This is a genomic window from Roseobacter sinensis, from assembly GCF_025755255.1.
GTDB classification, from domain to species: Bacteria; Pseudomonadota; Alphaproteobacteria; order Rhodobacterales; family Rhodobacteraceae; genus Roseobacter; species Roseobacter sinensis.
Genome location: NZ_JALIEB010000010.1, coordinates 48902 through 105514, shown reverse-complemented (window position 1 = coordinate 105514; position 56613 = coordinate 48902). Strand labels below are relative to the sequence as shown.

The window sequence follows — 56613 nt, the reverse complement described above, 5'->3', positions numbered from 1 at the left end:
TGCGGGTCATGAAGGCGGAGGATTGCACGGGCATGGGCTCCTTACTTGCGCAGCTTGAGGGAGAAGAGGCCCTGCGGGCGGATCATCAGGATACCCACGACCACCAGCAGCGTCAGAACCTTGGCCATGGAGCCGGAGAGGAAGAACTCCATGATCGACTGCGCCTGGCTGATCGAGAAGGCGCTGGCGATCGTACCGAGGAGCGAGCCCGCGCCGCCGAAGACCACCACGAGGAAGGTGTCGACGATGTAGAGCTGCCCTGCCGTCGGCCCGGTGGAGCCGATCATGGTGAAGGCCGAGCCGGCGACGCCTGCGACGCCGCAGCCGATGCCGAAGGTCAGACGGTCCGTCCATTCGGTGTTGATGCCCACCGCGCCTGCCATCACCCGGTTCTGGTTGATCGCGCGCACCTGCTTTCCCCAGCGGGAACGGAACATCATGATGTAGACCGCCAGTGAGATGCCCACCGCCAGCACCATGACAAAGATGCCGTTGATCGGCACTTCGATCAGGTCCGTGAGTGGCAGGGAGCCCATCATCCAGTCGGGGATGCTCACGCCCACCTCGCGCGCGCCGAAGACGGACCGGTAGGTCTGCTGCAGAATGAGGCTCAGCCCCCAAGTGGCTAGGAGCGTATCCAGCGGACGCTTGTAGAGGTGCCGGATCATCGCCCATTCGACAAAGAGGCCCAGCAGCCCCGAGGCGATGAAGGCGAAGATCATCGCCACAAAGAAGTACATGCTGAAGAGCGCTGGCATGTACTCCGCAAAGAGGTTCGAGACCAGATAGGTCACATAGGCGCCGAGGATCATGAACTCCCCATGCGCCATGTTGATCACGCCCATCTGGCCAAAGATGATCGCCAGACCCAGAGCCATGAGCACAAAAACGGAAAACAGGATCAGCCCTGCAAAGCCCTGCATGGCGAAAATCGCGCCAAGCTCGGCCATCGAATAATCGGCAAACATCTCATGCCTCCGGTGGTCTTGCGAAATGGGAAAAGGCGGCCCGGGACTGGCACCCCGGACCGCTGGGCCAGCCTTACTGGTAGCCTTCGGGGAAGGGATCAGGCTCCACCAGGTCGGCAGTCTCGAAGACAACTTCGTACTGGCCATCGGCCTGTGCGCGACCCACGCGGGTCTTGGACCAGAGGTGATGGTTCTCGTGCACTTTCACGTAGCCTTCTGGCGCTGTGGTCAGTTCGATGCCCGGGCTGGCCTCGCGCACCTTGTCCACATCGAAGCTGCCCGCCTTCTCCACAGCCGCTTTCCACAACCACGGGCCGAGATAGGCGGCCTGCGTGACATCGCCGATCACCATGTCGTCGCCCCACATCTCCTTGAAGGCCTTGACGAAGGCGAGGTTGTTCTCGTTCTCCAGGGACTGGAAATACTTCATGCAGGCGTATGCGCCGTCGATGTTCTCGCCGCCGATGCCGCGGATTTCGTCCTCGGTGACCGAGATCGTCAGCAGGAGCGGCTTTTCCTTGGTCATATCGATGCCTGCCGCCTTGAGCTGCTTGTAGAAGGCCACGTTCGAGCCACCCACGACGATGGCATAGATCACATCCGGCTTGCGCAGCCGGATCTTGTTGATGACCGAGTTGAATTGCGTATGGCCCAGCGGGTAGTATTCCTCGCCCACGACCTTGCAGCCGTCCATGAAGTTCTCGATGTGCTTGCGCGCGATCTTGTTGGACGTGCGCGGCCAGATGTAGTCAGAGCCCAGCAGATAGAAGGTCTTGGCGCCCTTGGTCTGGTTGACCCAATCGAGGCCCGCGATGATCTGCTGCGTCGCCTCCTGGCCGGTGTAGATGACATTCGGGCTCTCTTCGAGACCCTCATAAAATGTCGGGTAATAGAGAAAGCCATTGTGCTGCTCGAAGACCGGCAGCACCGCCTTGCGGGAGGCCGAGGTCCAGCAGCCCATGACAGAGGCGACCTTGTCATTGACCAGCAGCTTACGCGCTTTCTCGGCGAAGGTCGGCCAGTCGGAGGCGCCGTCCTCCTGGATGTACTCGATCTTGCGGCCCAGAATCCCGCCCTGCGCGTTGATCTGCTCGATCGCCAGCTTCTCGGCCTGGACCGAGCCGGTCTCGGAGATCGCCATGGTGCCGGTGATCGAATGAAGAATACCGATGGTGACCGCGTCATCGGTGACCGCAAGACCGGTGGTGTTCACCTCCGCTGTCGGAAAATCCGCTGCGCGCAAACCGTTCGGCATGAACAGCGAGGCGGTCAGCGCCGTGCCCCCGGCCAGCACGGCCCTGCGGCTTACTCCTTTGGTTTTATTGTTAGAAATTCCGTCAGACATGTCGCCCCCTTGTCAGTTGCTCAAGAAATGGGCGATTCCAGATCACCCGCTGCCGGAATGATCGCGGGCAATGCTGCGCCGCAGTATACGTCAAATGACGTATAGGGATGCGCGTTTTGTGCACGTAGGGTCGATGAGTAAGTTTTTGGGCTGGGGGAGCCTGACCACCAATTGCGACGCGCTGACGATGGGCAGAGCACCTCCTTCTGCATGGAAGCGATATGGTCGCACATCTCAAAGCCACACGCGAAAAGCGTACCTACAATCGTTGGGTGGCCAACGAGACGATGGAGGACTTCGCCCTGCGCTACACGGCACGGCGCGCACGGCGCTGGAGCTATAGCCGCGTTGCCAATACGGCCATCGGATCGATCTCGTTCCTCGCGCTTGAGGCCATTGGCGCGACCATCACGCTGACCTACGGGTTCGATACCGCGATCACGGCCATCATGCTGGTGGGCGCGATCCTCTTTCTGACCGGTTTCCCGATCTCGTACTACGCTGCCAAATACGGGCTTGATATCGATCTGATGACGCGCGGCGCGGGCTTCGGGTATCTCGGATCGACGATCACCTCGCTGATCTACGCCTCCTTTACCTTCATCTTCTTCGCGCTGGAGGCGGCGATCCTTGCGCTGGCGCTGAAATTCACGCTCGGCGTGCCGCTGTTTCTCGGCTATGTCGCCAGTTCGCTCGTCGTCATCCCATTGGTGGTGCATGGCTTTTCCAAGATTTCAACCTTCCAGGCCTGGACCCAGCCGCTCTGGGTGCTGCTGCACGCGCTGCCGTTCATTCTGCTGGCGTTCGTCGGATACGACATCGAGATGTGGACAGGGTTCGAGGCCAACCCCGACGTGCCCGACGCGTCACGCCTGCTGATGCTTGGCGCGGCCTCGGGTGTGGTCTTCTCCCTGGTCGCCCAGATCGGCGAGCAGGTGGATTTCCTGCGCTTTCTGCCCGAGCCGAAAACCCGTGCCGACCGCCGCAAATGGTGGCTGGCGCTGATCTGCGCCGGTCCCGGTTGGTCGGTGCTGGGCATGCTGAAGATGCTTGCGGGCTCCTACCTGGTCATCCTCGCCATCCGCGAGAACGTGGCCCCTGAAGAGGCTACCGACCCCACGCGCATGTATCACACCGCTTTCGAACAGGTGTTGGGCTCGCCCGCGCTGGTGCTGGGGCTGACGGCGATCTTCGTGATCCTGTCGCAGCTCAAGATCAACGTGACCAACGCCTATGCGGGCTCTATCGCCTGGTCGAATTTCTTCTCACGCCTCACGAAGAGCCATCCGGGTCGGGTGGTCTGGCTGGTCTTCAACGTGGCGATTGCGCTGATGCTGATGGAACTGGGCGTCTTTACCGGGCTGGAGCATGTGCTCAGCCTCTACTCCCATGTGGCGGTGGCCTGGATCGGGGCGCTGGTGGCCGATCTGGTGGTGAACAAGCCGCTGGGCCTCAGCCCGAAGGGCATCGAATTCCGCCGCTCGCATCTCTATGACGTGAACCCCGTGGGCATCGGCGCGATGGTGGTGGCCTGCGTGGTCTCGCTGATCGCCTATGCTGGGCTGCTGGGCACGCTTGCGCAGGCGTTTTCCTCCTTCGTGGCGCTGTTGACGGCCTTTACGCTCGCGCCCCTCCTCGCCTGGGTGACCGGCGGGCGGTACTATCTTGCGCGCCAGGACGCCGAGACACCACCGACAGAGGAGCTCCAGACCTGCACCGTCTGCGAGTACCGTTTCGATGTCGAAGACACCAGCCACTGCCCGTTCCACTTCGGGCGCATCTGCTCGCTTTGCTGCAGCTTGGATGCGGCCTGTCACGATCACTGCAAACCCCACGGGCGGCTCGACAACACGGTGAGCACGGCCCTTCACGCCCACCTGCCCGCAGCGGTGGCCAATGCGCTGATGTCGCGGCTCTCCCGCTTTCTGGTCACGACGAGTGCGATCTCGCTCAGCTTCGGCATCCTGCTGCTCTTCATCCGCGGCTTTGCCGGCGCCGAGACCTTCGACGCGGTGCTGACGATCACCTTCTGCATGATTCTGATTGTCATCGGGATCTCGGTCTGGATGTTCATCCTCGCCGGTGAGAGCCAGCGCAATGCCATGGCCGAGGCGGAGCGGCAGACCGAGCTGCTGCTCAAGGAGATCCGGGCCCATGAACGGACCGACAAAGCCCTGCAGCAGGCCAAGGAGAAGGCCGAGGCCGCCAACCTGGCCAAGACCCGCTATATGTCGGGGCTCAGTCACGAACTGCGCACGCCGCTGAACGCCATCTACGGCTTTGCGCAGCTGCTGGAGAAGGATCCGGAGCTTGCGCCCTGGCGCAATTCGATCGCTAGCATCCGCCGCTCGTCGGAGCATCTCGCCGGGCTGATCGACGGGCTGCTGGACATCGCCCGGATCGAGGCCGGGCGACTGGAGATCATGCGCGACCGGGTCAATCTGCGCATGCTGCTGCATCAGGTCGCGGCGATCTTCGAAGCCGAGGCCACCGCCAAGGGCATCACCTTCAACTGGTCCATTCACGGCCGACTTCCAACGCTTGTGGGGACGGACGAAAAGCGCCTGCGGCAGATCATCATCAATCTGCTCTCGAATGCGCTCCGCTACACCGACGCGGGCCGTGTCTCGCTCGATCTGGCCTACCGCAACGAGGTGGCGCTGATCACCGTGACCGACACCGGTATCGGCATTGCGCCCGAAAACATCCCGCGGATCTGGCGCCCCTTCGAACGGGCAGGCCAGTCGGGTCGGCAGGGCTCGGGCCTTGGCCTCACGATCACCAAGCTGCTGGTCGAGATCCTCGGCGGCGAGATCGACGTCGAGAGCACGCCCGGCCGCGGCAGCACCTTTTCGGTCAAGCTGATGTTGCCGTCGATCGCGCCCGGTGTTTTCGATGCCGAAGGTTTGACCGATAACGCGGCCCTGCCCGCCTTCACCGGCTACACCGGACCGCGCAAGACGGTGCTGATTGTCGATGACGACACCAATCACCTGTCGCTGGCCGAACAGTTCCTGACCAAGCTCGGCTTCGTGGTCCTTATCGCGCCCTCCGCCGACATGGCCGAGCAAATGCTACAGGAGGCGAGCCCGGACATCATCCTTCTGGACATCGACATGCCTGAACGGGACGGCTGGTCCTTTGCCCGCGATCTGCGGCTGGGGGATTGGCCGCATGTGCCGATCGTGGTGATCTCGGGGCACGCCGACGAGGAGAGCATGAGCCGTCCGAAGGTGGCACTGCACGATGGTTTCCTCGCCAAGCCTTTCAACCTCGACGATTTGCTGACGCAGATCGCGGAACTTCTGAAGGTCACACTGCTGCGCAAGGCCGATGACGAGAGGCCGCGCACCGTGCGCGCCGCGCTGTCCGATGAGGACCGCGCGCGCTTGATCGACAGCGCCAAGCTTGGGCATGTGGCAGGCGTACGCGAACAGCTGAGCCACCTGCGCGCCGGGCGTCTGTGCGATGCAGATCTTCTGGACCGGCTGGACATCTGCCTTGAGCAGTTCGACATGGCCGGGATCCTTCATCTTCTGGAGGCGGTGGAAGATGCAGTTGACTGATGCCGGCCAGAAGTGCATCGCGCTGGTCGTGGACGACAACCCCGACGCGCTCGGCATGATTTCGATGGCGCTGGAGCAGAGCGGGATCACGGTGCTGATCGCAACCGACGGGCAGGCGGCCATCGATCTGGCGCATCGGGTCGACCCTGACGTCATTCTGATGGACGCGGTCATGCCCGGCATCGACGGGTTCGAGACCTGCCGGGTGCTCAAGTCCGGCCCTGACGCGGTGATGACGCCCATCGTCTTCATGACCGGGCTGACCGAGAAGGAGCATATTCTCGAGGGCCTCAACTCCGGTGGCGTGGACTACATCACCAAACCGGTCGTCGTCGAGGAGCTGATCGCCCGGCTCAGCACCCATATCGCCAACTCGCGCCTGCTGCAAAGCGCACGCACCGCGCTGGACAGCTCGGGGAGGTCGGTGCTGGCCTTCGATACGGAAGGCCGCCTGCTGTGGGGCTCGCAGAGGGCGCGCGACGCCTTTGGCGCGTTCGACCTCAAATCCCACCGCGCCGGTTGGACGAGCTGGATTGCCGCATGCCGAGCCCAGCCGGTCTCGGCCGTTCCGCCCTATGACGCGGGTGCGCTGACCTTTCAGTTCATGGGGATGACACCCGTTCCAGAGGTGCTTGTGAAGCTGATCCGCCGCAGTTCAGACCGAAAGGAGGACGTGCTGGCCCGCAGCTTCAACCTCACCCCGCGTGAGGCGGAGGTGCTGTTCTGGCTGACCCTGGGCAAGACCAACCGCGACATCAGCGCAATCCTCGGCCTCAGCGCGCGGACGGTGAACAAGCACCTCGAACAGGTTTTCCAGAAGATGGGGATCGACAACCGCACCTCAGCGGCTGTGATGGCCGATCGGGTGCTGAACGCTGAATAGCCACGCCCGCTCTCACCGCCGCTGAATCCATCGGCTGGTCAGGTCGCCGCATGTTTCAGGCGCTGACCAAGCGATTGCAAGGCCTTGGCGAGGAAGATCCCCGCCACCAGAGCGCCGACGAAGGCAAAGACCTCGATGCGCCCCGTTCCCAAAGCGGGCAGCGCACCGCCCGGGCAAAACCCGGCAATGCCCCAACCGACACCGAACAGCGCGGCGCCGGCCACCAGCCGCAGATCGATGTCTGCCCGTGTCGGCAGCGCGAAACTCGGGCCAAGCCACGGACCGGCGCGGCGCAGGACGAGCCGGTAGCCGACGAACGTGGTCAGCAACGCGCCCCCCATCACCAACCCGAGCGACGGGTCCCAGGTGCCGGCGACATCGAAGAAGTTCAGAACCTTCGCCGGATTGGCCATGCCGGAGATGGCGATTCCGATCCCGAAGAGAAGACCGGCGAGATAGGCGATGATGATGCGCATGGGTCAACCTCCCCAGAGGTGGCGGACCGCGAAGACGGTGGCGCCGGTGAACAGCATGAAGGTGCTCGTTGCGACCAAGGACCGCGGCGAGAGGCGCGCCATACCGCACACCCCGTGGCCCGAGGTACAACCGGACGCGAAGGTGACGCCGACACCAACGACGAGCCCGCCGAGCGTCAGCATGCTTATCGAGACGGGGATCTGCACAACCGGCATCGCGCCGCTCAGTGCGAAAATGACAAGCGGGCCCGAGATCATGCCGGCCAGAACGGCGGCGCGCCAGGCAAATTCGGACTTCGACGGCGGCATCAGCGCGCCTGCAAGAATGCCGGTGGCTCCCATGATCCGGCCGAGGGTGGCCATCAGAAGCGTCGCGGCAAGCCCGATCAACACCCCGCCCCCGAGAGACCACAGAGGTGTGAATTCCGTTTCCAAAACACGTCTCCTTCTCATCAGATCATTTCTTATACATACATTCGAATGTATCTATGAAAAAGCGAAAAACAACCCGCATCGCTAAAGAGACGTCAATGGTCGGGCTTGCCAGTCGTTAATCAATCATTCATATTCTAATATAAGATTTTATTGGGAGGTTCGTGATGTCACTCACCCGCAGGGCGTTTCTCGCACGCTGCGCCAGCCTTCCTCTCGCAACTACCCTGCCCCACCGCAGCGTCGCCGAGCTGCCGCTGGGTCCGGCCACGCTGACTACCGTAAGCGATGGCCATCTGGTGCTGCCCCGCAGCTTCCTGTTCTCGCATATGCCCGACGAGGAACTCACCTCGATCTTGCAGGACTTCGACGTGCCCGACGGCCACCTGACACCGGACTGCAACCTTGCGCTCTATCGCGATGGCACAAACACGGTCCTCTTCGACGTGGGGGCTGGGCCGGACTTCATGCCAAGCGCGGGCGCGGTCCAAGACAGTCTTGCCGCGGTTGAGCTGACGCCGGACGACATCACGCATGTGCTCTTCACGCACGCCCATCCCGACCATATCTGGGGCCTGCTCGATGAGTTCGACGACCCCGTCTTCGCGTCGGCGCACATGATGATGGGCCGGGCGGAATGGGATTACTGGTGGGACCCACGCACCGTCGACACCATCGCAGAGGACCGTATGTCCTTCGCGGTGGGCGCGCGGCGGCGGATGCAGACCATCGAAGCGGGCGTCACGCTTTTCGAGGATGGCGAGGAGATCCTGCCGGGGATCGCCGCTGTCGCCACGCCCGGTCATACGCCCGGCCACATGAGCTTCGAGCTGCGCAACGGGCCGGACGCCGCCATGGTGGTGGGCGATGCCATCGGAAACCATCACGTCGCCTTCCGGCGGCCCGACTGGCGCAGCGGCTCCGATCAGGACATGGATCAGGCCGCCGAGACGCGCCGGATGCTGCTCGACCGGCTGTCACGGGAGAAGATGCAGCTGGTCGGCTTTCACCTGCCCGGCGGCGGCATCGGTCGGGCAGAGGCAACCGAAGATGGATACCACTTCTTGCAGGATGAGACCTGATGCGACTGACCCTGACCCTCGTGCCCTTGAGCCTCGCGGCGGCGGCCCTCGCCAGCGAAGATATCGCCGACCAATACCCCGGCTCGCCGCTCTACTCCAAACCGGTAGAGGTGATCCCCAACGTCTGGTCGGCCATCGGAGCCACAGCGCCCCCGACTTACGAAAACACGGGCCACAACAACAACCTCAGCTTCATCGTGACCGGCGACGGCGTAGTGGTGATCAACGGTGGCGCGGCCTATGTTCTGGCCGAGGCGCTGCACGCCGAGATCAAGGCGATCACGGATCAGCCGGTGCGCCTGGTGATCAACGAAAACGGTCAGGGCCATGCAATGCTGGGCAACAGCTACTGGGCGGATCAGGGCGTGCCGACGCTCGCCCATGTGGAGGCCGCACAGCAGTTCGAGGAGTATGGCGCGCAGATCCTCGAGACGATGAAGCGCTACAACCGGGATAAGGCCGCTGGTACCTATCTCTCGGGCCCGACGCAGACTTTTGAAGACAGCCATGTGGTCGAGATGGGTGACTACCGGATCGAGGTGCTCTACCTCGGTCCGGCGCACAGCCCCGGCGACATCTCAGTCTGGCTGCCCGAACAGAGCCTGGTCATTGCGGGCGACATGGCCTTTCACGAACGGATGCTCCCGATCTTCGAAGATACGATGACGCTGGACTGGCTCGACACCTGGGATGCCGCCTTCGAACCGCTGCAGGCGACCTATGTGATCCCCGGTCACGGGCACCCCACGAATATGGATCAGGTGCGCCGCTACACGAAGGACTACCTGATCTATCTGCGCGAACAGATCGGCGCGCATCTCGAGGCGGGCGGTGACCTCGCCGAGGCGTATTACGTCGATCAGTCGCCATACGCACATCTCGACACGTTCGAGGAGCTGGCCACGAAAAACGCGGGTCGCGTCTATGAGCAGATGGAATTCGAGTGAGCGGGGGGACCTCTCTTGTCGACTATCGCGATGAGGGCGACCTGATCACTGCGCCCGATGGCGCCTGCCTCTTCCAACCCGGGGACGAGAGCGCTGCCTATCTTATCGTGCTGAGTGGCGCAGTGCGGGTGGAACAGACCAATGCGGCAGGGCGCACGGTCGTGCTCTACCGTGTTCTTGCGGGGGACAGCTGCGTGCTGACCACCACCGGTCTTCTGTCCGGGCGCCCCTATTCGGGCTATGGCTATGCCGAAGGCCCGCTGCAGGCGCTAGCCATTCCGGCGCCGCGGTTCCAGGCGCTTCTCGCGCGCGATGCGCGGTTTCGGGAGCTGGTCTTTCACAGCCTCGCGCTCCGCGTCGGGGAGCTGACCGACGTCATCGACGAGTTGCTCCTGCACCGGACTGATCTGAGGCTCGCGCGTTGGCTCGCCCGGCAACCCGAGACGGTGCTGCATCTGACACATGAAGACATCGCACAGGAGCTCGGCACTGCGCGCGAGGTGGTCTCGCGCACGCTGAAGTCGTTCGAGCGCAACGGCTGGATCGAGCTCGGGCGCGGGAAGATTGCGCTCATGGATTCCGCAGCACTGAAAACCTACGCGGACCGCGATTCTTTGTGACAGGGTCACTGACCACCGCCGAATCCCAGATCAGAGTGACTACAGACCTTCATAACAGGAGACATGCCATGACACGGAACCTTGGACTCTACGACCGCCTTGCGCGCTTTGCCGTCGGTGCGCTTCTGATCCTGCTTGCCGTTCTGGGCACTATCGGCCTCTGGGGCTACATCGGGGTGATCCTGGTGGTGACCGCCTTTATCAGCTTCTGCCCGATCTATCGCCTTGTCGGCCTCAAAACCTGTACCGAGTGCTAGCCTGCCGCACGTCGGCGCATCCCCGAGGCGGCGCGGCAACTTGAGACAGGTCAAAGACTGCCGGCCAGCAGCTCAACCATAGTCGCCTGAATGACCAACCGCTGCGCCACCTCATGGAACCGCTGATCGACCGCCTTGGCGAAGGCCGGCTGCTGCTGGTCTCGGGTGTGGGCCTCGGCGTCGTCTTCGGATGTGCCGCATATCACGCGCGTTTTTGCCTGCGCGCGGCGACGGCCGAGGTGGCAGGTGGCCGTCTGGGGCCGCGCCTCGCCGTCTGGCTTGTTGCCTTTTTCTCGGCGTTGGCCGCCGTCCAGGCCGCGATCCTCGCGGGCGGGCTTGACGTGAGCGCGGCACGCCAGCTTGCGACCACCGGTAGCCTCTCGGGCGCAATCATCGGGGGGCTGCTCTTTGGCTGCGGGATGATCCTCGCGCGGGGATGCGCGAGCCGCCTGCTGGTGCTGTCGGCCTCAGGCAATCTGCGCGCCATCGTGACCGGGCTTGTGCTGACGCTCACGGCCCAGGCCTCTCTTCGCGGCAGTCTTGCGCCCCTGAGGGAGACGCTCGCGGGGATCTGGACGTTGCCGGGCGGTGCCGCGCGCAGCCTGATCGGCGCAGGAGGCGCATTTGCCCATTGGGTGGCAGTCGGCGCCCTCATTGCCCTGATCCTTGCCCTGGTCTTTGGCCTGCGGCAGCGCGTCCGCGCCTCTGAACTGATCGCCGCCGCGATCGTGGGCCTTGCCATCTTCGGCGGCTGGCAACTCACCTTCGCGATCTCGAGAGCGTCCTTTGAGGTGATCGCGGTCCAGTCGATCACGTTCTCCGGCCCGTCGACTGACACGCTGATGGCGCTGGTCAACGCCAGCAGTCTCCCGCCCGGCTTCGGCATCGGGCTGGTGCCGGGCGTTGTCTTTGGCGCAATGGTTACAGCCTTCGCCAAGGGCGAAGCGCGGGTCCAGAGGTTCGGACCCGACACCCCGATGGAGCGCTATCTCATGGGCGGAGTGCTCATGGGCTTCGGCAGCATGCTCGCGGGCGGCTGTGCAGTGGGCGCCGGTCTCTCGGGCGGGGCTATCCTTGCGACCACCGCCTGGGTTGCGGTACTCTGCATGTGGATTGGTGCGGTGGCCACAGAGCTTCTGCTTCGCGCGCGCCCGGGCTGGCCCGCCACAGCCCGCTGAGGGCTTTCATCAAGAGGGTGTCGCCCGACGTCTCTCGTTTCGGACGGCCCGAGTGCGACCACACAACGCTTCAGTTCTCCGCAGCCTCGGCGACGATCTCGGCCAGCAGAGCCTGTACTTTCTGCATCTCGCCTTCGGGGTATGACCGGTAGCCGATCATCACCCCATCTGCATCCTCCGCGACGAAGACACCGTAGGGACAATGCGCGATGTTCATCGGATCCGCCTCCATCACCTCGCGCGAGACAATCGCCGAGCAGAACAAGAAGATATCCGCCTCCTTGAAGAGCTCAACCTCGCTGCCGACATCGCCAGCGGTCCGGCTCAGCATCTCGCCCGTGTGGCTGACATAGTCGATGACCAACCCTTGGCCCACGATCGCGCTTTCGACGGCAAAGGCGGCATCTTCGAAACTCCCGTCGAAGGGCACCGTGATCGCCTCATTGGCTGACGCGGCCGCCGCCACGCCGAGCGACGCTGCGATAATCAGGTGTCTCATGATCTGGTCTCCTTCTGTCCCTGGCTGCAGGGTTGCACGAGACGGCATCCCGGCTCTTGAGAAAGATCAAGAGCCGGGAGCGCGCATGGCTCAGCCCATCATGTCGGCCGTGATACCGGTGTACCAGCCCTCGGACTCCTCATAGGTCGCCTTGCGCGTCGCCGAGTCCTCTCCGGTTTCGGAGATGAAGCCGTCGACCTTGGCGATCTTTTCCTCCGTCGCCTCGTAGGTGGCGCCAACCTTGACGCCGTCATCGGCGGCGATCAGCGACCAGCAGGTGTTGGAGAACTTGGCCGGGAAGACCTTGGAGCCGGTCAGCGCCCCGCGCACCGCGTTGGCGCAGACCTTGGCCTGGCTGTTGGCCGAGAACCCGGACTTGGGCATGTCACCCTGCTGGCTGGCATCGCCCAGAACATAGACGTCCGGATCGGCCTTCGACGACATGTCGGCGGCATTCACCGGCGCCCAGTTGCCGTCGGTCACACCCGCGATTTCAGCGATCCGGCCCGCCTTCATGGCCGGGATCACGTTGCAGACGTCCACCGGGGTTTCCTCGCCGTCGATCGTCACGATCATACTGGCCGGATCGACGGAAACCTCACCGCCGCCGAAGTCTTCGCCGATCCAGTCGATCATGCCCTCGTAGTGATTGGCCCATCCCTCCTGAAAAAGCGACATCTTCGAGAACTTGGGCTTGGGGTCGGCCACGATGATCTTGGCGGTAGGGTTCGACTGCTTGAGCACATGCGCCACCATGGATACGCGCTCGTATGGTCCGGGCGGGCAGCGGAAAGGGTTGGGCGGCGCGATCATCGCAAAGGTTCCGCCCTCCGGCATCGCAGCGATCTGCGCGCGCAGAAGCTCGGTCTGCGAGCCCGCCTTGTAGGCATGCGGCATCGCGTTCTGCGCGCCGAGATCCCAACCCGGCACTGCCCCCTCGACGAAATCGATGCCCGGACTGAGGATCAGCTTATCATAGCCAAGGTGTCCGCCGCCCGCGAGCGTGACCGTCTTGGCATCGCGATCGACGCCCACGGCCCAGTCATGCACCACGTTCACCCCAGCAGCGGCCAGCTTGCCATAGGTGTGGCCCAGCTCGCCCATCTCCTTGAAGCCACCGAGGTAGAGGTTGGAGAAGAAGCAGGTGAAATAGGTGCGCGAGGGCTCGATCAGCGTGACGTCGACACCGCCGTCGCTGTCCTTGGCGATGTAGCGCGCCGCCGTCGCCCCGCCGGCCCCGCCGCCAATCACCACCACGCGCGGTTTTCCGTGGCCGTCGGCGAGAACATGCGGTGCCGCCAGGGCGCTCGCCGCAGCGACTCCTATGAAATTCCTTCTGTTCAATGTCATCTTGTTCTTCCTCCCTGTTAATCCCTAGTCCGGCAGCCGGGCAAAATACGCCGCCAGCGCCGCGATCTCCTCATCGCCCAGCCGCCCGGCCACCATCTGCATCACCGGGTGATTGCGTGTCTTGCTCTTGTAGGCGTGCATCGCGACCACGAAGTCTTCTTCGGGCCAGAGCACGATCGAGGGAATGCCGTCGTCGCCGCCCTCGGCCTGGTGGCAGGTGGTGCATTCGCCGCTCAGGTACTCCCCGTAGTCCGGATCCCCGACCAGCGCGAGGATGGCCGGGTCGACATCGTGGCTGGTGGCCGCGGCGGTCGGGTCCGCTTCGGGGATGTCAGCCGGGTTGTCGGAAAACCGCCGCATGTAAGCGATCAGGTCGCGGCGATCCTTCGCATCCTTGATTCCGCGAAAGCTCATCCGTGTTCCGCTGGTGATCGCGCGGGGGTTTTCCAGAAACACATCGAGGGTTTCGGCATGCCACTCCAGCCCGCCGGCACCGGCGCGCTGGAAGCTCTTGGAATAGCTGAAATCCCCGTGACTCGCCGCCACGCGCCCAAAGATCCCATTGAGATGCGGCCCGATGCGGTGTTCGGCCCCGGCGCCGATCTGATGGCAGCCACTGCACTTCTGGAAGACCACGGCCCCCGCCTCGGCGTCGCCGCTCTCGGCCCGACCTATCCCGCCGGCGAGGCAGAGCGCGACACCCAGGGCTGCGAGGCGCCAGCGCATCACACTACCCGTCAAAGCTCTTGAGATAGGCGATGACAGCTTCGATGTCGGCCTCTTTCTTCAACCCGGCAAAGCCCATCTTGGTACCCTTCATGTAGGCGCGCGGCTTGGCAAGGAACTCTGCCATCGCAGCTTCGTCCCAGACAAGCCCATCCGCCCCCGCGGCCAGAAACACGTCGGAGTACTTGAAGTCTGGGTTCGATGCGACCGGCCCGCCCATGACGCCATTGAGGTGCGGGCCCGACTTGTTCTTGGCCCCCTCGCCGATCTGGTGGCAGGCCCTGCACTTGCGGAAGACCGTCTCGCCCGCGTCGACCAATTCCGGGTCGAGCGCAGCCATGGCCACCTCGGTCACTGCTGCTGCATCGCTTGTGCCATCTGCTGCATCACTCATTGCGGCCTCATCTTCTCCCTGATCCGGGGTCACGTCCAGCACCGAGGCGCGCATCGTAATCTCGACGCTCTCCTTGCAGTCCTGCATGCAGGGCGCGACGCGCCATTGCGGATATTCCGTCTCGGCCCGGTCATCGACGATGAACCCATCGGCATTGTACATCTCGAACTCTGCGAAGTTCTCGTGGCTCAGTTCGAACTCGTCATCCACCAGATCATTGGAATAGAGGATGTAGGCCACAATCGCATAAACCTCATCCGCCTCCAGCGTCTGCGCACTTCCAAACGGCATGGACCGGTTCACATAGTCCCAGACGGTGGAGAGATGCGGCCAGTAGGAGCCCACGGTCTTCACCGGGTCCTTGTCACCAAGCGTGTCGAACCCGCCCGCGAGCACCGGCCAGTTGTCGACACCTTCGGCGAAATCGCCATGGCAGGAGGCGCAGTAATCCGCAAACACCTCCTCGCCAGTGAAGACGTCGCCGCGGCCTTCCGGCAGGCCCTGCCCGCCGGGGCGGACATCGATGTCCCACGCCGCAATCTCTTCGGGCAGTGCGGGTCGGCCCAGCCCGTAGCCGTCCGCCAGAACCGGGCTCGCCAGCAGCGTTGAGAGTGCGAGGCCCTTAAGACACTTCGACATTTTCCGCCTCCCCGTTTGCCTTGACATGCCAGGTCTGGATGCAGTTGTTGTGGTAGATCGAGTTCTCGCCCCGCATCGCACGCAGTTGCGCCTTGGTGGGCTGGACGTAGCCGGTGTCATCCATCGCCCGCGCCTGCAAGAGCCACTCCTCGCCCGCCCATTCGGTGTCGAGGTAGAACCGGGTCAGCGCCTTGCTGTCGCCCTGGGTCGTGCCCAGCCGTGCCGTCTCCCAGGTGATCCCACCATCCTTCGAGACATCGACCCGGGTGATCCGCCCGTGGCCGGACCACGCCAGCCCGGTGATCACCAGCGCCCCGGGTCCATGGGTGATCGGCGCCTGCGGGCTGGGCGAGGTGATGACGGATTTTGCATCCATCACCCAAGTCCACTTGCGCGCGGTGCCATCCTCCAGCACATCGGTATACTTCGAGGTTTCCTCGCGGCTCTCCACCGGGCCATCGAGCACCTCGATCCGGCGCAACCATTTGACCCACATGTTGCCCTCCCAGCCAGGCACCACCAGCCGGACCGGGTAGCCGTGCTCCATACGCAGCGCCTCGCCGTTGGCCTTGAAGGCAACGAGCACATCATCCAGCGCCTTCTCCATCGGGATCGAGCGTCCGTTGGAGGAGGCATCGGCCCCCTCGACGTAGATCCACTTGTCGGCAAGATCCCCGGCAGCCTCAAGCCCGGCTTCCTCCAGCAGCGTGCGGAGCGGCACGCCTGAATACTCCATGTTGTGGATCATGCCGTGGGTGAATTGCACCCCATTGAGCTGCGCGCCCGCCCACTCCATGCCGGTATTGGCGGCACATTCGCAGAAATAGACGTGGTTCTCGCGCGGAAAGCGCTCCAGATCCGCATAGGTGAAGACCAGCGGCGTGTCGACCAACCCGTTGATCATCAGCCGGTAATCCTCCTTGCGCAGTTCGATCGCACCCGAGTGATGCCGCTCGAAGGCGCAGCCCTGCGGCGTGATCGTGCCATCAAGCGCATGGATCGGCGTGAAGTTGATCGATGAGATCGGATCAGCCGTCAGCCAGGGCACGTTGCGCCGCACCACGTCCTTCTCGAACTCGATGGGCAGGCCATAGGGTGTGGCATCCACACCCTCTCCGGTGGCCGATGCCCAGGTTTGAACTTCGGTGATCAGCGGGTCGGGCTGCTGCGCCGCGGCAGCCCCCGCGACCGTGCCCGCAACGGCCGCCGCGCTGCCTCGCAGGAACGCGCGGCGCGACGGTGCTCTCATGGCATCCTCCATATCTCGGGTCTCCCTGCTCATGCGCCGACAACCTCGACGCTGGTGTTTGGCTGCACCGAGACGGTGCCTTGCTTGGCGATATGGCTCTCGACCACATCCCAGATCTGCGGACCTTCGGTGCCTTCGTTGACCGAAGCCCAGCCCGCCACAACGTAGGAGCGGTTCGGATCAATCGCCTCGCCCGACCTCAGAAGCGTCAGGTCACTGATCCGGTCGCCTTGCGGCTTCGACACATCGATGCGGTAGCCGATGCCGCCTGTCCGCACCATGTCGCCGCCTTGCTGATAGTAGGGGTCGGGGTTGAAGATGTTGTCAGCCACATCCTCCAGGACGACTTTCAGAAACTCGCCCGTCATCTCCGTGCGATAGGCCTCGCCATAGCTCATCGAGGTCACGTTCCAGATGTCCTCGCGGGTGATGTCCTGCCCGGGCAGCAGCGAAGGCCCCCAGCGCACGCCGGGGCTGAGCGCGATTTCGGCATCGCGCTCGGACAGCAGCGCATCGCAGATCAGATCGTCCCAGGTGCCGTTGAAGTTGCCGCGGCGGTAGAGCAACCCCTCGGTCTGGCCGATCACTTCCGTGAGCTGCGCCTCGAAGGGCGCACGCTGCGCATCGATGAGCGCCGCCATCTCCGGGTCGGGTTCGATCACATCCGCAAAGATCGGGATCAGCTTGTGCCGGTACCCCATCATGCGCCCGTCCCGCACGTCGAGGTCAACGCGGGAGACGAATTTGCCGTTCGAGCCCGAGGGCACGATGATCGTCTCACCCGCCAGCACCGGCTCGGGCAGCGCATCGTGAGTGTGGCCCGACAGAATCACGTCGATGCCGCTCACCACAGTGGCCATCTTCTTGTCGACGTCAAAGCCGTTGTGGCTCAGCACCACGACACAGTCCGCGCCTTGGCTGCGCACCTCGTCCACCATCGCCTGCATGTTCTCGTCCCGGATACCAAAGGCATATTCAGGGAACATCCAGCGCGGGTTCGCGATGGGCATGTAGGGGAAGGCCTGACCGATCACCGCGATCTTGGTGCCTGCGCGCTCGAACATCTTGTAGGGCGGGAAGAGCTCGGTCGGCTCATCCCATTCCGCGTCGAAAATGTTCTGACCAAGAGCCGCAAAGGGCAGCGCTTCGACAATCTCGGCCACCCGGTCGCTGCCGAGCGTGAACTCCCAGTGGAAGGTCATCGCGTCGGGCTGCAGCGCGTTCATCACATTGACCATGTCCTGGCCTTTGGTGTGATAGCAGGTATAGGAGCCATGCCAGGTGTCACCGCCATCGAGCAGGATCGCATCGGGCCGGTCGGCCCGGATCGCCTTGATCACCGTCGCCACCCGGTCCAGTCCGCCCACCCGGCCATACGCCTGCGCAAGGGCCGAGAAATCACCGGAGCTCAGCGCATAGTGGCTCGGGCTGCCATCGGCGATGCCATAGAGCTTGCGGAACTCCGCCCCGGTCACATGCGGCACCGCTCCCTTGTTGTCACCAACCCCCATGTTCACCGAGGGCTCGCGGAAGTAGATCGGCTTCAGCTGTGCGTGGATGTCAGTGACATGGATCAGCGAGACGTTCCCGAAGGTGTCGAATTCCAGCAACTGCTCCTGCGTGAGCGCTTGCTGGGCTGCAAGGCGCGACCAGTTGCCGACCCCCGATGCGCCGAGCAGGGCCGAGGCCGCCATGCCCACTTGCAGAAAATCACGGCGTGAGATCATGCGATATCTACTCCCCAGACATATGCGCATATTTGAATTTCAAGCGCACGGGAAAGGCCCCGCACCGCCGCGCGAGGCCCAGAGGTTCAGTTGCGGACCGAGGGGCCCTCGACGCTCAGCCCGTTGCCGCGCGAGGCGACGTAAAGCTCTAGTGCGACGAACTCGGGCGAGCCGGGCGCGAAGGTCTCTGCGCGCGTGTCACGCACGCAGCCCTTGAACCGCGCGTGCACCGCATTCAGCTTGGTGTTCTTCAGCCGGTAGGTCGGAAACCCGTTGATCTGGCCCTGGCTCAGGTGATCGGCGCGGATCATGTTGCCATAGTTGTCTTCGTGACAATTGGCGCAGGACAGCTCCAGCTGGCCATAGCGGGTATAGTAGATGTCCTTGCCCATTTCCCAGGTCGACTGGGCCGGGCCGTCGATGGCCACATTCACGGGGATGCCGCGCGACACCGCCGAGAGCAGCGCCACCATGTTCACCATCTCGCCGCCGGTGTACTTCCAGGTCTCGGCCTGCATCCGATTTTCGCGACAATCGTTGATCTGCATCTCGAGCGTGCGAACCTCACCCGCGTCCTCGTTCCACTTCGGATAGACCGCCCGCACCCCGGCCATGCTGTCCGAGCCGTCGTGGCAGGAGGCACAGGACTTGCCCGCAGCCCCCTCGGCCGTGTTCCAGACCTCCTCGGCCTGCTCCACCCAGATCATCGAAGGATTGTCGAAGTCGTCGACCTGAAACGCCTGGGTTTCGTCCGAGCGAAAGCGCCAGCCCGAGTAGATCGTACCCACGTGTTCTATGTGCTCGGGCGCGGCCGTCTCGGTCACGATCTCGATCTCGCCGTTGATCACCAGATCATCGTCATCGGGTCCTGCGTGTGCCGCTACGGCCAAAACGCCCGCCACGACCCCGATCGCTGCACCGGCGCGCACTCTCGTCTGTCTTGTCATCTGTCCCCTCCCTCTGCGCGTCGTTCTTCAGGAAACCTCGATGGCTTTCGACGTTTCGTAGACCGACCCGTCGTCGTCGTACCAGGTGAACTGGAACTCGCCCGACTCCGGCACGATCGCCTCGAACTGGAAGTAGGGGTTGGTCGATATCGCAGGCTCCAGCGTCACGTCGATGATGTTCTGGCCGTTGAAGTCGGCGACGAACCGGTTGATGATCGAACGCGGGATCACATTGCCGTCGTCATCCTTGCGCTGGCCGCTCTCCATCTTGTGGCTGATCAGCGTCTTGATCGTGATCGTCTCACCGGCGGATGCGGTTTTCGGGACCTTGACCCGGGGTTTCACTCCAGATGCCATATCTTCTCTCCTCGTCTCTGATCAGCCGCCGCAGCCGCCGATGGTGACCTTGACCTCCGCGGAGGCGCGCTGGAACGAGCCGTCCTCCATCTGCGCGATGGCGATGACGTTCTGCGTCTCGGCAAGCCGGATCCGCGTCGACGCCTCGTGCGAAGGGTTCAGCGGCCCGAACTTGATGGTCGCAACCGCAGGCGTCGGATTTCCATCAGCAAAAAGCGCCACCATCACGGCGCCCGGCGCGCTCACGTCGATGGGCACGGTGTTGCCGTTCTCCGCGATCTCCGGCGCGGTGATCTTGAGATCTCCCGCACCTGTTTCAGCCCCACCGGTCAGCTTCGCGATCTCGTCCTCGGCCAGCGAGGCGGACGCCGGCAAGGCACCCAGCCCGGTCGCGGCCAGTGCCGCCGAGCCAAGCAACATTACATTCCGTCGTGTCAGTTCCATGAGCTTCTCCCGTCTTTCGTGTCACTCGTCCTTGAGCGTCATCAGATAGGCGACGACGTCTTCGATCTGCTGCGCGGTCAAGAGCGGTTCCACCTCGCCCTGATGCGCGTCGCCCGTATAGGCGTCGCCCAGCCGGATGAAGCCATCCACCCTGTAGAACGATGGCATCATCGTGCCATCGAACATCTGCTTTGCATCCGCCACGATCCCGCGCAGCTCCGCTTCGCTCCAGCGGTCGGCCGCGCCATCGAGAGGGGGTCCGATCTCGCCGTGAAAGCCCAGGTGGTCGAGCTCCGTCACGGCGTGGCAGGCGATGCAGTTGCCGGCCCCCTTGTCCATGATCTCCGCACCAGCCGCCGGGTCACCCGGCGTACCGGTCAGGGAGGCTTCGATCACACCATCGACAAATGTAACATCCGTCGGCTTGACGATCTCCGCTGCCGCACTGGTCGCGCATAAGCTGGCTGTTGCGGCGAATATGGCGAAACGTGTCATGACCCCTCCCATGTGACCGTTTCCTGCATACTTGCGCACACAATTCCGATTCACGCAACATCAAATTCAACTAAGTGAATTTTTAGATCTGTTCGCAGATGCAGCAAAAACATGCGAGACATTTCGCAAACGGGTCGGCATTCAGCCGCCCTGTGTCTCGAACTTGCGCGCGTGGTACTTCTGGAACGGCTCGTCCGTCTCATAGCCCTTCTCGACCACCCAGGTGAGCATGTTGTAGGTGGTCCAGCGCTCGAAGGCGCCCGGCATCGTGGCAACCGCGGCCTCCGAGGCCGTGACACCTTCAGCCACCTCCTCCGGGAAGAACAGGATCGTGGGCGTGAAAAGGGCACCCCAGCGCCTCACCATGTCCTTCTCGGGAAGTGCCTCACCGTCGAAGTCGGTCACCTCCACGTCGCCGAACATGTTGATCTGGACGACGAAAAAGTTCTCCATGATGTAATCAGCCACCTCGGGGATCACGAAGATCTCCTCGTGCATCTTCTGGCAGTAGATGCAGCCGCGCTGCTCGATCAGCACCATCAACCGCTTGCCCTCAGCGGTCGCCTCGGCCAGGTCCTCGCTCAGGTCTTTGAAGGTGTCCCGCATCCACGGCGCCTTGTGCAGGCCGTCGTCGCCGATCTCGGCCGCGAGCCCTTGAAGGGCAGTCAGGGTTGCAAACACAGCAGCGATCAGGCGGGTCATCTCAAGTCTCCCAGGCTAGCCAATCGTGCTGAACCACGGAATGTGCTCCAGCATCCATTGGGCGATGATGTTGATGGAATTGGTCGCGATCAGCACACCGAAGAGCAGCAGAAGCGCGCCCATGAGCTTCTCGACCAGACCGAGGTGGCGCCGAAACCGCGCCATCCACGACATGAAAGGGCCAATGAAGAGGGCCGCAGCCACGAAGGGCAGCGTCATTCCGAGCCCATAGGTGAAGAGCAGCGTGGCCCCCTGCCCGGCCGTCTCCTGACCGGCGGCGGTGAACAGGATTGCGGCCAGAACCGGACCCACGCAAGGCGTCCAGCCGAAGGCAAAGGCGAGCCCGATCACATAGGCGCCCAGAAGCCCCACATGCGCAGTATCGCCCGCATCTGCGCGAAACTGGCGATAGAGCGCGCTGATCCGGATCACGCCCAGAAAGTGCAGCCCCATGGCGATGATGATCCCCGCCGCCACCCAGCGCAGCACGTCGAAATACTCGCGCACCATCTGGCCGAAGACTGTCGCGGTCGCACCCAGGCCGACGAAAACGGTGATCACGCCCAGCGCGAAACAGACCGATGTGAGCGCCGCGCGTCCGCGCACCGCAGCGCTGGCCGTGCCGCCCGCTGTCACCTCGTTCATGCCAACGCCGGCCAGATAGCTCAGGTAGAACGGCACCATCGGCAAGACGCAGGGTGACAAAAAAGACAGCAGACCGGCGAGCAGAGCGCCGAAATATGTCACATCGAACATGGCGGTCCTGTCTGCGAACCTTGAAGTATTCAAATATTAGATTATGATCAGGACGAGGTTCTCGTCAATCGGAGTTCGACGTGGCGCGCTTGCGGCTTTTCGTATTCATGATCGCCACGTGGCTGCCCCTGCCGCTGGCCGCGGAGACCTATCTGCTGATGGCAGAAGAGAAAGGCTGTTTCTGGTGCGCCCGCTGGAACGCGGAAATCGCTCATATCTACCCCAAGACGGCCCAAGGCCGGACCGCACCGCTCCGCCGGTACGATCTGCATGACGATACGCCGAATGTGGAGCTGACCGGCAAGGTGCGCTTCACGCCGACATTCCTGCTCATCGAAGACGGGATTGAGGTTGGCCGGATCGAAGGCTATCCGGGAGAAGACTTCTTTTGGGGGTTGTTGACCAAGATGTTCGAGACAGCGAGCATCGACTTGGACCAGACGGGATAACTTGCAATGACACTTGACGCACCTCAAGAGCCTGAATCGCCCTCACGCCTGCCGGTGTTCGATCCGAACATGTGCCCTGAGGACATGGATCGCATGATGAAGAACGCGCAGGCCGCGTCCAACTTCCTCAAGGCGATCAGCCATGAGGGCCGCCTGATGATCCTGTGCCACCTGGCCTCGGGCGAGAAATCCGTGACCGAGCTTGAAGACCTGCTCTCGGCGCGCCAGGCGGCGGTGTCGCAACAGCTCTCGCGCCTGCGGCTGGAGGGGCTCGTGACACCGCGCCGCGAGGGCAAGGCCATCTACTACAGCTTGACAGACGACCGGCCGAGGCAAATCATGGAAGTGGTCTACGACCTGTTTTGCAGGCAGGACTGACCGGTCTTTTGCCAAGCGCCGGTCTTCGGGAGGAAGCTGGCATGATCGATCTCGTTGGCGAAGCCAACACCGTTGCGCTGATCGGGCTGATCGGTGGCATAGCACTTGGGCTTGCCGCACGCGTGGGGCGCTTCTGCACTCTCGGCGCCATCGAAGACATGCTCTACGGCTCCGACGACCGGCGGCTTCGTATGTGGGGCATCGCCATCGCCGTCGCGATCATCGGCACTCATGTGGCCATGTCGGCCGGTTGGCTGGCAGGTACTGAGACCGCCTATCTCGATCGCCGATGGACCCCGCTGGGTACCATCATCGGAGGGCTGATGTTTGGCTACGGCATGGCGCTCAGCGGCAACTGCGGCTACGGCGCTCTCGCGCGCCTGGGTGGCGGCGACATGCGGGCCTTCGTGATCGTGCTGGTGATGGGCCTCTCCGCCTACTTCGTGATGTCCGGACCGCTGGCGCATCTGCGGGTCTGGCTCTTCCCGGTCGAGCTGGGCGCCACGTCGCCGCAGGGCTTCAGCCAGCTGGCCGAGCAGCGTCTCGGCGTACCGCCTGTGCTCACCGGTCTGGCCATCGGCGGCGTGCTTCTCGCCGTTGCGCTCAGCTCCTCCGAGATCCGCCGGTCGCGCGGCCACATCTTCTGGGGCATCATGGTCGGCCTTGCCATCCTGTCGGGCTGGGTCGGCACCTCCTGGGTCGCCACAGCCGGCTTCGAAGCCGAGCCCATCGAGACACACTCTTTCGCAGCCCCGATTGGCGACACGATCTACTATGCGATGACCGCCTCGGGCAATACGCTTTCCTTCAGCGTCGGTTCGGTGGCCGGCGTGCTGATCGGCGCCGTCCTCGGCTCCTACTCGAAGGGTCATTTCCGCTGGGAGGCCTGCGAAGACCCGCGCGAGTTGCGCCGCCAGATCATCGGCGCAGCACTCATGGGCCCCGGCGCCATCCTGGCGGTCGGGTGCAGCGTGGGACAGGGGATCTCGGCCTTCTCCGTGCTGGCCTACAGCGCGCCCGTCGCCTTCATCGCGATCTTCCTCGGGGCCGCACTTGGGCTGCGACAGCTCATCGAGGGTTTCGCCCCGGCGGAATAGCCTGGCGCGCGCGGCGGACTGGCGCATCGGCGCTGCACGGACGGGCAGGCGCGTCGATCCGCCTTAGTCGTTCGTGCCACGACCCGACTTGTCGTCCAACTCGTCGGGATTGGCCCAGCAGGGCTGTTCGAACCCACCATCCTTGAGATAGCTGGGCCGGAAGGCCCGAACCTTCACCAGCGTATTGCCGGTCACGCCCTCGCTGGTCCACACTTGGGCCTGGCGGTCGGCCGTATAGGCTTCGGCCGGCACGATCCCGGGGGGTGGCAGCCGCTTCTGAATGGCCTCATAGGTGCCATCCGGCACCGTCCTGTCGGTAGGCACCTTGATCAGCGGCTCGCTCGACAGATGCACCCGCGCTTTCGTCGCGCTCTCGATCTGCGTCACGCAGTTGAAGGTCGCGATGATCCCCTTCATGTCGGGCAGCACCTCGATCTTGTCATGCCACTGCGCGCCCAGACGTACGCGCGGGTTCTTCCACAACCGGCTACCAGTTAGGCGGATCTGCGCGGACCGCCCGGATTCGACCTCGATCGGACCGAACTCCCACTGGTCGAGATAAGGCGCCCGGATGAGGAAGAAGCCCAGTTTCGGCAGAACGTCCTGCGCATTGCTGGGCAACGGGATCGTCACCGTGGTTTCCGTGCGACCTGCTGCAGCCAATCGCTCGATCCGCCGGTCGAGCAGTTGGAAGCCCGTGCGCTTGTCCTCCATCGGGTCCGCTCTGCAAAAGTCCGCCCCTTGTGTCTGCCGCATCAGATCCGCCGGCCGCAGCCAACAGGTGCGGATGGTGATCCGCGCACTGGGCCACCAGCTGGGCACCGAGACGATGGCCGAAAGCGGGATGCTGCGCGCCACATGGGCCGATGGCGACAGCGCCGCCATTTGCTCCGGTGCCACGATCCACGAGATGTTGGTGTCCCGCTGCCGAAGCCTGCGCGTGTATGTCGCCACATCGTGCAGCCGTGCCGATTTGACGAGCCGGTCCGTCGCCTCCTTCGGCACCTCGCCGACCGAAGCCGGGTCGGCGCAGCGGGCAACAAGTGCGGCCACCCGCGCCTCCTCGCTGGCAAAGGCGCGCCCATCGGGGCGGGTCAGCTCCAGGTCATACCAGGGCGCGATCCGGCTCGCGACGCCCAGAAGGCACGTCCGCTGATCGCGCCAAGCCAGAATGGCGCTGTCGGCGCCGTTCCAGGTCCCCTTGTCAAGATAGCGTTCGATGAAGCGCCCGTCGGGTTGCAGCATGTTCAGCATCCAGAAGAACGGGCCGTCGCATTCGCGGAACGGCGTATCGACCGGCTGGCCGCCATCGCCGATCCCGAACACCTTGTCGATGTGCCGGCGCCGCGTCACGCTGCTCTGCGCATCGGCGGCGACACCCAGGGGGTTGAGCGCCTGGCTGATCAGCGACACACCGTCTTGCTCGGTCTGCAGCATCTGCTGGCGCGCGCCGGTGCGCGGCCAGACGGTATAGCTGCGCGCGGTCGAAAAGCAGGACAGCTCGGCAAAGAGGCGCAGCGCTTCCTCGCGGCCGATCCGCTCTGCCATGAGCCCGGGATCCCCGTCCGATCCAGCGAGTTTCCCAAGCTCGCGCCGCGGGCCTGCCTGCGCCGAGAGCGATCCTGCGCCCTGCACCGCGGGCTGCGGCACCGCCTTGTCCGCAGGGGCATCGGCCAGCAGGTCAGCCTTCGGATCGGCCGCATCGGGCATCGGGTCCAACGCACGCCGGATCCCTTGCAGATGCGCCTCGGCGAATGTGCGGACGGCGATGTTGCAGCTGGTCAGATCGCAGGTGTCGATGCCGATATCGAAGTAATCGGCCAGTCCGCGCCGGCGAGCAACCGTATCGCCGGCAGTCTCTTGCAACTCTTCCAGGATCATATGCGCCACGCCGATGCGCTGAAGCCCGGAGGCTTTTGTCCGGTCGTCCACCATCAGATCGGTCATTGCCCGAACCTCTTGCACCAGACCCCTGCAGGCCTGCGGAACATCCTGGTCGGTCTCCAGCCGCGCCGGATCGGGGCTCATCAACACATGGGCCGCCGCGCGGATAGCGTGATGGCGGTCGGCAGGCGGGCGACCGGCGCACAGCGGGTCCTGCGCCAGAACGCCGTTTACAATCTCCATGATGCCCACAAGCTGCAACTTGGCACGCGGCAGATCGAGTGCAAGGTCCCGCCGGCACGGAATGGGCGGCAGAAACCTGTGCAGAAACTCACGGAACTGGGCCTCGCTGCGCATGTCGACCGACGTGGGGACAGCGGTGGGCCGAGGAACGCTCACGGCCGCAGGCTCCGGCGCCGCAGGCGGACCCGACGGGCGCAGGCTGTCTTTCAGCGGCTGCACCCGCGCATAGTCCTGAAGCAATTCGTTGTAAAAGACAGGGTCTTTCAGATGATCCGCCGCCAGCATCCACAGGCTGACAGGCTGATCGCAGCTACCTTTCAGCACCTCTGTTGCGCTGCTGAGGAAGTCGCGCGGACGGCTGCGGGCCAGAAGCTTGTCACCCAAGCCCGTCCAGGGCGCGGAATTGGTCACATAATCCACGACCAGCGCTTCGATCTGCTGGGTCTCCGCCTGCCGCTGGTAGTCAAGCACCAGAGCGATCAGATCGCGCTGATAACTCTGCGCACTGCGCTGGGTGGTGGCGGCCCCGTCCTGACCCGGCGCGTAAAGTGCCGTGAAGACGCGCGCGAAGATTGCATTCTTTGCCGCCTCGCTCTTCGGGTGCAGACCGTAGACGCCCATCTGCTGCGTGAAAATCCGCGACCGGTCCGCCACCAGCCGGGCAACCGTCTCTTCGAGCTCTTCGCGTGTTTCGACCAACAGGCGCCCGTAATGGTGAAACAGCCATTCCGGCTCGGCAGGTTCGTCGATGGTGATCGTGACCGCGGCGAGCGAATCGCTCATGGCCCGCGCGGGCGACAGCGTCATCCGGAAATTGAGGCGCTGCAAGGTGTTGGAGCCGATGTCATGGGCATCGTCGAGGATCGTCTCATACCGGTTCTGTGTCAGCATCTCGCGGTACATCTGCGCGTCTTCGAAGACGGTCAATGGGTCGGGCCGCATCATCGCCTGCAACTTGTCCAGATCCACGGCCCCGGCACCGGGGGTCTGAGCCTGCGCCGCCTCCTGGTAGATCTTCAGCAACCGCTGCGACGCGCTGATCGTGTCGGGCGTTCCGAACTCGCCTTTCTTGAGCTTCTCGTCGACCGCCAATAGCTGCCGGTCGATCCAGTCGCTGTCGCGCAAACGTTGATTGACCAGCCGCTCCCGGGTGAAGATCTGCGGCGAGTCGACCACGATCAGCCCCTCTTTCGACGCATCGTACAGCCAGGCCTGATCATCGAGGCGAGTTTGCACGAACTGCCACAGCCAGGGCGCAGGCAACCACAAAAAGAGCAGCGCAAAGGTCAAAATGAACGCGGCGCGCACCGTCAGCATCGTGCCCACGTGGATCACCGTGCGGCGGAGCCGGCCAAGCATCCGACGCATCCGGGACGGTGTTGCGGGCTGACCCGAGTTATCCGATGGCATGGCGTCTCTCCTGCATCTTGGGGGCTGAGGTCGTCTCCAACCGGTCCAGCAAGGTGTCGACTGTGGCCTTCACGCTCAGTCGGCAGTGGCGCGTTTCGGTGGCATCGAAGCGCCCAGTCTCGCCCAGCTTGTTCGACGGAGACCCGCCGCCACAGAGCCCGAAGTAGGCACAGCTCTTGCGGCACCGCGCCACCCCCCGGCTGATGTCGCGCTGGCAGCGCAGAAACGCCCGCGACAGAAAGATCTCGCTCAATTCACCGATCTCGTGGACATTGCCAAACCGGAAGTCGTCGTAGGCCTCGGAGGTCAGCCCGAGCAACTCCGGCGAAAAGCTTGAGATGTCACCACGCACCCCGACCGAGATGATCGCACCCGGCGTGTTTTCCTGGCTGCGCAGCCCCTGGCCCTGTTGCCAGGCGGTCACGGCCGAGCGCACCCGATCCGCCTCGCGCAAGCGTGGCGCGGGGTCATGCGTGGCGAGCGCCTCGGAAAAGCGGCACAGGAACTGCTGGTATTGCGCCTCTTCGACGCGGGTCAGGCTGGAGCGCGCGTGAATGCCGTCGACCTCCTCGACGTTCAGGCCGATCGAATGCGCGCCGGTCTCCGCCAGAGCATGCGCAATCCGTTCCGGATGATCGAGCGACGCCGCCGTCACCACGCAGATCACGTGAAACGGGATGCCCGCCCCGCGCAGCGCCGCAATCCCTTGCATCGTCCGGGCGAAACTGCCGCGGCCGCGCCGATCCACCCGCCAGTGGTCGTTGATCTCGGCCGGCCCATCCAGGCTGACACCCACCGAGACGCCGGGCTGAGCGAAATAGTCGAGCCAGGCGTCATCGATCCGCGTCGCGTTGGTCTGGAACGCCTGCCGTCCGACCGCACGCCCACCGCCCTCCTCCAGCCGGAGGCAGGCCTCGCGATACCAGGTCGCGGGAAGCACACAGGGCTCGCCTGCATGCCACAGAAGCGTCGTATCCGCCGTCGTGCAGGGGCTCGCCATGATCGTTCGGCCCACCGCGCGCAGGGTGTCGTCATCCATCCGCGCGGTCTGGCTGCGATGAGGCAGATAGCAATACCGGCAATCCAGGTTGCAGAACGGCGTTGGCTGCAACACCAGAAGATCGAGCTTGGACAAGGCGGGCATCGAACAATCGCCCTACCAGTTCACCCAGTTGTTCCAGTTGCTCCAATTGCCCCAGTTGTTCCAGTTGAACCACTGCGCGAGCCGCGGTTTCGCGCGCTCCTCTGCCCCCACATCGTCCGGGCTTTCGGCCCGGCTCAACGCATCGAGCCTGCTTTGCAAGTGCCGCTTTTCCGACATCATCGCGCTGTCCGGTCGGGCCGTCGCGCTCGTCATCTGTCCAAAGACCGAAACCAGTGAAGCCAGAACAATTGCGATCAGGCGTACGGTCATTCTGCGCATGATCATTCTCCAAAATCCTTAAAAAATATAGATAAATTACAACTTTTGGGCGATTCGGGCAACCTTCCCGCTCGGAGAGGTGCCATCCGCTGCGCCCACGGACAGATCCGTGGCCTCCACATTCAGCATTCGAGAGACACCGAAACGAGGTGGAGCGCGGCGGTCAAAAACGGCACAGGCGACCGCCAATTCGAGGCCATAAAGGCGGTTCAGGAGGAGCATACCCCGGCCCCCGGCGACCGGTCCAAGGCAGTCTTTGGTCGCGGGTGTCGGGGCGCGATCTCGCCCCGGTCTCGCTGTTTCGGCTAGCGGTCCAGAAGCCCCAGAAGGTGCTGCTCTGCCGCCCGGAGGTCCCGCAGCTCGACCGGGTCCGGTATGCTGCGGCCGCCGCGCGCCAGCGCGATCACCTCCGGATGGATATAGCTGTCGCGCGCGATGCTCGGCGTATTGTGCAACCGTCTGGCGGCGGCGTTCGACAGCTCCTTGATCGTCGTAGGCCCAGCCTGCGCCACCTCGAAGGCCGCCAAGGTGCCCGCCCAGGTCCGAAAGGTCTTTGCGGTGACCTCATCGCGGCCAGCAGCCGAGGCGATATAGGCGTTGAGCGCCTGCGAGCTCAGGGTCCGCGGCGCGCCGTCGTCGTCCAGCCAGGTGAGCAGGGACGCGCCCGGCAGATCGCCAATCTTGTTCAACATGCGCGCCAGCGTGCGGTCGGCGATTTGCTTGCGCACCCGTTTGCCTCCCTTGGCCGTGTAGTCGAGCTTGATCCGGTTGCCCCTGAGGCTCACGTGCCGGCGGCGCAGCGTCAGGGCGCCATAGCTTCCGTTTTCGCGCACATATTCATCGCTGCCGACCCGCAGGGCCGCCCGGTCGATCAGCGTCACCGCGCTGGCCAGTGCAAAGCGCTTGGCGCCCGCATCGCCCGCGAGATCGCGCCTCACCCTGCGCCGGATGCGCGGCAGCCGCCGCCCGAAGTCGGCCAGCATGTCGAACTTGGTCTTCGCCCGCTCCGACGTCCAATCGGGGTGGTAGCGATACTGCTTGCGCTGCCGCGCGTCGCGGCCCGTGGCCAGCAGATGTCCGTTCGGCAGTGGACACATCCAGACATCGTCATAGGCGGGCGGCACGGCCAGCGCCGCGAGGCGTTGGCGTTCGGTCTGGTCGTCGATCGCGGTGCCGTCGGGACCGATGTAGCGGAACCCGCGCCCACATTTGCGACGCGAGATCCCGGGCTGATCGTCAGGATAGTAGACCAGCTGTGGCATGCTCAGGCCTTTGTGACCTCGGAGGCGAGCTTCAGAACCGCGTCGCCGTCGTCCTGTTCGATGTAGAGCGCCTTGTCGTCGCTCGATCCGTTGCGGGTCACGTCCGTGCCCTTGATCGTGCGGGTGACGGACTCGGCATAGGTCTTCTGGACGGTGCCCGAGGCTGTCCCCTCGCCCCACTTCCACTGCACCTTGTCTCCGGTTTCGATTGCCATCTGCGGTCTCCTGTCGTGGCCGCCGCTTTCATCAACGGGCGCGTCTGTGTTGCCCGCAAGACGCAAGCGGCAATTTCCTTGATGTCATGAACGCCTGGGCCGCGACTTCGTTCCTGCGGCCAAGTGTGCGCGCCCGCGCAGGCGCCCGCTCAGCGTGATCCGAGAAGGTCCGGTTCGGTGTCGTCGGTCACGATCTCTTCGTCTGGGCCCGTTTCTGTGAGCAGGTCGCCCTCGGACTCGGTGGCATCCGGTTCGGGCGGGCCGGGCGTGCGCAGATCCTCGTCCGGTGCGGGCGGCGGCGACGCCTCCGTTCCGGTGATCACATGCACCCCCTGCGGGAAGATCACCTCTCGCGCCTCATCCGGCAGCGACACGCCCGCGGTCATCAGCGCGGTCTTCACGGTTCTCAGAAGTGCGGACTTCAGCTTGATCGGGGAAATAATGTGACCGTTGTACCAGTAGTAGGTGCGGATATTGACGGTCGACGCCCCAAGCTCGTCCACCAGCACCATGGGCTCTGGGTCCGCCAGAACCGCCGGATGGCTTTGCAGGCACTCAAGGACGATCGACTGAACCTCGGGGACCGCCGCGTCATAGCCGACGCCCACGACAAAATCGCCCCGGCGACTGGGCGAGGAGGTGAAATTCTCGATCACGTTCTTGAACACCGTGGCATTGGGAATATGGATCTGGTTGCCCTCGACCGAGGAGAGCAGCGTACTGCGGGTCGTCATGCTCTTGACGGTTCCGGACAGACCCGCAACTTCGATGAAGTCGCCCCGCTGGAACGGACGGCGCACGCTGAGGATCAGGCTTGCCAGGAAGTTCTCGACAATGTCACGGAACGCAAAGCCGATGACGATACCGACCACGCCCGCACCGCCGACCAGCGACAGCGCCAGTTGGGTCAGCCCCGCCACCTGCAGGACGATGTAGAGCCCCACCAGGAACACCGGGAACGCCACGATCCGCGAAATCACCGATCGCAGGAAGGGCGATGGCACGCGCGCGCCTAGAAGCCACCGCACCAGCCGCGCCACGAGCTTGGCCGCGTACCATGCGAGCGGCAGCACCAGCACCGCCAGGATGAAGAGCGGCAGGGCAGCCACCGTATCCTGGACCAGCCGATTCAACTCGGCGAGTGCCGGATCGAAGGACCATTCCACCGTGTTGTCGACCTGAATGCGGTTCACCACGGCCACCACGCCCGTGGTCTTGGCGGCGAGGTTCTGCGCCCATGTGCGCTGTGCCTCCGTCTCGGACACCCCGTCCAGAAAGGCCACACCCTCGTCCACCTCGACGGCAACATCGCGGTACCACCCCGTCGCCCTCAGAATACGAGCGATACGGTCCGCGATCCGATCATCGGCAGCGACCGGTTCGATGTCGACCTGCTGCTCAGTGGAGATGGGCTCGGCCTGCGTCGGCGCCTCGCGGGTCTGTGCGGCTGCGTCGAACGCCGCTCCCGCGGCCAGAACCGCGCCGCAAACCACCAGCCAAGCCAGACGCCGCCGCACCACTGCTACTGTCGAAGACACCATACTCCACCTCCTCTGCCACGCCGCGGGCGCCTGCATCCGCTCTGCGCCATCATGAAGGTCAAATCGCCGAAGGCAACGGTGGTTTCAGCCCACGTGCATGAGACGATCAGCCAAGGTTGCGTCTGGGCTGGGCACTCAAAAGCATTCGGAGACTGCGAGGGGACGTCGGACCTGCCCGACCTCTCAACCAGACATCCAATTGACCGGCAGTTTACCCGAACGGGCGTCAGGTCTGGGGTGACAGCGTCTCCGAGCCGTTCGAACCGGTTGCCGCCGCTTCGAGGAGCCGCGAAGCCGTCGCCTCGTTCACGGCCAGAAGCGTGTCATAGAGGATCGCCAACCGCAGAAGCGACTTTACATCCACATCATGCGGCAGTGCCGACAACGGATCGATGAAGAACACAAGCGCATCCAGCTTGCCTTCCGCGATCATCGCTCCGATCTGCGCGTCGCCTCCGAGCGGCCCGCTCTTGAGCCGTTCGACCCGCAGCCCGGTCTCCGCAACGATACGCCCACCTGTCGTTCCGGTCGCGTAGAGCCTGAACGGCTCCAGGGCGGCCTCATGGGCCTTGACCCATGCGATCATCTGATCCTTCTTCTGGTCGTGCGCCACCAGCGCTAGCGACGGCACCGTCCGATACCTCTCGTGTCCTCAAGCGCGATCATGCGTCGCCCGCCTTCCGTGCGTCCGCCGCCCAGGTCCATGTCAGGGGCGATTTGCGCTTCAGCGCGCCGCTCAGGTGCTGACGCATCCGGTGCGACGCGTCGAGGTTGTCGCCCGCTTCCAGCATGTCGAGGATCTCCAGATGCTCGCTGCATTGCTCCACGAGGCGCTCGTGGTTGACCTCTGCGCGATACTCCATGAGCCGCCGCATCCGGTTCACCCTCTGCAACGCCATCAGGAAGTAGGGGTTGCCAGAGAGCTTGATGATCTCTTCGTGAAAGAGCGCGCCGTTCTCCAACAGCGACTCCGCCGGGACAGAACTGAAATCCATCTCCAACATCCCTTCCTGGATCCGGCGCTGCTCCGCCAGGATCTTGCGGTCGAGCGCGAAGGACGGCTCCAGCATGGCGGCCGGCTCGATCGCCATGCGAAACCGGTAGATCTCGTCAAAGGCCTCTGGCGTGTTGGCCACGGGCAGAAACCGCCAGCCATAACCCTCCTTGCGCTCGACCCAGCCTTCGCGGGTCGCGCGCACCAGGATCTCGTTGGCGCGGGCTTTCGACCAGCCGTAGTGCTGGCGTAAGAACTGCTCGGTCACGTCTTCGGGCAGCTGTCCGGTCAGCCAGTGTTCGGCCAGCTTGTGGTACTCATCGTTCAGAGAGGCGGGCTGTTCGTCGAGCAGCTGGCTCAGCGCATCGCGGTCGGGTTCGGCCACGAAGTAGCCGCGGTTCTCCTCCCGGACCAGAAACCCCTTCGTCTCAAGCAGGTTCATGGCTTCGCGCACCGGTGTGCGCGACACGCCATAGCGATCCGCAAGCTGCTGTGCGCCCAGGTGCTGGCCGGCTTGGATGCCACCCGTCGCAATATCCTGCAACAGGCGTCGAGAGATACGTTGCGGAAGATCGCTCGTCCTCATTCTTTAAGCCAAACCTCAGATTTCATTCTCTTTTCCGGATTCCGATCACCGCTCTACAAGGCCGAGTTTGCACGTTTGCCGCCGACATGTCAGCCGAATTCGGCTTTTCCCGCCGCAGCGATGACCGGCAATTGGCCGGAGGCGGCCGCACGCCTAGCGTGCCTCGCCCGCAGCCTGGGCCTTGCGGGGCCGCATCACCGCCAACGCCGCCGGCACCAGAACGATGGTCAGCAGGATGACCGAGAGCACCAGCGACACGGGCCGCTCCCAGAAGAGGCTCATCGTGCCCTGCGAGATAATATAGGTCTGCAGGAAAGTCTCCTCGGCCATGGAGCCCAGAACCAGCGCCAGAACCGTCGCCGCCGGGGAATAGCCGTATCGCTTCATCGCAAAGCCAAGCAGACCGCTGCCCACGAGGATCCAGGTTTCGACGATGCTTGCGTTGATCGCGAACGCACCGACGACACAGAGCAGCACGATCACCGGCACCACGTTCACATAAGGTATGTCGAGAAACTTCACGAAAAGCGGTATGGCAAAGATGCTCATCGCGATGAGGATCATGTTGCCCAGGTACATGCTGGCAATCAGGCCCCAGACGAACTCGGGGTCGTTCACGATCAGCAGCGGCCCCGGTTGCAGCCCCCACATCAGGAACGCCCCGAGAAGCACAGCCGTGGCCCCCGACCCCGGTATCCCGAGCGACAGCAGCGGCACCATCGCGCCCGCTGAGGCGGCGTTGTTCGCCGCCTCAGGGGCGACCAGCCCGCGCATCTCGCCCTTGCCGAACTTCTCGGGATCCTTGGCCACCTTCTTCTCCACCGAATAGCCGATGATCGAGCCGAGCGTGGCGCCGGACCCGGGCAGCACGCCGGCGATGAACCCAATGGCCGAGCCGCGCCAGAAGGTGAAGCGGGACTCGTAGTAATCCTGCCTCGACGGCCAGAATTCCTTGTCGCGGAAACTGATCCGCAGCCGCTTGGCGGGCTGGCGATGCTGGCCGTTGAAAATGCAATGCAACAGCTCTCCGATCCCGAAGAGGCCAATAGCCACGGCGACGAAATAGACCCCGCCAATCAACTCCGGCGAGCCGAAGGTATAGCGCTGCTGACCGCTCATCACATCGACGCCGACCGTGCCGATCGCAAAGCCGATCAGGGCCGAGATGAACCCTTTGAACTTATTGTCGCCCATCATCGTTGTCAGCATCAGCAACCCGACCGCGATGATCAGGAAGTACTCCGACGGTCCGAAGGAAGCGGCGAAATCGGCCAGCGACGGGGCGAGCGCGGTGATCAGAATTACCCCCACGGTACCCCCGAAGAAGGATGCTATCGCCTGCATGACCAGCGCCGGCCCCGCGCGCCCCTTCTGCGCCAGCGGGTAGCCGTCGATCGTCGAGGCGACGGTGGCCGACTCGCCCGGCGTATTGATCAGGATCGACGTGATCGTCCCGCCATACATCGATCCATAGTAGATACCCGCCAGCATGATGATCGCGATGGTCGGCTGCAGGCCGAAGGTCATCGGGATCAGCACCGCGATCCCGGCGGCAGGACCGAAGCCGGGGAAAAGGCCCACGATCATGCCCAGAAACGCGCCCAAAACGAGGAAGAGGAAGCCTTCCGGCGAGGCCGCGACACTCAGACCGAGTGACAGGTTTGATGCGATTTCACCAAGCATCGGGAATTTCCTTTCGTCCGTCCCCGGGTCAGAGACCGAGGGGCCCAATGGGCAGTGACGCGTTCAGAAGAACCTTGAAGAGACCATAGAGACAGGCCGGCAAGGCCAGGCTGTAGACCAAATTGCCCAGCGGATGCCCGCGGTTGAAGGTGAAGAGGAAGACCAGCATGAAGAGCACCATCGCGAGCAGCGCGCCGACGAAAGTCATGACCGCGACAAAGCCGCAGATGTAGCCGAAGACGATCAGCACATCGCGCCCAAATTCCGGCCCGCCGTCGATGGCATGAGCATGGACACCGAGGGTGTCGGCCTTCGCCTCGGCTTCCGGTTCGGCCTGATGCAGCGGCGCGATGCCGGTGCGTCGCTCGGTCAGCCAGGCCCGCCAGTCCCCCCAGAGGTTGATCGCGCAGGAGAGGATGAGAAGCATGCCTACGACCAGCGGGAAGAAACCCGCAGCCGGACGGCCGGACGAGGTCAGCAGCGTCAGCGTCGTCACCCCGTATGCGGTGTAGCCGATCGCCAGGATCAGCAGCCCCGCGGCAAACAGTGTCTTCATTGGACCTCCCCTCCCGATCGATCCGCGATGTGCGCCTTCGGGCACGGGGTGTCCGCGCCCGAGGGCCTCTCGCGCAAACTAGCCTTCAATCGCTCCGATCTCGACCAGGACAGCCCGGTATTGGGCGCTGGTCTCTTCGAGATAGGCTGCAAACTCCGCACCCCAGATCGGATTGCCCGACATTCCGTTCTTGACCAGATACTCTTGCCACTCCGGCGTTTCGATCACCTGCTTCAGCGTCGCGATCCACCAATCCTGCACCTCGGGTGCGAGACCAGACGGCATCACCACGCCGCGCGGGAGCGAGAAACTGAAGTCATAGCCCAACTCCTTGAATGTTGGCACATCGGGGTTGTTCGTGCTGCGCGCGTTGTCCGAGAAAGCAAGCGCTTCAAGGGTGCCGGCGTCCAGTTGGCCCGCCACTTCGGAAGGGTTGGCCACCACCGCGTCGACGCTGCCCGAGGTCAGCGCCGTGACCAACTCTCCGCCAGAGCCGATGGGCACATATTCGAACTCAATCCCCGCGGCCTTGGCGAACAGCGCCGCCGTCACACGCTCCGGCCCGGCAGAGCCGCTACCGGCGATCGTGACCCGGCCGGCCTTCGCCGCCTCCACAAAGGCATCGACATCAGTGACATCGGAATCGGCCCGCACGACCAGAAGCATCGCGTCACTGGCGAGAAGGCCGATGGGCGTGAAGTCCGCGTAGGTCCAGTCGGTGTCGGCCACAAGCGGCGTGCCGATGAAGTTGCCGCTGGTCGAGGTCAGCCGGTAAGGGTCGCCAGCCTGCTGGCTGACATAGCTGAAGCCGACCGCGCCGCTGCCACCTTCGCGGTTCTCGACGACGATATCGCCGGCATAGAGATCATACTTGCGCAGGATATCCACGACCGTGCGCGACATCCGATCATTCCCGCCGCCCGGGCCGAAGGCAATCGTATAGGTCAGCCGCTCCGATGGATAGTCGGCCGCAGTCGCAGGCCCCGCCAGCGCGCAGACGGCCGTTGCAACCGCCAGCGCGGAAAAGGTTCGACGCGTGATCATGTGGTGTCCTCCCTTGATCATTTTGCATTTTTAATCTGATTGGTGCAATAAATCGAAATATTGCACCTTGTCAATTTAAAATGCAAAACTTCTAAATCTCCTTCTGAATCCTATTCATGCTGATATCCAGTATCTCGGATTAAGTTCGCTCTCGTATAGCTTAGCGCAGCCGGCCGCGCTTCCTGGTCTGCATTTTTGGTCTTGTATATTGCATCTATAAATCATAAAGACCAATATTGATACATCAAAGATGCGGCCAGCGGCCCAGAGGAGATGCAAGGATGAAGATCATGGTATTGCCGTGCGATGGCATCGGGCCCGAGATCACGGCGGCCACTCTGGAGGTGATGAATGCAGCAAACGCGCGCTTCGGCCTCGGGTTGAGCTTCCACGAGGAGCTCTCCGGTTTCGCCAGCCTGCGCGCGCATGGCATCACTCTGCGCGACGACGTGCTCGAGCGCGCCCGCACCGAATTTGATGGCGTGATCCTGGGCACCCAGTCTCATATGGACTATCCGCCGCTGTCAGAGGGCGGACGCAACGTCTCGGCGGGCTTCCGGATCGGCCTCGATCTCTATGCCAATGTGCGCCCCGCACGCAGCCGAGACGTCCTGCCAAGCAAGGCGCCGGGGATGGATCTTGTGATCATGCGGGAAGCGACCGAAGGGTTCTATCCGGACCGCAACATGCACAAGGGCGTGGGCGAGATGATGCCCGACCCGGACATGGCGCTCTCGGTGCGCAAGATCACCCGGCATGGCTCGATGCGGATCTGCCGCGAAGCGTTCAAGCTCGCCATGCAGCGCGACAAGAAGGTCGCGGCCATCCACAAGGCCAACTCCTTTTTGATGACGGATGGGCTCTTCCTCGAATGCTTCCGCGACGTGGCCAAGAACTATCCGGAGGTCGAGACCGAAGAGCTGATCGTGGACGCTTTTGCGGCCCTCTTGGTGCGCCAGCCCGAGAGATACGACGTCGTTGTGGCGACCAACTTTTATGGCGACATTCTCTCCGATCTCGCATCCGAGCTCTCGGGCTCGCTGGGCTTGGCAGGCTCGATCAATGCCAATGCCGAGACCGGACTCTGCTGCGCGCAGGCGCAGCACGGCTCAGCGCCGGATATCGCGGGGCAGAACGTCGCCAACCCAACCTCGCTGATCCTGTCGGCCGCGATGATGCTGACCTGGCTGGGCGAGCAGCGCGGCCGCAAGGTGCTGATGGACGCAGGACAAGCCATTGCAGACGCGGTCGACCGCACGATCGACGACCCCGCCAAACGCACCCGCGATCTTGGTGGCACCGTGAACACCGATGCCTTCGGCCGGCTGGTCGCCGAGGCCGTCACCCGCGAAGCGGTCGCGGCTTGAGACCGCCCGCGGCGAAGCTGTCCCGTCGCACATCTGGTGGCGCTGTCCTTCCACAGCGCCACCACGTCCCATCGAGGGAGTTGACCCATGACCGAACACCCCCGCATTGCCTTGATCCATGCCACCCGGATCGCCATCGCGCCCATCGAGACGGCCGCCAGATCACTATGGCCCAAAGCAGAAACCGTCTCGCTCATGGATGAAAGCCTCGAGATTGATCGCGCACGGGCAGGACAGATGACCGAGGCCCTGGAAAGCCGTATCCTGGCTCTGGCCCGGCACGCAAAGGACGTCGGCGCGAAGGGCATCCTCTTTACGTGCTCTGCATTCGGGGCCGCGATCGAAGCGGCCGATGCAATCCTGGACGTACCCGTGATCAAACCGAATGAGGCGATGTTCGATGCTGCTTTCGCCTACGGGCACCGCGTTGCGATGATCTACACGTTCGCGCCCGCTGCAGCGAGCATGGAGGCCGAGTTCCGCAGCGCAGCCGCAGAACGCGGCAGCCCCGCGACGCTGCGCTGCGTCTTCGCCGAGGGCGCCTTGGACGCCAAGCGGGCCGGCAACGAAGCGGCGCACGACCAGCGCGTGGCAGAAGCAGCCGCAAGCATCACCGAGGCCGATGTGATTATGCTGGCCCAATTCTCGATGGCGAGCGCTGCCCCGGCGGTACGCGCGCAGACCACCCTGCCCGTCCTGACCAGCCCCGAGGCCGCCATGACGGCCCTACGCCACCGCGTCGAGGCCAGCCGCAAAGGTCTTCTGACATGCTGATCGGTGTCATTGCAGATGACTTCACCGGCGCCAGCGACATCGCCAACACGCTGGCCCGCGGGGTCGCGCCGGACGGCGGCTTACGCACCGCGCAGTTCGCCGGCATTCCGACCGATCCGGCACCCTCCGAGATCGAGGCTGGGGTAATCTCGCTCAAGAGCCGCACCGCGCCGCGCGCCGCAGCCGTGGACGAGAGCCGGACCGCCCTGCGCTGGCTACGTGCTCAGGGCTGTCGGCAGATCGTCTTCAAGTATTGCTCCACCTTCGATTCGACGCCGGAGGGCAATATCGGCCCGGTCGCCGAAGCACTGGCAGACGAGCTTGGGGCAACCAAGGTCGTCTTCTGCCCCGCGTTCCCGGCGACGGGGCGAACAGTCTATCAGGGGCATCTTTTTGTGCACGACACGCCGCTGGACCGGTCGGGGATGGCCGATCACCCGCTGACACCCATGACCGATCCAGACATCCGGCGTTGGCTTCAGTCCCAGACACGTGCAGCCGTCGGGCACCTGCCCATCGACATCGTGCGCCGCGGTCCATCCGCCATCCGCTGTGCGCTCGACGCGGCAGACGCGCGCTTCCTGATTGCCGATGCCATCTCGGAGGACAATCTCATGGACTTGGGCGCCGCGCTCGCCGATGCGCCGCTGATCACCGGCGGATCGGGAATCGCCCAGGGCCTGCCGCGGCACTTCATCCCGAGGGCAACGGGCCGGGCGGCGGCGGCCTATGCCGGGGTCACCGGCCCGGAAGCGATTCTGGCCGGCTCCTGCTCGGGTGCGACGCGCGCGCAGGTGGAGGCCCATGCGGCGGCGCACCCGACCCTGCCCATCGACGTGCGCGGCGTCATGGCGGGAACAGTCACCGTCAAGTCGCTGACCGGCTTCTTCGATGCCAATGTCGGTCGCGCCCCGCTGGCCTACTCTTCCGCAACACCTGCGGAGGTCCGCGCCCTGCAAGCCGAGTTCGGGCGCGACGCGCTTGCCGCACGCCTCGATACGCTCTTTGCCCAGACCGCCAGCGCCCTTGTCCGCAGCGGGTACCGCAGGCTCGTGGTCGCAGGCGGCGAGACGTCGGGCGCGGTCGCACAATCGGTCGCGGCCACCCTGAAGGCCCCTGCAATGACCATCGGCCCCGAGATCGACCCCGGCATTCCGGTCCTGACCGTGGGAGATGACGCACCCGTGGCCCTCGCGCTGAAATCCGGGAACTTCGGCGGCATCGACGTCTTTCAGAAAGCCTTGCGCGTTATGGAAAGCGGCCATCAGGAACCCGCCGCTCGTGCCGCCCGCTTGGCGCAGGCCAGAATCCGATGAAAACCGCCGACCTGATCGACAGCCATGCAAGCGATCTGACACTGGTGCACCTGCCCTTCCGGAGGTTCGGAACGAAGACGCATATTGCCGGACCGGTGCAGACCGTAAAGTGTTTTGAAGACAACACCTTCGTGCGGGCGCAACTGGACACCCCGGGCGACGGCCGGATCCTGGTCGTCGATGGAGGCGGATCGACCCGCATCGCGCTGCTTGGTGACATGCTCGCGCAGCAGGCGATCGACAACGGATGGGCCGGTATCGTTCTGAACGGCGCCATTCGGGACAGCGCGGAAATCGCTGAGATGAACACATTGGTCTTCGCGCTGGCCACAAGCCCGGTCAAAAGCGCCAAGAAAGGCTGGGGAGAGGCCAGCGTCAGGATCGATGTCGGTGGCGCTGCCGTGGCTCCGGGACATTGGGCCTACGCCGACGCCGATGGCGTTCTCATCAGCAGCAGGTCGCTGGTGGAAGTGTCCTGACCTCTCAGCGGTCCGAAGCTACCTCGACCGTGCGACCTTCTCGGAGGAGTGCTCGCTGAGCGATGAAAAGACGCGCTCGGCGCCCGCTTCGGCCTCCCGGATATCCAGGTCGAGCGCATCAAGGGTTGCAAAGAACCGCTTGAGCGCGCCCGAGGTCGCAAACGCCTGCATCTGCGTCAGATACGCCCGGGGCCAGCCGTCTTGCAACGCGCCCGACTTCAAGAGAACCGATGCGCCCAGTGCGGAGCCGTTCAGCGCGTATTGCACGCCCCATGCCCAGGAGGTGGTGCGCTGCACCGCCTGCCCTGTCACGGCACCGGTCGTGCCCAGGTCTTCGTTCAGCGCCAAACATCTGCCGCACTCGATCGCGATGTACTGATCGTCTCCGAGCCTCCGTGCGGAGGGCAGACCGAGCTCCGAATGTGCCCGGCAAAGGGCTGCCAGCCAGCCCTCATAGCTCAGGCGCGAGCCGAATTCGCCGCCTCTGAACCACGCCTCTTCTGCCCTCTCGTGGCAGTTTCGGGTCCGGCGGCGCAGGACCGCGCGATTGGTCTCGATGGGCCAAATGACGCTCAACTCAACGCTCCGCTTTTCCTGAGCAACAGTTCTCCGATTGCATCTCGCAGCTCCGCATCCGTGGCCGGCTTGGTCAGCTTGATGGTGTCTTTCAGCGCTACAGGCAACTGATCACTGTCTCCGAAGCCGGTCACGAAGATGAACGGGATCCGCCGCTTCGCGAGGATCTCGGCGAAGGGGATACTCGTTTCACCGCCCGCCAGGCTGATGTCCAGAATGGCAAAGGTGGGCTCAAGCGCCTCGAGGTATTCGATGGCCGCGGCCACATTGGCCACCACGTCGACCGTCTCGACACCAAGCTTCTGTATTTGGTCGCTCGTCCCCATGGCGATGACGAAATTGTCCTCCAGCAGCAGACAGGACGCTGTATCTGAAATTTCTCTGAAGTGGTTGTCGGACATGGAGGTCAGATCACGCCGAGTGCTCTTATCGATCTCGACATGGCCTAACTCAAAGCACGCGTCCGGCAACTTTAGACGCGCCGTGACACCAGCGGCTTCGAAGTCCAACTCGGCCTCCCCGTTCAACTCGAAGGGGATCGCCTCGCGGATCAAGGTGGTTCCAAACCCAAGGGCGTTCGGCGCTTGCACAGACGGCCCGCCCGTTTCCACCCAATGAACCAGCAAACCGTCAGACGCGCGTTCGAGGCGAATGGCCACTTCACCATCCTGCGTCGAGAGCGCGCCATATTTCACCGCATTTGTGACCAACTCATGGATCACGAGGGAAAAGATCGGCGAGATGTCCGGGCGAATGTCCCGGCTTTCGCCCGACAATAACAGTCGACCGGAGTTCTGGACCAGATAGGGCTCGAACTCCCGCCGGACGAGTTCTTCGACGGGAACCGCGGACGTCAGACTGCCGGAGGCCAGATCATGAGAGGCGGCCAGAGCTTCGATGCGTGCCTCGAGCGAACGCGAGTAGGAGTTGAGCGATCCATAGCTGCTGTTCTGCGCCTGCTGCGAGACAGAGCGAACAAGCGACAGAATGTTGCGAACCCGGTGGTTCAACTCATCAATCATGATCTTCTGTTGACGGTTCAGGGACGAAATGAGCTCGCTTCGGTCCATCGAATTGATCAGGGTCCAGACACGTCTGGCAAAATAGAGGTCCTGAGCGGACCAGGGGGCCGACATGCCGCGCACGTTTTCAAGATAGGTTGCAAATGACCCTCTGGGCGACAGCCTCAGGCGCCGCTGATGGGTCTGGGCGTGCTTGACCGGATCGCCCGCCCAGGAGACTTGCCGTTCGATTTCCTCTCGGAAGACGAACAGAGTGCGATCGGACGACGGGGAGAACACAAGCGCGCCGGCGCAGCCGTTGAGATGGTCGCTGAGGTCCGGAAAAACGCTCTCCAGGTTCTCGAACTGGCCGAAGTCCACATCATCGGCGAGCGTTGCTTCAAGGGCCGCGCAGACCTCGGCGCTGGGGACGGTTCCGAACGCGCGTTGCTGATCTGCTTGGACGACGATCAGACCACAGGCCCCCAAGATGTCGACCACCATGCTGCCGAATTTTTCGAACCCCGAATCATTCGTGAGGTTGCCCAGGATCTCATCCTTGTAGTCGTCGACCCTTGAGACCATCGCGAGATAGGATTTTTGCTGTAAAACCTGCAGCTTGGCCGAAAACATCCGCGCGACACTGATCAGCACGGCTCGGAGCTGCGCCGAGATCAGCCGCGGTGTGCGGTGGTGGAACGAGATGATCCCCCAAAGCTGATCTTCGAGCTTGATCGTCAGCGTCATCGTGGACTCGACCCCCATGTTGTGGAGGTACTCCATATGCACGCTCGAGACGCCGCGCGTCACAGCGAGGCTGATGTCGAGCGGATCCGCCTCCGGATCCGAAGAGGCAAGGGAAACAGGCTCCTGATGCGCGTCCACGATGAAGCGAAGCGGGATCTTCTCCATCATCGCGCGGGCTTGTGGCGGTATGTCCCAGTGCGGAAACCGCAGACCTTCAAAGCTGGGCATGGCGCGGTGGCGATCTTCGGCCAGAACTTCACCGTTGAACGCGCTGTCGAACCGGTAGATCATCACGCGATCATACTCGGTGAGGTGGCGCAACAGGCGGGTCGAGATATCGAACAACGCCTGCTCGGAGTCGCAGGCTTCGATCTTGCGTGTCAAAAAACTAATCGTTTTGAGGATGTTGGAGCCTGAAAACTCGGGCGCGCCGGCCTTTTCGAACTCAAGGATCAACATGCCCTCTTGTTCGGAGGCATGCAGGGTCAGTAGCTGCTCTCCCATCTGAAAATCGCCAACGATCACGGAGGAATTCAGCAGGTCTTCCTGCGTCTGCACGTTGCGCAATTCGTGCCAGGCTTCGGACCCCAGAATATCGTTCAGCTTCCGTCCCAGCAGCGCCTGGTATGGCAAACTGAGGAATTGCTCTGTATTGGTACTGGCGGTGACCAGTGTCATGCTCTGCTTGTCGACAGCCAGAAGGCATCCAAATGGCTGAACAATGCCGGGAATATGGATGGGCTCCGAGGCGCATGACTCCAGAGCTTCCAAGACTTCCTGACTGGACAGGTTGGACGTCATGAGCGCTATCCTTAGAGAAGTTGGTAAGATCCGGGGACTACATTGACGTTTAGACCAATGCTACAGGAATGTGTAAGACTTTCTTTACACGCCGTTCTCTTTGACGCGGACCTGGAGGAAGCGAGATGACACGTGTTCTGCTGCTGGAAGACGACTTTTCCCTGTCTTTCAACATCAAGGCGCTGCTGACCGAACACGGCATGGACGTGGATGTTCGAACTGTTGCCAGTGATGCCATAAAGTGTTTCGAATCAGAAACTTATGATCTGGTCATCGTGGACCTCATCATCTACGAGGACGAGCGCCCCTCGACCGATGGCGGCGTGATCCTGATCAGCTGGCTGAAATCGCCCGCGCAGAAGAACGAGGCCCTTCGCGCCATCCCGATCCTTTGTGTCAGCGGCGCGACAAAACAGCCCGGGCTGTATCATCTTCTAGACATGGCCCGGTCGTTGGGGGCCGACGCCTGCCTTGAGAAGCCTTTCAATGATGTCCAACTGATTGACACGGTGTCGCGTCTCATTGAGGGACGGCCCGTCGATGGCCCGACATCACGGCTAAGCTAGCGCCAAGCGTCGTTCCGGCTGTCTGGGCATTTTTGAAATCAGCGACAGCGGACTCATGCTGGTTGGACGCAAGTCCAATGCGCTGTTGCGCTGGCAACGTCCAAATCAGCCCCAATAGGCAGCAGCACCGGCATGCATCGTCTGCCCGGTTGGTCGAAGACCCAACCCGGCGTGATCCACCGCTTGCGCGATGAGCCGTCCGTGATCCAGAGGGAATTCCGGGGCCGCGAACAGCAGGTACTCGGCATCGAGGGCCGCCACCGCGTGCACCGGTGTCGGACGATAGCCTTCGAACGGAGCCTCGGCGCGCGCCATCCGCGCAGCCTCATCCGCAGAGAGAACCGCCAGAAACAGCTGGCCGGTGCCCATCAGCGATGCAATCCGCTGCGGCCGCGGCCCGCGCGCCACGCGTGCCTGTGCCTCGGGCAATTCCTCGGCCAATGCCCCAACCACGGCCTTTGCCAAATCGTAGGTGCGCAGATCGCCCCGATGCGCACCGACCAGAAGGTGCTTCTGCCGATAGACCACCCACTGACCGTAAGGCGTGTGGGCGGAGGCGGGCGCGGCCAGCGCAGCTCCCGCCAGAGCCAGAAAGCCTCTTCTATTCATCGACGAAGACGTCCTTGTTGAGCACCGCCGTGATGATGTAGTTCGGCACGTCGACCACTTGGCCAACGCGCAGGTCCACCGCAACCGAGGCGAGCACATAGGCCTGTTCCCGAGTCAGATCGTAGGTCCGCGTGATGTGATCGATCATCTGCGTCAGCGCATGGCGCGCGGCCAGCGTCAGGTCTTCGGACAGCTGGGGCAAATCCTCGATGACTTCGCTTTCGAGATAGGTGTGGTACGTCGGAACCGTACCGGTCTCCTTGAACGGATAGCCGATTGTCTGGTGGAAGGCGGAAGGTTCGATATCCTTGATCTGCTGGCCGCCTTCGACCTGCGGGCTGGTGATGAATTCGCCCTGGCCCTTTCGGATCTGGGTGGTGACCGTGACCACAGCGCCGGTTTCGATCGCCGTGCCGGACACCTCACCATCCCCTTGGGCGTAGTGCACATCACCGACGAAGAGGTTGCAGCCGTCGACGAAGCACGGGATCAGGATCGTGGTCCCCACCTGCATCTGCTGCACGTCCATGTTGCCACCGTTTTCACGCGGCGGCACGGTCCGCAGGCAGCGTTGCTCCTGAGTGCCGCCTGCACCGCAGATCGCGGCTGGATGCGCGCCGGTGGGCTCGGGCGGCAGCGCGATGCCGCCCACCGCGGCGAGGGCGGTCTCGCGGGCGAGCCATGCGTCAACTTCGGGCTCACCCGGCATCGTGCCGATGGAGCCCGTGAAGGCTTCGTAGGGGATCGCGATCCCCGGCATCGCATCGGAGACGGCGTGCGTGCGGCTCTGCTTCCAGCCGACGAAATAGGGTTCGGTGAACTCGTCGCGCAGGAAGCCAAAGCCCGGCACGATCACCGTATATCCGAACTGGTCGGGGTTGATGTCGACGACCGTCACGGCGAGCACATCGCCGCGTTCCGCACCTTCGATCGCAACCGGGCCTGTCATCGGATGCACGCCGGATAGATCCAGGGCCGCGACATCGTCGGCGTTGGAGTCCAGCGTCAGGTCGCTGTCCAGCGCATCCCGCGTCTCGAAGATAATGAAATCGCCCGGCGACGCCGTCGCAACCGCAGGGATGTCGGGGTGGTAGCGATTGAAGCAGTTCGGGTCGTCCGAGCAGAACGCGCCCTCCTTCGCGACCACGACCTCCGTCTTCCAGGTCACCTCTGTGGTGTCGGCCATCACCGGTGCCGCCAATGCGGCAAGGCAACAGCCTGCGATCCGGACGTAATGCGATGTCATGTCTGTCTCCCTCTCGTGTTTTGCGCGGATCTGTTCGGAGCGGCGAGATGCGCGTCTGAAGTGAAGAGTGGTGCAAAACCCCTCCCACCCGAAGAGCCCGCGCGGCCAAAGGCAAGTTGATCGCCCGACGTGCACAGGGATCCCGCATGTAGGCTACAAAAGATGTTTTTCTGCGCAACACATACTTTACGCTACGGCGGCGCGCTGCAGGCGCAGAGCAGACTGGTCAAGTGGCGGCATGTGATCCCGAGTGCACATGGCCGTCAACGCTCAGCAGGCCATGTTCGGGGCCAAACCAACCCTTGCACGGATGTTCCGAACCTCAGTTCATGGGTGTCTTGGGCCGCCGAACCGCCAACAGGCCGGCCAGAACTATGAGTGCTATTCCAATCAGAGCAAATGTATCAGGTCGTTCATCGAAGAACAGCGCACCCCAGATCAAGGCAAAACCAACATACGCGAAGTCGAAGGTGCCGACGGTCGAGGCAGGGGCGGCCTGATATGCCACTGCCGTGCCGACGGATGCGACGAGGATCAGAGCGGCCAAGATCGCGACGTTCCGCCACTCCACCGACGACATGGCCGTCCATGATGTCGTCAAGAACCCCGATGCATCGACGTGAAACAACGACCCCACCAATAGCCCAGCGATCCCCAAGACGATGAAGGTCGCATTAAGGCCCAACGCAAGTGTTGCAGGGTGCTCATGCAGGCATTTGGTCCGCGTCAGGATCATGGCCGCAGCATACAGCACGGCGGAGAAGATCGGCAGAAGTGCGGCCCATTGAAACGCCTCACCGCCCGGTCTCAACACGAGCAGAATGCCCAGAAATCCCAGGACAACGCCCACCCACTGCATCCGTCCGACCGCCTCGCCACCGAATACGGCAGCAAAGGCAACGATGAACAGCGGCAACGTGTAATACGCAGCCGCGGCGACTGCCAGGGGGAGAAGCGGAAGCGAAACGTAGTAGGCGATCCACATACACGCCAGCAATGCGGATCGTATCATGATCCAGGCCATCGAGCGTGGCACGAGACGGCGCGCTCCGAACACAACGAGCGCCGCGATCAGAAGAACCGGGACGGCAAGTGCGGACCGCACGGCGAACAGCTGCCAGAGCCCCATGCCGCCGCCCCCGCCGAGTGACTTGATCAGGGCATCGCCGAGCGAAAGGGCGAGGACCGTCCCAACGATTGTTGCCACCCCCAATGGCACATTGTCCTGAGACGTCTTATCGGAACGGCCGGTCATGTTCGGAACGCTAGCGGCAACTCGGTGGATGATAAATGGCAAGACTTGCAATCCCGCAGAAACTCGGATGCGGGGGGCTCTCGCGCCGTCATCTGGCAGTCCCGGTCAGGTGGCGGCAGCCAGCCCAAAGCCGCTCCCGGCGAAGCCCGGCGGTGCCGCGCCGACTGACGCTGTTCCAATGCGTCACAGCGAATATGGAATCCGCCTTCCGAAAAGCTTGCAGTGCGCCCTCAGGCGTCTCGGCCTTTCAAAGCTCTAGCACTCCTCCTGCTCTTCCGTCTCCTGCGCGGGCCATTCTGTTTCCGGGACCTCAAGCGGGCCGTTGCCCCATTCCTGCCGCGCGGCCGTCATGAGGTCTCGGATGCGGCCGGAGTCCACCCGTATGATCGTCGCATAGGCGGCATGCGCCAGCCTGCGCCCGGCTTCGCTGTCCGACGGGTAGTGCAACCCGAGGATTTCGCGGTTTCGGGCGATGCGGCGCGCCATGTCGAACAGCGGATTTGTCCGCTCCTTCGAGAAGGTGACATCGGGGATCGGTTGCGGCTGCAACTGGCCGCCCATTGCAGCGTCCAAAAGCAGCGCGGTCAGCCACGCTTGGGTCGCGTGCCCGCTGGGAAACGACGCATGCTCGGGCGGATCGATCGGCGGCAACAGTGTCGGACACAGCTGCGACGGGCGCGGACGGTTGTAGAAGGCCTTGAACAGCATCGCGATATGGGTACCGGCTTCGATGGCGAAAGCCGTCAGTTTCGCGGTGTTCGGATGGGTGATCCGGTTGAACGTGATGATCCCGCTGAAGCACTGATCGATCGACACCGCCTGTTCGAGAGCTTCGGCCAGAACGCCCGCCCGATACTCGATGAGCCCGACCAGCTCGATCAATTCCTGCTCAAGTACGGAAAGATCCTGCGCTACCGTTGCCGGCCAGGCCTCAAGCGCCTCGAAGGGAGCATCGGCTGCCGCGACCGCGTCGAAGTCAAAAGGCTCCGCTCCCGTGGCCGGAAACCCGAGCGATTGAGGAGGCCCATCGAAGGGGGCCCAGGATTGGATATGGTGTGAAAGCTCGGGCAACAGGCTGCGAGCGTAGGGAAACGGCCCCCAATGCGCATCGGTCCACACACCACCGATGTTCAGATTGTAATACTCGTGCAGGCGCAGCGGGCGGGCCGGATCGGGGTTCTTGGTATGGGTGATGCTCGGGTCAACATGCGGCCAGGCCTGGCCGCGCCACCACCAGAGGCTCGGATCATCCGGGACATCGGGCATGTTCGCACGCTCGATATTCGCGGTGATGCCAAGCGTGCGCCCGCCGCCCGCACTTCCGGACGATCCCGTCATCGAGGCGTTGGAGTTGTTCGAATTGTTCGAGTTATTGGAATTGTTCGAATTGTTTGAATTGTTCGAGTTATTGGAGTTGTTCGAATTGTGCATGTGGCAATCTCCTTACAAAGAATGGTCTCAGTCCGGAAGACCGGCGGCGCGCAGATGGTCGATCCAGCCCTTTTGCAGCCCCGCGTCCGCGAAGGTCGCGTGCGCTTTCGCATACTCGCTTAGCCGAAACTCCGGCGCATTGGACAGCAGGATTTCCGCGGTTTCCCGCGCGGCATCCAACTTGCCATCTGCGGCAAGCGAGGCTGCCAGCAATCGCAAAGAGGGCAAGTGCCCTTTTTGCTCATCGAGCGCGCGGCGGGCCCAGTAGGTCGCGCGCTCGTAATTGCCGGCTGAGTAATGCGCCAGCGCGAGCCAATCGAACTCGCGGAACGGAATCTGATCGAGCGGCACAAGCTGATGCGCCTGCTCTGCGTATTTGACCGCGTCTTGGCCACGCCCCACGTAGGCCATGGTCCCCGCGGAGATCATGAGCACAAATGTATTGCCGGGCCCGGCGCGACGCGCGCGCTCCATCAGCTCAAGTGCGGCTTCGTGATCCCCCCGCATGAAGGCCTTGGTTTGCGCCAGTATCGCGAGCGCCTGTGCGTTGGCGCCGTCAAGCTTCACCGCCCGTTTCGCATCGCGTTCCGCTTCGGAGGTCGCGAGATCCCGATCGTCAGTCCAGCCCTGGACCACCATCATGATCCACCACGCAGCCCGCCAGCCGTAGGCAGCGGCGAAGTTGACGTCTTCCGCAACCGCCTGATCCAAAAACCGGCGCGCCTCGTCATAGCGCTCCGGCGTCAGTTGGCGCATCAGGTCGAGCGCCTTCAGCAGGCAGTCGTATGCCGAGAATACCTCGGGCGGTTTGCGGATGGCGCGCTTCAGTTCCGCCTGACGCACCTGCGGCGCGATGCTGGTGACGATTTCCGACACGATCCGGTCCTGCTGCTTGAAGAGCTGGTCCTCGCGAATGTCGGATCGTGTGGAAAACATGGTTCCACCGGTCTCGGTGTCGCTGAGTGTCGCGGAGAGACGAATGGCCCCTTGCCAACGCCGGATGGTGCCTTGCAGAACGTAGCGCACCCCGAGAACACGCCGCGCGTCCAGCGGATCGATATGGCGTTCCCTGAAACCAAGGGTCGAGCCCCGCGCGATGACCACCATCTCGCGCAGTCCCGACAAGGACCCGATGATGTCCTCCACAAGGCCATCCGCGAAATACGCGTCACGCTCGGACGCGCCGAGGTTCTCGAAGGGCAGAACGGCGATTGACGGTATCTCTTCTTCGGCGCGCAAGACCCGCAAGGAAGAAGACGGCCCCGAGATCAAATCATAGGCACGCACCGGCCGCTCAAATCCCTTCAGGGCGACGAAGCCCAAGTCTCGTATCTCGGATGCACGGGTCGGCCGGATACTCTCGCAAACGGCGTGCGACAGGATCACCGCATCGGTCGCCGCAGCCTCCTGCAGTCGCTTTGCCAGATTGACCCCTTCGCCGAACACGTCACCGCCCACATATTGCACATCCGAAAAATGGACGGCGATCCGAAACCGGAGGCCCTCCCACCGCGGGTGATTTTCAGCGCGCTCCGCAGCGAGCACGGCCTGAAGACGTTCGGCGCAGTGCACCGCTGTCTCGACGCTCTGGAATGTGGCCAAGAGACCGTCGCCCAGATCTTTGCGCGTCTCGGCCTTCAACTCATCCAACAGAGGGTGCGCCGTTGACGTCAGAAAGTCGTGCAGGACCGCAATGGCATGATCTTCATCCCGCGAAGTGAACGCGGTGAAATCGACCGCATCCGCGAACATGATCGCCGCGAGGCGCTTTGCGGGGCGCGACGCCACTGCATCGGTGGCCTGTGTTAACATTGCTCGTGCGGCCACGGGTGTTGCTGGGCCTTATGATTGATTCAAGGGCCTGCTATCCTTACACTATCCCAAAAGTAATTTCGACAAAAGTTAACGTTTGACCGCCTTTGCGAGGCCATGACCATGTCTGAGCGACACCGATATTTCATCTGGCGCGGGGTTGCCGGTTTCGACGATGAGGTCCGCAAGCTGATCGCGATCTCATTCGAATACGAACAGGAGATGACCCGAGTGACCGATGAGTTTGCGGTCGTTTTCGTGACCGAGGAAGACATTCGGAGCAGCTTCCCATCCTTCGAGGAGGGGCAAATCGTCGTTCCTCAAGAGACCAAGACACGCAGCCAATTCAACCTCGGTGGACAGTTCCTGCTGGGCGTTGATGCGCCCATTGCGCTGGCTGAACACGGTGGTCGGCGCAACGTGCCGCCAGCGGCGCCAGCCTTCGACCGGCTCCGGGCCGAAACGCTGATCGATGCCGACGCGCTCCGGGCGTTTTCGGCATCTGGCTGTCAACCCGTGAACGTCGTCATCGTCGATGGCGGGCTGGACGAAGGGTATCTGAGCAGCATCGGCTACACAAAAGGTGTGGAAGCGATCCCGAATCTGATGGGATCCAAGACCCAGCCACATGTCCAGGAAACCCGGCGACACGCCAATGCTGTCGCGCGGAGCGTTCTATCGATTGCGCCGGATGTGAAGCTCGTTGACGCGCCCATCCTGCCGGACCGGATCGAGAACGCCGATCTCTTTGCATCGCGGGTCATCGAACTGATTTTTCGCCTGTTGGATCTTATCGGGAGCCGACAGGACGAATCCTGGGTCGTGGTCTGTGCTTGGGGTCTTCTGGATCGCAAATACGATCGGTTTCTCGGCACCTACGCGGATGATCGGAGACATCCGCTTTCGGTCGTGCTTGAGTATCTGGTCTCGAAAAATGTCGACGTGATCTTTTCGGCCGGGAACAACGGGATGTTCTGGCCGGACCCACGCAGCGGCCCGACCGATCGCGGGCCCTTCCAAAGCATCATGGGGTCAAATGGGCTTGGTACAGTTCTGACCGTGGGCGCCGTCGATGCGATTGGCCAATGGATCGGCGAAAGCGCGCAGGGGCCTGAACCAGCAGGCCTGCGATCACCCGCCATCGGACCCGAAGCACGCAAGCCCGACGTCTGCGCGCCAAGCTGGTTTCGCGAGACTGACAACAGGCATGCGGCGTTCACCGGCACATCGGGCGCCTGCGCCGTTGCGGCCGGCGTTGTCGCCGCTGTTCGGACACGTGTTCCCGCCGATCTACTCTCACCCGCCGCTCTCATCGACAAGATCCGAGAGACGGCCCGCCGCGAAGGCTATACCGAAGGAAGCGGCCGGACGACGCCCGCCGAGTGGCGATTTGGCTCTGGGATCATCGACTGCGCGGCACTGGCCGACTGTCTGGAGAGACTCGAGCAGGTCTGACACTTTTTGCAGCGGTTGGCCTCATCATTGCTCAACGAACCGGTGCTCCTCGGTCCGAAAAGCAATCGTGGTTGAAGCGGTCCCCCTTTCAGAGACACATCGTGTCAGGCGGATCAAGCCTGTAGATCAGATCATCCTGCACGCCAGTTTTGTGGCCCATGGTCGGTCCTGCGATCTGCGCGCCTGAAAGGGTGTATCTCGGCGTCCGGGCCCCACCCAAGCGGCTCAACAGACGTGAAGGATGAGAGCACTGCATGGGTAATCGGCTCGGACCTTTTGGCTTGACCGAGGGGCGCCCCGTCAGATGGCAAGACGGCAGATCTTGAGACATCAGGAGAAAGGTGATCGGTTGTGCAAGAGCGACGCATGACCGGCAGCTTCCCCGTTGCAGGTGCGGCCAACGTCCCTTCGTTCGCCGGTTCTGATCGAGGAGAAGCAACGCCTTGCGCGCGGAGCAGTGCGGCTCAAAGTACAAAAGTTTGGTGTTGATCATGTATCTGCCGAATGGCATGCGCTGTACGAAAGCCACTTTCGGTCAGGTATGGAACAGCGGCCATGGATGACACTGATCTGGTCAAGCAAATCGGATCTGGCGACAAACGCGCGATGCATACCTTCTACCTCCGCCACAACGACGCGGTGTACGCCTTTGCCCTGTCGCGGTGTCAGAATGCAGAGCTGGCGTCGGACTGTGTCCACGACGCCATGCTGGACGTTTGGCGGACCGCTGGCCGCTTCGCCGGCAAGTCGAGCGTCAAGACCTGGCTCTTCTCGATTGCGCGCAACAAGCTGGTTGATGCGCTGCGAAAGCGCGGCAAGCTGTCCTATGTCGAGGCGGTTCCTGAGCATGAGGACACCGCGCCGAACCCCGAGGCAGCGGCCATCGCTGCGGCGGAAAACACGCGGCTGCGCGGTTGCATCGAACGCCTGCCGGGACCCCAAAAGGCCGCCATCCGGCTCGCGTTTCTGGAAGACCTGAGCTATCCGGAGATCGCAGATATCGAAGCGGTCCCGGTCGGCACCATCAAGACGCGCATTCACCATGCCAAACAGGCCCTGATGCGGTGTCTCGAACTGGGACTGCGCGTAAAACCGCGTTCGAGCAATTCGCCTTAGACCTGAATCACCTGTCGCTGCCTGATCTCAATGAAATCAACATAGTAGGTGAGACACCCTGTCTCCGACTCAAGGCAAAATGATCTAGTCTGCGACAAACTCCACAAGCTCAACTTGGCCTTCCAAGGCCTTCAGCGCCTCGTCGCGCAAGCCGGCCTCCGCGAAGGAGAGACGCACGAGGCCAAGCGCGCTTGGGCCATCCGTGATTGTTCCACCCAGCGGACCGAGCACAGCGGCAATCTCGCCAAGCGTCGCACTTTCAACGAACTTCACCTGGAACGTGAAGGCGGCAGGCTGCTCACTGGCGGTGCGGAAACCACCGGGCGCCTCGCCCATCCGGGGGACAATCGTGACCTGCCAGGCAGCAACAGCGAGCACCGCGACGGCCGCGTATTTGAGCAACTGCTGCCACGGCGGGCGGTCGTCGTTTGCAGCGGGCGGTCTGCTCTCCATTTCAGCCGAAAGCCGCTGCCAGACGGCATCGGCGCTTTCGTGTTTGGGGGCCGCGGCCAACTGCGCCCGAACGGACCGCATGACGCTCACTTCCGCAGCCAGAGACCCGTCTTGCGCCATCGCGGCTTCGAATGCCTCTCGGTCGGCCGCTGTCAGCCGGTCCTGCAGATAGTCGAGTATGTTTTGGTCGCGATCCACGCTTTCACGCCCATATCGTTGCAATGTTCACTTCTTTGTCGCACGATCTCGCTGCATGGTTCAAAGTTATTGTGGTGGGTGGCCATTTTATGGCCGCCGGTTGAACCAACCCGTCGTTCAACACGACCTGCGTGTGCCCGGCCCTGCACCGGATACACCGACTGTTGCTGAGGAAGGTATAGCATGAGTCAATTTGCACATCTCGTTCGGGGCTTGGCAGGGGTAGGCCTTGCCGCTGCGCTGGTGGGCTGCGCCAGCTTGCAGGACGCGGCTGCACCCGGCTCAGGCCCGGCCGACGTGGTTGGGCCGCGCACGATCATTGCGCTGGTGCCCGACCGCCAAAGCGTCGCGCAGATGGGCCAGGCAACGCAATCGGCGGGATATCAAGAGCTTGACGTGACCCGTCTCGACGGGCTTGACCTGACGATGCTCAGCTATCGGATGCCGGATGGCGTTACGGGCCCGCAGGCCATCGCAGCACTGGAGGCGGCGGTGCCCACCTCGACGGTGGGCGTGAACCACGCCTACCGTCTGCAGCAGCAAGCTGGCGCGGCGCAGGCTCTGGAGTACGCGGACGCAATGATGCGCTGGAACGCAGGCGGATGCCGCGCACGCATGCCAATTGGTGTGATCGATACGGCCATCGACACCACCTCTCCGGCCCTCGCTGGCACGCGGGTGATCACGAAAACATTCTTTGACGGCCCTGCGGCCGAGACAACGCATGGCACCGACGTGGCCGCCGTTCTGGCCGATCCGGATCGTCTGCAGGGTGTGACGCTCTACGGCGCGAATGTATTCGGCGAGCCCGATGCCGCAGATCTCGTCGCCGGGGCGGATGCATTGGTGCGGGCGCTCGATTGGTTGGCGGACGAGGATGTGCGCCTTGTGAATCTCGCCCTTGCAGGCCCCTACAACAAACTCTTGAACCTGGCGGTCGAGCGGGCCGCAGCGCGCGGCCTCATTCTGGTCGCCGCCGTCGGCAACGAGGGGCCGACCGTCGATCCGCTCTATCCAGCAGGCTTCGAGGAGGTGATCGCCGTCACAGCGGTCGATGTGGAGGGCCGCATCTACAGCAATGCGGTCCACGGGCCTCATGTGGATGTGGCAGCCCCCGGTGTCGACGTTATCATTGCGACCAGCGAACGCCCGCGCTTTGTCACCGGCACGTCGATTGCCACGCCCTTTGTCACCGCCCGTCTGGCGGCGGACCCGTCGGTGGCCACCGCGCGCGATGTGTCTGAGGCCCGCGCGCGGCTTGCGGAAACAAGCGCCGAGCTCGGCCCCACAGGGCGTGACAGGATGTTCGGATATGGGCTTGCCCTGGCCGAAGGCATTTGCGGCGAATGAGCCTGCGCCAACTCAGCGCTTGGACCCCCCGCGTATAAACTGACACGCGCGCTTGATTCTCGCGTTCGATCAGAGCGGCGGTCGGAGAGAGCCTTACTCTTGTTCATCCGAGGGTCGGCACAACAAACCCCGCCAGCTGCACGCTGGCGGGGCTGCACGCCTCAGATGCGACATTTACCTACGCAATCATGAAATCATCGGCGCTGAAGTCTGTGACGAGTGTATCCTCGAACGTGATCACCTTATTGTTGACGGTCAGCTCCACATCGTCGCCGACCTGGGTCATGTTTCCGAGCAGGTTTTCGGTCGTCACGTCGGGGTTCGTGGTCACGAAAGCCAGCTGGTCGACACCAACCTCGAAGTCGAGGATGACATCGACGCCAATGTCGTCTTCAAAGAAGACAAAGGTGTCGGCCCCCTCGCCACCCGACATGATGTCATCCCCGGCACCGCCGCGAATGACATTGTCCTGATCGTTGCCGACGATGACATCGTTGCTGTCGGTCCCGGTAACATTCTCGAAGTTGATCGCAGAGGCATCTTGACCAGCCCCGTTGTCAATCTCGATCGCGCCGGTTTCAAGGTTCACGCTGACGGGGCCGGATGTCTGGCTCAGATCCAGCGTATCCACACCGTCGCCGCCGTCCAGATCGAGCTTGATCTCGTTCAGCACGTCGCCGGTGATCACCGCCGTGTCCTCGCCGCCGCCGAAGTTGGTTTCCTGCACTTCGGTGTTGCGGATGTCGAGCTGGAAGAGACCGCGTTCGGTCTGGCCGTTCACCTCGATCCGGGCGAACTGGATGCCCTCGTCGGTCACCGAGAACTCGGCCACGTCGTCGTTCTGCAGGTCGTCGTTCACCAGATCGGTGTCGAAGTTGACCTGCTGCACGTCATAGCCCTTGCCGCCATCCATCAGGTCCGAGCCGTCGCCGTTGTTCCACACCAGCAGGTCGTCGCCACGCCCGCCGAACATCGCGTCGTTGCCCTTGTTGCCGATGATGGTGTCGTCACCGCCCTTGCCGAAGATCTTGTCCTCGCCGTCTTGACCCGACAGAACGTTGTCCTGCTTGTCGCCGACGATCTTGTCGTCGAAAGCGGTGCCCACGACATTCTCGAAGTTCACGGCGTGGGAGTCGTTCAGCGTGCCTTTCTTGAGGTTCACCTTGACCGCCTCTGCGGCCTGGCTCAGATCCAGCGTATCCACACCGTCGCCGCCGTCCAGATCGAGCTTGATCTCGTTCAGCACGTCGCCGGTGA

At 63.2% G+C, this 56613-nt stretch carries 54 protein-coding genes and 1 pseudogene (1 of these 55 running past the window's edge); 18 read left to right on the top strand and 37 right to left on the bottom strand.

Annotation, left to right across the window (positions count from 1 at the left end):
- From urtC to urtA, 3 genes are all read right to left on the bottom strand, one after another.
- Positions 1-28 carry the beginning of an urea ABC transporter permease subunit UrtC gene (gene urtC, locus MUB52_RS15330; protein WP_263845114.1) on the bottom strand. It extends 1097 nt beyond the left edge of the window, so 28 of the gene's 1125 nt are visible here — the first part of the coding sequence; it begins with the start codon at positions 26-28; its stop codon lies off the left edge, out of view.
- 13 nt (positions 29-41) lie between these two features.
- Complete coding sequence (gene urtB, locus MUB52_RS15325) at positions 42-968, bottom strand: urea ABC transporter permease subunit UrtB (protein ID WP_263845113.1); 927 nt, start codon at positions 966-968, stop codon at positions 42-44.
- Positions 969-1041: 73 nt separating this feature from the next.
- Positions 1042-2313 (bottom strand): urea ABC transporter substrate-binding protein, encoded by a 1272-nt coding sequence (gene urtA / locus MUB52_RS15320; RefSeq protein WP_263845112.1) that lies wholly within the window; start codon positions 2311-2313, stop codon positions 1042-1044.
- 221 nt (positions 2314-2534) lie between these two features.
- Between urtA and MUB52_RS15315 the strand changes: the two genes are divergently transcribed.
- A complete protein-coding gene (locus tag MUB52_RS15315) occupies positions 2535-5879 on the top strand; it encodes a hybrid sensor histidine kinase/response regulator (RefSeq protein ID WP_263845111.1) in 3345 nt (1114 codons plus the stop codon).
- Positions 5866-6762, top strand: a complete 897-nt coding sequence (locus tag MUB52_RS15310) for a response regulator transcription factor (RefSeq protein WP_263845110.1) — start codon at positions 5866-5868, stop codon at positions 6760-6762. The genes MUB52_RS15315 and MUB52_RS15310 overlap by 14 nt, the downstream gene beginning before the upstream one ends.
- A gap of 38 nt (positions 6763-6800) precedes the next feature.
- Here MUB52_RS15310 and MUB52_RS15305 read toward each other — a convergent pair whose 3' ends face one another.
- Positions 6801-7238: a DUF6691 family protein gene (locus MUB52_RS15305; RefSeq protein WP_263845109.1), complete on the bottom strand. Its 438-nt coding sequence runs from the start codon at positions 7236-7238 to the stop codon at positions 6801-6803.
- A gap of 3 nt (positions 7239-7241) precedes the next feature.
- Positions 7242-7673 (bottom strand): YeeE/YedE family protein, encoded by a 432-nt coding sequence (locus MUB52_RS15300; RefSeq protein WP_263845108.1) that lies wholly within the window; start codon positions 7671-7673, stop codon positions 7242-7244.
- Positions 7674-7837: 164 nt separating this feature from the next.
- Between MUB52_RS15300 and MUB52_RS15295 the strand changes: the two genes are divergently transcribed.
- From MUB52_RS15295 to MUB52_RS15275, 5 genes are all read left to right on the top strand, one after another.
- On the top strand, positions 7838-8752 hold the full coding sequence (locus MUB52_RS15295) for an MBL fold metallo-hydrolase (protein WP_263845107.1): 915 nt from the start codon (positions 7838-7840) through the stop codon (positions 8750-8752).
- Positions 8752-9699 (top strand): MBL fold metallo-hydrolase, encoded by a 948-nt coding sequence (locus MUB52_RS15290; RefSeq protein WP_263845106.1) that lies wholly within the window; start codon positions 8752-8754, stop codon positions 9697-9699. The genes MUB52_RS15295 and MUB52_RS15290 overlap by 1 nt, the downstream gene beginning before the upstream one ends.
- The gene (locus MUB52_RS15285; RefSeq protein WP_263845105.1) at positions 9696-10319 is read left to right on the top strand and encodes a Crp/Fnr family transcriptional regulator; all 624 of its coding nucleotides are present in this window, start codon (positions 9696-9698) and stop codon (positions 10317-10319) included. The genes MUB52_RS15290 and MUB52_RS15285 overlap by 4 nt, the downstream gene beginning before the upstream one ends.
- A gap of 68 nt (positions 10320-10387) precedes the next feature.
- Entirely contained in the window at positions 10388-10576 is a 189-nt protein-coding gene (locus MUB52_RS15280; RefSeq protein WP_263845104.1) for a YgaP family membrane protein, read from the top strand.
- Positions 10577-10689: 113 nt separating this feature from the next.
- Positions 10690-11754, top strand: coding sequence for a YeeE/YedE family protein (locus tag MUB52_RS15275; protein ID WP_263845103.1), 1065 nt, complete (start codon positions 10690-10692; stop codon positions 11752-11754).
- A 70-nt stretch (positions 11755-11824) separates the two neighbouring features.
- On the opposite strand, the gene MUB52_RS15270 is transcribed toward MUB52_RS15275, so the two are convergent.
- From MUB52_RS15270 to MUB52_RS15215, 12 genes are all read right to left on the bottom strand, one after another.
- Positions 11825-12253, bottom strand: coding sequence for a DUF302 domain-containing protein (locus MUB52_RS15270; protein WP_263845102.1), 429 nt, complete (start codon positions 12251-12253; stop codon positions 11825-11827).
- Positions 12254-12343: 90 nt separating this feature from the next.
- Positions 12344-13603: an NAD(P)/FAD-dependent oxidoreductase gene (locus tag MUB52_RS15265; RefSeq protein WP_263845101.1), complete on the bottom strand. Its 1260-nt coding sequence runs from the start codon at positions 13601-13603 to the stop codon at positions 12344-12346.
- A 24-nt stretch (positions 13604-13627) separates the two neighbouring features.
- Positions 13628-14329 (bottom strand): c-type cytochrome, encoded by a 702-nt coding sequence (locus MUB52_RS15260; protein WP_263845100.1) that lies wholly within the window; start codon positions 14327-14329, stop codon positions 13628-13630.
- Between the two features lie 4 nt (positions 14330-14333).
- The gene (locus tag MUB52_RS15255) at positions 14334-15362 is read right to left on the bottom strand and encodes a c-type cytochrome (RefSeq protein ID WP_263845099.1); all 1029 of its coding nucleotides are present in this window, start codon (positions 15360-15362) and stop codon (positions 14334-14336) included.
- Positions 15346-16611, bottom strand: a complete 1266-nt coding sequence (gene soxC, locus MUB52_RS15250) for a sulfite dehydrogenase (RefSeq protein WP_263845098.1) — start codon at positions 16609-16611, stop codon at positions 15346-15348. The genes MUB52_RS15255 and soxC overlap by 17 nt, the downstream gene beginning before the upstream one ends.
- A gap of 29 nt (positions 16612-16640) precedes the next feature.
- Positions 16641-18338: a thiosulfohydrolase SoxB gene (soxB, locus tag MUB52_RS15245; protein WP_263845097.1), complete on the bottom strand. Its 1698-nt coding sequence runs from the start codon at positions 18336-18338 to the stop codon at positions 16641-16643.
- A gap of 86 nt (positions 18339-18424) precedes the next feature.
- Positions 18425-19285: a sulfur oxidation c-type cytochrome SoxA gene (soxA, locus tag MUB52_RS15240; protein WP_263845096.1), complete on the bottom strand. Its 861-nt coding sequence runs from the start codon at positions 19283-19285 to the stop codon at positions 18425-18427.
- 27 nt (positions 19286-19312) lie between these two features.
- Positions 19313-19642 carry a thiosulfate oxidation carrier complex protein SoxZ gene (gene soxZ, locus MUB52_RS15235; RefSeq protein WP_263845095.1) on the bottom strand — a complete coding sequence of 110 codons (330 nt, stop codon included), beginning with the start codon at positions 19640-19642 and terminating at the stop codon, positions 19313-19315.
- Between the two features lie 21 nt (positions 19643-19663).
- A complete protein-coding gene (gene soxY, locus MUB52_RS15230) occupies positions 19664-20086 on the bottom strand; it encodes a thiosulfate oxidation carrier protein SoxY (protein WP_263845094.1) in 423 nt (140 codons plus the stop codon).
- Positions 20087-20107: 21 nt separating this feature from the next.
- Positions 20108-20581: a sulfur oxidation c-type cytochrome SoxX gene (gene soxX, locus MUB52_RS15225; protein ID WP_263845093.1), complete on the bottom strand. Its 474-nt coding sequence runs from the start codon at positions 20579-20581 to the stop codon at positions 20108-20110.
- A 141-nt stretch (positions 20582-20722) separates the two neighbouring features.
- Positions 20723-21283, bottom strand: a complete 561-nt coding sequence (locus tag MUB52_RS15220) for a thioredoxin family protein (RefSeq protein ID WP_263845092.1) — start codon at positions 21281-21283, stop codon at positions 20723-20725.
- A gap of 15 nt (positions 21284-21298) precedes the next feature.
- Positions 21299-22039 carry a cytochrome c biogenesis CcdA family protein gene (locus MUB52_RS15215; RefSeq protein WP_263845091.1) on the bottom strand — a complete coding sequence of 247 codons (741 nt, stop codon included), beginning with the start codon at positions 22037-22039 and terminating at the stop codon, positions 21299-21301.
- A gap of 80 nt (positions 22040-22119) precedes the next feature.
- Between MUB52_RS15215 and MUB52_RS15210 the strand changes: the two genes are divergently transcribed.
- The 3 genes from MUB52_RS15210 to MUB52_RS15200 are packed head-to-tail and all read left to right on the top strand — an operon-like array spanning position 22120 to position 23963.
- Positions 22120-22488: a hypothetical protein gene (locus MUB52_RS15210; RefSeq protein WP_404818231.1), complete on the top strand. Its 369-nt coding sequence runs from the start codon at positions 22120-22122 to the stop codon at positions 22486-22488.
- A 6-nt stretch (positions 22489-22494) separates the two neighbouring features.
- A complete protein-coding gene (locus tag MUB52_RS15205) occupies positions 22495-22866 on the top strand; it encodes an ArsR/SmtB family transcription factor (RefSeq protein WP_263845090.1) in 372 nt (123 codons plus the stop codon).
- Positions 22867-22907: 41 nt separating this feature from the next.
- Positions 22908-23963 (top strand): YeeE/YedE family protein, encoded by a 1056-nt coding sequence (locus tag MUB52_RS15200; protein ID WP_263845089.1) that lies wholly within the window; start codon positions 22908-22910, stop codon positions 23961-23963.
- A 63-nt stretch (positions 23964-24026) separates the two neighbouring features.
- Here MUB52_RS15200 and MUB52_RS15195 read toward each other — a convergent pair whose 3' ends face one another.
- From MUB52_RS15195 to MUB52_RS15145, 11 genes are all read right to left on the bottom strand, one after another.
- Positions 24027-27500, bottom strand: coding sequence for a hypothetical protein (locus tag MUB52_RS15195; protein WP_263845088.1), 3474 nt, complete (start codon positions 27498-27500; stop codon positions 24027-24029).
- Positions 27487-28644: a cyclophane-forming radical SAM/SPASM peptide maturase GrrM/OscB gene (grrM, locus tag MUB52_RS15190; RefSeq protein ID WP_263845087.1), complete on the bottom strand. Its 1158-nt coding sequence runs from the start codon at positions 28642-28644 to the stop codon at positions 27487-27489. The genes MUB52_RS15195 and grrM overlap by 14 nt, the downstream gene beginning before the upstream one ends.
- Positions 28645-28656: 12 nt before the next feature.
- On the bottom strand, positions 28657-28923 hold the full coding sequence (locus MUB52_RS15185) for a hypothetical protein (RefSeq protein ID WP_263845086.1): 267 nt from the start codon (positions 28921-28923) through the stop codon (positions 28657-28659).
- A gap of 305 nt (positions 28924-29228) precedes the next feature.
- Complete coding sequence (locus tag MUB52_RS15180) at positions 29229-30185, bottom strand: DNA topoisomerase IB (RefSeq protein WP_263845085.1); 957 nt, start codon at positions 30183-30185, stop codon at positions 29229-29231.
- 2 nt (positions 30186-30187) lie between these two features.
- Entirely contained in the window at positions 30188-30400 is a 213-nt protein-coding gene (locus MUB52_RS15175; RefSeq protein ID WP_263845084.1) for a hypervirulence associated TUDOR domain-containing protein, read from the bottom strand.
- Between the two features lie 149 nt (positions 30401-30549).
- A complete protein-coding gene (locus tag MUB52_RS15170; RefSeq protein WP_263845083.1) occupies positions 30550-31941 on the bottom strand; it encodes a mechanosensitive ion channel domain-containing protein in 1392 nt (463 codons plus the stop codon).
- 226 nt (positions 31942-32167) lie between these two features.
- Positions 32168-32572 carry a methylglyoxal synthase gene (locus MUB52_RS15165; protein WP_263845082.1) on the bottom strand — a complete coding sequence of 135 codons (405 nt, stop codon included), beginning with the start codon at positions 32570-32572 and terminating at the stop codon, positions 32168-32170.
- A 31-nt stretch (positions 32573-32603) separates the two neighbouring features.
- The gene (locus tag MUB52_RS15160) at positions 32604-33521 is read right to left on the bottom strand and encodes a GntR family transcriptional regulator (protein WP_263845081.1); all 918 of its coding nucleotides are present in this window, start codon (positions 33519-33521) and stop codon (positions 32604-32606) included.
- A gap of 153 nt (positions 33522-33674) precedes the next feature.
- Positions 33675-35204 carry a tripartite tricarboxylate transporter permease gene (locus MUB52_RS15155; protein WP_263845080.1) on the bottom strand — a complete coding sequence of 510 codons (1530 nt, stop codon included), beginning with the start codon at positions 35202-35204 and terminating at the stop codon, positions 33675-33677.
- Positions 35205-35232: 28 nt separating this feature from the next.
- The gene (locus tag MUB52_RS15150) at positions 35233-35760 is read right to left on the bottom strand and encodes a tripartite tricarboxylate transporter TctB family protein (protein WP_263845079.1); all 528 of its coding nucleotides are present in this window, start codon (positions 35758-35760) and stop codon (positions 35233-35235) included.
- Between the two features lie 78 nt (positions 35761-35838).
- On the bottom strand, positions 35839-36804 hold the full coding sequence (locus MUB52_RS15145) for a Bug family tripartite tricarboxylate transporter substrate binding protein (protein ID WP_263845078.1): 966 nt from the start codon (positions 36802-36804) through the stop codon (positions 35839-35841).
- A gap of 281 nt (positions 36805-37085) precedes the next feature.
- On the opposite strand from MUB52_RS15145, the gene MUB52_RS15140 reads away from it, so the two are divergent.
- From MUB52_RS15140 to rraA, 4 genes are all read left to right on the top strand, one after another.
- The gene (locus MUB52_RS15140; RefSeq protein WP_263845077.1) at positions 37086-38171 is read left to right on the top strand and encodes an isocitrate/isopropylmalate dehydrogenase family protein; all 1086 of its coding nucleotides are present in this window, start codon (positions 37086-37088) and stop codon (positions 38169-38171) included.
- 87 nt (positions 38172-38258) lie between these two features.
- Entirely contained in the window at positions 38259-38945 is a 687-nt protein-coding gene (locus tag MUB52_RS15135; protein ID WP_263845076.1) for an aspartate/glutamate racemase family protein, read from the top strand.
- Entirely contained in the window at positions 38939-40261 is a 1323-nt protein-coding gene (gene otnK, locus MUB52_RS15130) for a 3-oxo-tetronate kinase (RefSeq protein WP_263845075.1), read from the top strand. The genes MUB52_RS15135 and otnK overlap by 7 nt, the downstream gene beginning before the upstream one ends.
- Positions 40258-40740: a ribonuclease E activity regulator RraA gene (gene rraA, locus MUB52_RS15125; RefSeq protein ID WP_263845074.1), complete on the top strand. Its 483-nt coding sequence runs from the start codon at positions 40258-40260 to the stop codon at positions 40738-40740. The genes otnK and rraA overlap by 4 nt, the downstream gene beginning before the upstream one ends.
- An 18-nt stretch (positions 40741-40758) precedes the next feature.
- Here rraA and MUB52_RS15120 read toward each other — a convergent pair whose 3' ends face one another.
- Both MUB52_RS15120 and MUB52_RS15115 read right to left on the bottom strand, forming a co-directional pair.
- Complete coding sequence (locus tag MUB52_RS15120) at positions 40759-41316, bottom strand: heme oxygenase-like domain-containing protein (protein ID WP_263845073.1); 558 nt, start codon at positions 41314-41316, stop codon at positions 40759-40761.
- Positions 41313-43865 carry an HWE histidine kinase domain-containing protein gene (locus tag MUB52_RS15115; protein ID WP_263845072.1) on the bottom strand — a complete coding sequence of 851 codons (2553 nt, stop codon included), beginning with the start codon at positions 43863-43865 and terminating at the stop codon, positions 41313-41315. The genes MUB52_RS15120 and MUB52_RS15115 overlap by 4 nt, the downstream gene beginning before the upstream one ends.
- Before the next feature lie 125 nt (positions 43866-43990).
- Between MUB52_RS15115 and MUB52_RS15110 the strand changes: the two genes are divergently transcribed.
- Positions 43991-44431, top strand: coding sequence for a response regulator (locus MUB52_RS15110; RefSeq protein ID WP_263845071.1), 441 nt, complete (start codon positions 43991-43993; stop codon positions 44429-44431).
- 105 nt (positions 44432-44536) lie between these two features.
- Here MUB52_RS15110 and MUB52_RS15105 read toward each other — a convergent pair whose 3' ends face one another.
- The 5 genes from MUB52_RS15105 to MUB52_RS15085 all read right to left on the bottom strand — a co-directional run bounded on the left by MUB52_RS15105 (position 44537) and on the right by MUB52_RS15085 (position 50784).
- Positions 44537-45040, bottom strand: a complete 504-nt coding sequence (locus tag MUB52_RS15105) for a hypothetical protein (RefSeq protein WP_263845070.1) — start codon at positions 45038-45040, stop codon at positions 44537-44539.
- A complete protein-coding gene (locus MUB52_RS15100) occupies positions 45033-46286 on the bottom strand; it encodes an acetamidase/formamidase family protein (RefSeq protein WP_263845069.1) in 1254 nt (417 codons plus the stop codon). Before MUB52_RS15100 ends, MUB52_RS15105 begins: the two co-directional genes overlap by 8 nt.
- 322 nt (positions 46287-46608) lie before the next feature.
- Positions 46609-47541 (bottom strand): DMT family transporter, encoded by a 933-nt coding sequence (locus MUB52_RS15095; RefSeq protein ID WP_263845068.1) that lies wholly within the window; start codon positions 47539-47541, stop codon positions 46609-46611.
- A gap of 255 nt (positions 47542-47796) precedes the next feature.
- A complete protein-coding gene (locus MUB52_RS15090; protein WP_263845067.1) occupies positions 47797-48972 on the bottom strand; it encodes a phosphatase PAP2 family protein in 1176 nt (391 codons plus the stop codon).
- 27 nt (positions 48973-48999) lie between these two features.
- The gene (locus MUB52_RS15085; protein ID WP_263845066.1) at positions 49000-50784 is read right to left on the bottom strand and encodes an adenylate/guanylate cyclase domain-containing protein; all 1785 of its coding nucleotides are present in this window, start codon (positions 50782-50784) and stop codon (positions 49000-49002) included.
- A gap of 123 nt (positions 50785-50907) precedes the next feature.
- On the opposite strand from MUB52_RS15085, the gene MUB52_RS15080 reads away from it, so the two are divergent.
- Complete coding sequence (locus MUB52_RS15080) at positions 50908-52239, top strand: S8/S53 family peptidase (protein WP_263845065.1); 1332 nt, start codon at positions 50908-50910, stop codon at positions 52237-52239.
- A gap of 606 nt (positions 52240-52845) precedes the next feature.
- Positions 52846-53355, top strand: coding sequence for an RNA polymerase sigma factor (locus tag MUB52_RS15075; protein ID WP_263845064.1), 510 nt, complete (start codon positions 52846-52848; stop codon positions 53353-53355).
- An 84-nt stretch (positions 53356-53439) separates the two neighbouring features.
- Here the strand turns inward: MUB52_RS15075 and MUB52_RS15070 are convergent, their stop codons facing one another.
- Positions 53440-54006: an anti-sigma factor gene (locus MUB52_RS15070; protein WP_263845063.1), complete on the bottom strand. Its 567-nt coding sequence runs from the start codon at positions 54004-54006 to the stop codon at positions 53440-53442.
- 183 nt (positions 54007-54189) lie between these two features.
- On the opposite strand from MUB52_RS15070, the gene MUB52_RS15065 reads away from it, so the two are divergent.
- Entirely contained in the window at positions 54190-55356 is a 1167-nt protein-coding gene (locus MUB52_RS15065; RefSeq protein WP_263845062.1) for a S8 family serine peptidase, read from the top strand.
- Between the two features lie 178 nt (positions 55357-55534).
- On the opposite strand, the pseudogene MUB52_RS15060 reads toward MUB52_RS15065, so the two are convergent.
- A pseudogene (locus tag MUB52_RS15060) lies at positions 55535-56613 on the bottom strand (calcium-binding protein); the annotation flags it as partial.

Excerpts from the sequence above, each read along its gene's own strand:
- MUB52_RS15255 (WP_263845099.1), bottom strand. The coding sequence starts at position 15,362 with ATGTCGAAGTGTCTTAAGGGCCTCGCACTCTCAACGCTGCTGGCGAGC.
- soxB (WP_263845097.1), bottom strand. The coding sequence starts at position 18,338 with ATGATCTCACGCCGTGATTTTCTGCAAGTGGGCATGGCGGCCTCGGCC.
- MUB52_RS15170 (WP_263845083.1), bottom strand. The coding sequence starts at position 31,941 with ATGGTGTCTTCGACAGTAGCAGTGGTGCGGCGGCGTCTGGCTTGGCTG.
- urtA (WP_263845112.1), bottom strand. The coding sequence starts at position 2,313 with ATGTCTGACGGAATTTCTAACAATAAAACCAAAGGAGTAAGCCGCAGG.
- grrM (WP_263845087.1), bottom strand. The coding sequence starts at position 28,644 with ATGCCCGCCTTGTCCAAGCTCGATCTTCTGGTGTTGCAGCCAACGCCG.
- MUB52_RS15140 (WP_263845077.1), top strand. The coding sequence starts at position 37,086 with ATGAAGATCATGGTATTGCCGTGCGATGGCATCGGGCCCGAGATCACG.
- MUB52_RS15260 (WP_263845100.1), bottom strand. The coding sequence starts at position 14,329 with ATGCGCTGGCGCCTCGCAGCCCTGGGTGTCGCGCTCTGCCTCGCCGGC.
- MUB52_RS15105 (WP_263845070.1), bottom strand. The coding sequence starts at position 45,040 with ATGAATAGAAGAGGCTTTCTGGCTCTGGCGGGAGCTGCGCTGGCCGCG.
- MUB52_RS15075 (WP_263845064.1), top strand. The coding sequence starts at position 52,846 with ATGCATACCTTCTACCTCCGCCACAACGACGCGGTGTACGCCTTTGCC.
- MUB52_RS15275 (WP_263845103.1), top strand. The coding sequence starts at position 10,690 with ATGGAACCGCTGATCGACCGCCTTGGCGAAGGCCGGCTGCTGCTGGTC.
- MUB52_RS15180 (WP_263845085.1), bottom strand. The coding sequence starts at position 30,185 with ATGCCACAGCTGGTCTACTATCCTGACGATCAGCCCGGGATCTCGCGT.
- soxY (WP_263845094.1), bottom strand. The coding sequence starts at position 20,086 with ATGGAACTGACACGACGGAATGTAATGTTGCTTGGCTCGGCGGCACTG.
- MUB52_RS15110 (WP_263845071.1), top strand. The coding sequence starts at position 43,991 with ATGACACGTGTTCTGCTGCTGGAAGACGACTTTTCCCTGTCTTTCAAC.
- MUB52_RS15150 (WP_263845079.1), bottom strand. The coding sequence starts at position 35,760 with ATGAAGACACTGTTTGCCGCGGGGCTGCTGATCCTGGCGATCGGCTAC.
- MUB52_RS15135 (WP_263845076.1), top strand. The coding sequence starts at position 38,259 with ATGACCGAACACCCCCGCATTGCCTTGATCCATGCCACCCGGATCGCC.
- MUB52_RS15220 (WP_263845092.1), bottom strand. The coding sequence starts at position 21,283 with ATGACCCGCCTGATCGCTGCTGTGTTTGCAACCCTGACTGCCCTTCAA.
- MUB52_RS15095 (WP_263845068.1), bottom strand. The coding sequence starts at position 47,541 with ATGACCGGCCGTTCCGATAAGACGTCTCAGGACAATGTGCCATTGGGG.
- MUB52_RS15160 (WP_263845081.1), bottom strand. The coding sequence starts at position 33,521 with ATGAGGACGAGCGATCTTCCGCAACGTATCTCTCGACGCCTGTTGCAG.
- MUB52_RS15185 (WP_263845086.1), bottom strand. The coding sequence starts at position 28,923 with ATGCGCAGAATGACCGTACGCCTGATCGCAATTGTTCTGGCTTCACTG.
- urtB (WP_263845113.1), bottom strand. The coding sequence starts at position 968 with ATGTTTGCCGATTATTCGATGGCCGAGCTTGGCGCGATTTTCGCCATG.
- MUB52_RS15280 (WP_263845104.1), top strand. The coding sequence starts at position 10,388 with ATGACACGGAACCTTGGACTCTACGACCGCCTTGCGCGCTTTGCCGTC.
- MUB52_RS15290 (WP_263845106.1), top strand. The coding sequence starts at position 8,752 with ATGCGACTGACCCTGACCCTCGTGCCCTTGAGCCTCGCGGCGGCGGCC.
- MUB52_RS15175 (WP_263845084.1), bottom strand. The coding sequence starts at position 30,400 with ATGGCAATCGAAACCGGAGACAAGGTGCAGTGGAAGTGGGGCGAGGGG.
- MUB52_RS15065 (WP_263845062.1), top strand. The coding sequence starts at position 54,190 with ATGAGTCAATTTGCACATCTCGTTCGGGGCTTGGCAGGGGTAGGCCTT.
- otnK (WP_263845075.1), top strand. The coding sequence starts at position 38,939 with ATGCTGATCGGTGTCATTGCAGATGACTTCACCGGCGCCAGCGACATC.
- MUB52_RS15155 (WP_263845080.1), bottom strand. The coding sequence starts at position 35,204 with ATGCTTGGTGAAATCGCATCAAACCTGTCACTCGGTCTGAGTGTCGCG.
- MUB52_RS15270 (WP_263845102.1), bottom strand. The coding sequence starts at position 12,253 with ATGAGACACCTGATTATCGCAGCGTCGCTCGGCGTGGCGGCGGCCGCG.
- MUB52_RS15080 (WP_263845065.1), top strand. The coding sequence starts at position 50,908 with ATGTCTGAGCGACACCGATATTTCATCTGGCGCGGGGTTGCCGGTTTC.
- MUB52_RS15295 (WP_263845107.1), top strand. The coding sequence starts at position 7,838 with ATGTCACTCACCCGCAGGGCGTTTCTCGCACGCTGCGCCAGCCTTCCT.
- MUB52_RS15305 (WP_263845109.1), bottom strand. The coding sequence starts at position 7,238 with ATGCGCATCATCATCGCCTATCTCGCCGGTCTTCTCTTCGGGATCGGA.
- MUB52_RS15315 (WP_263845111.1), top strand. The coding sequence starts at position 2,535 with ATGGTCGCACATCTCAAAGCCACACGCGAAAAGCGTACCTACAATCGT.
- MUB52_RS15200 (WP_263845089.1), top strand. The coding sequence starts at position 22,908 with ATGATCGATCTCGTTGGCGAAGCCAACACCGTTGCGCTGATCGGGCTG.
- MUB52_RS15115 (WP_263845072.1), bottom strand. The coding sequence starts at position 43,865 with ATGACGTCCAACCTGTCCAGTCAGGAAGTCTTGGAAGCTCTGGAGTCA.
- soxA (WP_263845096.1), bottom strand. The coding sequence starts at position 19,285 with ATGACAAGACAGACGAGAGTGCGCGCCGGTGCAGCGATCGGGGTCGTG.
- MUB52_RS15215 (WP_263845091.1), bottom strand. The coding sequence starts at position 22,039 with ATGTTCGATGTGACATATTTCGGCGCTCTGCTCGCCGGTCTGCTGTCT.
- MUB52_RS15265 (WP_263845101.1), bottom strand. The coding sequence starts at position 13,603 with ATGACATTGAACAGAAGGAATTTCATAGGAGTCGCTGCGGCGAGCGCC.
- MUB52_RS15085 (WP_263845066.1), bottom strand. The coding sequence starts at position 50,784 with ATGTTAACACAGGCCACCGATGCAGTGGCGTCGCGCCCCGCAAAGCGC.
- MUB52_RS15195 (WP_263845088.1), bottom strand. The coding sequence starts at position 27,500 with ATGCCATCGGATAACTCGGGTCAGCCCGCAACACCGTCCCGGATGCGT.
- MUB52_RS15205 (WP_263845090.1), top strand. The coding sequence starts at position 22,495 with ATGACACTTGACGCACCTCAAGAGCCTGAATCGCCCTCACGCCTGCCG.
- MUB52_RS15145 (WP_263845078.1), bottom strand. The coding sequence starts at position 36,804 with ATGATCACGCGTCGAACCTTTTCCGCGCTGGCGGTTGCAACGGCCGTC.
- soxC (WP_263845098.1), bottom strand. The coding sequence starts at position 16,611 with ATGAGAGCACCGTCGCGCCGCGCGTTCCTGCGAGGCAGCGCGGCGGCC.
- soxX (WP_263845093.1), bottom strand. The coding sequence starts at position 20,581 with ATGACACGTTTCGCCATATTCGCCGCAACAGCCAGCTTATGCGCGACC.
- MUB52_RS15310 (WP_263845110.1), top strand. The coding sequence starts at position 5,866 with ATGCAGTTGACTGATGCCGGCCAGAAGTGCATCGCGCTGGTCGTGGAC.
- soxZ (WP_263845095.1), bottom strand. The coding sequence starts at position 19,642 with ATGGCATCTGGAGTGAAACCCCGGGTCAAGGTCCCGAAAACCGCATCC.
- rraA (WP_263845074.1), top strand. The coding sequence starts at position 40,258 with ATGAAAACCGCCGACCTGATCGACAGCCATGCAAGCGATCTGACACTG.
- MUB52_RS15100 (WP_263845069.1), bottom strand. The coding sequence starts at position 46,286 with ATGACATCGCATTACGTCCGGATCGCAGGCTGTTGCCTTGCCGCATTG.
- MUB52_RS15090 (WP_263845067.1), bottom strand. The coding sequence starts at position 48,972 with ATGCACAATTCGAACAACTCCAATAACTCGAACAATTCAAACAATTCG.